52 protein-coding genes (1 of these 52 running past the window's edge) are annotated in these 57,671 nt (G+C 65.4%); 18 read left to right on the top strand and 34 right to left on the bottom strand.

What is annotated here, in order from left to right; translation table 11 throughout:
* Positions 1–1,118: the 5' portion of a magnesium and cobalt transport protein CorA gene (locus G4223_RS02915; RefSeq protein ID WP_163674757.1), read on the bottom strand. Its footprint begins 214 nt before the window's first position; only the first 1,118 of its 1,332 coding nucleotides appear in the window; its start codon is at positions 1,116–1,118; its stop codon lies beyond the left edge, outside the window.
* A gap of 469 nt (positions 1,119–1,587) precedes the next feature.
* On the opposite strand from G4223_RS02915, the gene G4223_RS02910 reads away from it, so the two are divergent.
* Genes G4223_RS02910 through G4223_RS02895 form a run of 4 tightly spaced genes read left to right on the top strand, consistent with a single transcriptional unit; the run spans position 1,588 to position 5,026 of the window.
* Positions 1,588–2,184: a paraquat-inducible protein A gene (locus G4223_RS02910; protein WP_163674754.1), complete on the top strand. Its 597-nt coding sequence runs from the start codon at positions 1,588–1,590 to the stop codon at positions 2,182–2,184.
* Positions 2,177–2,797: a paraquat-inducible protein A gene (locus tag G4223_RS02905; RefSeq protein ID WP_163674751.1), complete on the top strand. Its 621-nt coding sequence runs from the start codon at positions 2,177–2,179 to the stop codon at positions 2,795–2,797. Before G4223_RS02910 ends, G4223_RS02905 begins: the two co-directional genes overlap by 8 nt.
* Positions 2,784–4,406 (top strand): MlaD family protein, encoded by a 1,623-nt coding sequence (locus G4223_RS02900; protein WP_163674748.1) that lies wholly within the window; start codon positions 2,784–2,786, stop codon positions 4,404–4,406. The genes G4223_RS02905 and G4223_RS02900 overlap by 14 nt, the downstream gene beginning before the upstream one ends.
* Positions 4,406–5,026 carry a PqiC family protein gene (locus G4223_RS02895; protein ID WP_205762345.1) on the top strand — a complete coding sequence of 207 codons (621 nt, stop codon included), beginning with the start codon at positions 4,406–4,408 and terminating at the stop codon, positions 5,024–5,026. Before G4223_RS02900 ends, G4223_RS02895 begins: the two co-directional genes overlap by 1 nt.
* Positions 5,027–5,057: 31 nt before the next feature.
* Here G4223_RS02895 and G4223_RS02890 read toward each other — a convergent pair whose 3' ends face one another.
* Positions 5,058–5,297: a hypothetical protein gene (locus G4223_RS02890; protein ID WP_163674744.1), complete on the bottom strand. Its 240-nt coding sequence runs from the start codon at positions 5,295–5,297 to the stop codon at positions 5,058–5,060.
* Positions 5,298–5,322: 25 nt separating this feature from the next.
* Here G4223_RS02890 and G4223_RS02885 point away from each other — a divergent pair, with 25 nt between their 5' ends.
* The gene (locus G4223_RS02885) at positions 5,323–5,970 is read left to right on the top strand and encodes a MarC family protein (RefSeq protein WP_163674742.1); all 648 of its coding nucleotides are present in this window, start codon (positions 5,323–5,325) and stop codon (positions 5,968–5,970) included.
* Between the two features lie 56 nt (positions 5,971–6,026).
* A complete protein-coding gene (locus G4223_RS02880) occupies positions 6,027–6,242 on the top strand; it encodes a hypothetical protein (RefSeq protein WP_163674740.1) in 216 nt (71 codons plus the stop codon).
* Between the two features lie 42 nt (positions 6,243–6,284).
* On the opposite strand, the gene G4223_RS02875 is transcribed toward G4223_RS02880, so the two are convergent.
* Positions 6,285–8,372 (bottom strand): bacteriohemerythrin, encoded by a 2,088-nt coding sequence (locus G4223_RS02875; protein WP_163674738.1) that lies wholly within the window; start codon positions 8,370–8,372, stop codon positions 6,285–6,287.
* A gap of 175 nt (positions 8,373–8,547) precedes the next feature.
* On the opposite strand from G4223_RS02875, the gene G4223_RS02870 reads away from it, so the two are divergent.
* From G4223_RS02870 to G4223_RS02855, 4 genes are all read left to right on the top strand, one after another.
* Positions 8,548–10,212 (top strand): sensor histidine kinase, encoded by a 1,665-nt coding sequence (locus G4223_RS02870; protein WP_241003912.1) that lies wholly within the window; start codon positions 8,548–8,550, stop codon positions 10,210–10,212.
* A 155-nt stretch (positions 10,213–10,367) separates the two neighbouring features.
* The gene (locus tag G4223_RS02865; RefSeq protein ID WP_163674736.1) at positions 10,368–11,747 is read left to right on the top strand and encodes a M48 family metalloprotease; all 1,380 of its coding nucleotides are present in this window, start codon (positions 10,368–10,370) and stop codon (positions 11,745–11,747) included.
* Positions 11,744–12,808, top strand: coding sequence for a hypothetical protein (locus G4223_RS02860; RefSeq protein ID WP_163674733.1), 1,065 nt, complete (start codon positions 11,744–11,746; stop codon positions 12,806–12,808). The genes G4223_RS02865 and G4223_RS02860 overlap by 4 nt, the downstream gene beginning before the upstream one ends.
* 66 nt (positions 12,809–12,874) lie before the next feature.
* A complete protein-coding gene (locus G4223_RS02855) occupies positions 12,875–13,858 on the top strand; it encodes an OmpA family protein (protein WP_163674730.1) in 984 nt (327 codons plus the stop codon).
* A 9-nt stretch (positions 13,859–13,867) separates the two neighbouring features.
* Here the strand turns inward: G4223_RS02855 and G4223_RS02850 are convergent, their stop codons facing one another.
* From G4223_RS02850 to G4223_RS02835, 4 genes are all read right to left on the bottom strand, one after another.
* On the bottom strand, positions 13,868–15,670 hold the full coding sequence (locus G4223_RS02850) for a sensor histidine kinase (RefSeq protein ID WP_163674727.1): 1,803 nt from the start codon (positions 15,668–15,670) through the stop codon (positions 13,868–13,870).
* A complete protein-coding gene (locus G4223_RS02845; protein WP_205762344.1) occupies positions 15,667–16,545 on the bottom strand; it encodes a phosphate/phosphite/phosphonate ABC transporter substrate-binding protein in 879 nt (292 codons plus the stop codon). The genes G4223_RS02850 and G4223_RS02845 overlap by 4 nt, the downstream gene beginning before the upstream one ends.
* 120 nt (positions 16,546–16,665) lie before the next feature.
* Positions 16,666–17,310, bottom strand: a complete 645-nt coding sequence (locus G4223_RS02840) for a tetratricopeptide repeat protein (RefSeq protein ID WP_163674724.1) — start codon at positions 17,308–17,310, stop codon at positions 16,666–16,668.
* A gap of 58 nt (positions 17,311–17,368) precedes the next feature.
* A complete protein-coding gene (locus G4223_RS02835) occupies positions 17,369–18,487 on the bottom strand; it encodes an acyltransferase family protein (protein ID WP_163674722.1) in 1,119 nt (372 codons plus the stop codon).
* 415 nt (positions 18,488–18,902) lie between these two features.
* Between G4223_RS02835 and G4223_RS02830 the strand changes: the two genes are divergently transcribed.
* Positions 18,903–19,910 (top strand): hypothetical protein, encoded by a 1,008-nt coding sequence (locus G4223_RS02830; protein WP_163674720.1) that lies wholly within the window; start codon positions 18,903–18,905, stop codon positions 19,908–19,910.
* A 7-nt stretch (positions 19,911–19,917) separates the two neighbouring features.
* Positions 19,918–21,270: an MBOAT family O-acyltransferase gene (locus G4223_RS02825; protein ID WP_163674716.1), complete on the top strand. Its 1,353-nt coding sequence runs from the start codon at positions 19,918–19,920 to the stop codon at positions 21,268–21,270.
* A 195-nt stretch (positions 21,271–21,465) separates the two neighbouring features.
* On the opposite strand, the gene G4223_RS02820 is transcribed toward G4223_RS02825, so the two are convergent.
* The 3 genes from G4223_RS02820 to G4223_RS02810 are packed head-to-tail and all read right to left on the bottom strand — an operon-like array spanning position 21,466 to position 24,073.
* Positions 21,466–22,437, bottom strand: coding sequence for a hypothetical protein (locus G4223_RS02820; RefSeq protein WP_163674713.1), 972 nt, complete (start codon positions 22,435–22,437; stop codon positions 21,466–21,468).
* A complete protein-coding gene (locus G4223_RS02815; RefSeq protein WP_163674711.1) occupies positions 22,434–23,024 on the bottom strand; it encodes a hypothetical protein in 591 nt (196 codons plus the stop codon). Before G4223_RS02815 ends, G4223_RS02820 begins: the two co-directional genes overlap by 4 nt.
* Positions 23,021–24,073, bottom strand: coding sequence for a type 2 periplasmic-binding domain-containing protein (locus G4223_RS02810; RefSeq protein WP_163674709.1), 1,053 nt, complete (start codon positions 24,071–24,073; stop codon positions 23,021–23,023). The genes G4223_RS02815 and G4223_RS02810 overlap by 4 nt, the downstream gene beginning before the upstream one ends.
* 135 nt (positions 24,074–24,208) lie before the next feature.
* On the opposite strand from G4223_RS02810, the gene G4223_RS02805 reads away from it, so the two are divergent.
* On the top strand, positions 24,209–24,652 hold the full coding sequence (locus G4223_RS02805; protein ID WP_163674706.1) for a hypothetical protein: 444 nt from the start codon (positions 24,209–24,211) through the stop codon (positions 24,650–24,652).
* 43 nt (positions 24,653–24,695) lie between these two features.
* Here G4223_RS02805 and G4223_RS02800 read toward each other — a convergent pair whose 3' ends face one another.
* Both G4223_RS02800 and G4223_RS19850 read right to left on the bottom strand, forming a co-directional pair.
* Positions 24,696–25,118, bottom strand: a complete 423-nt coding sequence (locus G4223_RS02800) for a DUF6524 family protein (protein WP_163674703.1) — start codon at positions 25,116–25,118, stop codon at positions 24,696–24,698.
* A 9-nt stretch (positions 25,119–25,127) separates the two neighbouring features.
* Entirely contained in the window at positions 25,128–26,150 is a 1,023-nt protein-coding gene (locus tag G4223_RS19850) for an MlaA family lipoprotein (protein WP_163674700.1), read from the bottom strand.
* 103 nt (positions 26,151–26,253) lie between these two features.
* Between G4223_RS19850 and G4223_RS02790 the strand changes: the two genes are divergently transcribed.
* Positions 26,254–26,847, top strand: coding sequence for a hypothetical protein (locus G4223_RS02790; RefSeq protein WP_163674698.1), 594 nt, complete (start codon positions 26,254–26,256; stop codon positions 26,845–26,847).
* A 9-nt stretch (positions 26,848–26,856) separates the two neighbouring features.
* On the opposite strand, the gene G4223_RS02785 is transcribed toward G4223_RS02790, so the two are convergent.
* From G4223_RS02785 to G4223_RS02755, 7 genes are all read right to left on the bottom strand, one after another.
* Positions 26,857–27,450 carry a hypothetical protein gene (locus G4223_RS02785; protein WP_163674695.1) on the bottom strand — a complete coding sequence of 198 codons (594 nt, stop codon included), beginning with the start codon at positions 27,448–27,450 and terminating at the stop codon, positions 26,857–26,859.
* A 9-nt stretch (positions 27,451–27,459) separates the two neighbouring features.
* A complete protein-coding gene (locus tag G4223_RS02780; protein ID WP_163674691.1) occupies positions 27,460–28,158 on the bottom strand; it encodes a class I SAM-dependent methyltransferase in 699 nt (232 codons plus the stop codon).
* A gap of 91 nt (positions 28,159–28,249) precedes the next feature.
* Positions 28,250–29,116, bottom strand: a complete 867-nt coding sequence (locus G4223_RS20340; RefSeq protein WP_163674688.1) for a mitofilin family membrane protein — start codon at positions 29,114–29,116, stop codon at positions 28,250–28,252.
* A gap of 77 nt (positions 29,117–29,193) precedes the next feature.
* The gene (locus G4223_RS02770) at positions 29,194–30,690 is read right to left on the bottom strand and encodes an ATP-binding cassette domain-containing protein (protein ID WP_163674686.1); all 1,497 of its coding nucleotides are present in this window, start codon (positions 30,688–30,690) and stop codon (positions 29,194–29,196) included.
* Positions 30,687–31,814, bottom strand: a complete 1,128-nt coding sequence (locus G4223_RS02765) for a hypothetical protein (RefSeq protein ID WP_163674683.1) — start codon at positions 31,812–31,814, stop codon at positions 30,687–30,689. Before G4223_RS02765 ends, G4223_RS02770 begins: the two co-directional genes overlap by 4 nt.
* Positions 31,814–33,100 (bottom strand): hypothetical protein, encoded by a 1,287-nt coding sequence (locus G4223_RS02760; protein WP_163674680.1) that lies wholly within the window; start codon positions 33,098–33,100, stop codon positions 31,814–31,816. The genes G4223_RS02765 and G4223_RS02760 overlap by 1 nt, the downstream gene beginning before the upstream one ends.
* A 31-nt stretch (positions 33,101–33,131) precedes the next feature.
* A complete protein-coding gene (locus G4223_RS02755; protein WP_163674678.1) occupies positions 33,132–33,527 on the bottom strand; it encodes a hypothetical protein in 396 nt (131 codons plus the stop codon).
* A 229-nt stretch (positions 33,528–33,756) separates the two neighbouring features.
* Between G4223_RS02755 and ilvA the strand changes: the two genes are divergently transcribed.
* Both ilvA and G4223_RS02745 read left to right on the top strand, forming a co-directional pair.
* Positions 33,757–35,283 (top strand): threonine ammonia-lyase, biosynthetic, encoded by a 1,527-nt coding sequence (gene ilvA, locus G4223_RS02750; protein WP_163674676.1) that lies wholly within the window; start codon positions 33,757–33,759, stop codon positions 35,281–35,283.
* A gap of 12 nt (positions 35,284–35,295) precedes the next feature.
* Positions 35,296–36,183, top strand: coding sequence for an MYG1 family protein (locus tag G4223_RS02745; RefSeq protein ID WP_163674674.1), 888 nt, complete (start codon positions 35,296–35,298; stop codon positions 36,181–36,183).
* Here G4223_RS02745 and G4223_RS02740 read toward each other — a convergent pair.
* A complete protein-coding gene (locus G4223_RS02740) occupies positions 36,180–36,458 on the bottom strand; it encodes a hypothetical protein (protein WP_163674672.1) in 279 nt (92 codons plus the stop codon). The genes G4223_RS02745 and G4223_RS02740 overlap by 4 nt on opposite strands.
* A 23-nt stretch (positions 36,459–36,481) precedes the next feature.
* Between G4223_RS02740 and G4223_RS02735 the strand changes: the two genes are divergently transcribed.
* Positions 36,482–37,696 (top strand): MFS transporter, encoded by a 1,215-nt coding sequence (locus tag G4223_RS02735; RefSeq protein WP_163674670.1) that lies wholly within the window; start codon positions 36,482–36,484, stop codon positions 37,694–37,696.
* A gap of 5 nt (positions 37,697–37,701) precedes the next feature.
* On the opposite strand, the gene G4223_RS02730 is transcribed toward G4223_RS02735, so the two are convergent.
* The 4 genes from G4223_RS02730 to G4223_RS02715 all read right to left on the bottom strand — a co-directional run bounded on the left by G4223_RS02730 (position 37,702) and on the right by G4223_RS02715 (position 40,929).
* Positions 37,702–38,328 carry a nucleotide-binding protein gene (locus G4223_RS02730; protein ID WP_163674668.1) on the bottom strand — a complete coding sequence of 209 codons (627 nt, stop codon included), beginning with the start codon at positions 38,326–38,328 and terminating at the stop codon, positions 37,702–37,704.
* A gap of 67 nt (positions 38,329–38,395) precedes the next feature.
* Positions 38,396–39,721 carry an ATP-binding protein gene (locus tag G4223_RS02725; protein ID WP_163674666.1) on the bottom strand — a complete coding sequence of 442 codons (1,326 nt, stop codon included), beginning with the start codon at positions 39,719–39,721 and terminating at the stop codon, positions 38,396–38,398.
* A 1-nt stretch (position 39,722) separates the two neighbouring features.
* Entirely contained in the window at positions 39,723–40,409 is a 687-nt protein-coding gene (locus G4223_RS02720) for a response regulator (protein WP_163674664.1), read from the bottom strand.
* Between the two features lie 22 nt (positions 40,410–40,431).
* Positions 40,432–40,929, bottom strand: a complete 498-nt coding sequence (locus tag G4223_RS02715; RefSeq protein WP_163674662.1) for a MarR family winged helix-turn-helix transcriptional regulator — start codon at positions 40,927–40,929, stop codon at positions 40,432–40,434.
* A 283-nt stretch (positions 40,930–41,212) separates the two neighbouring features.
* Here G4223_RS02715 and G4223_RS02710 point away from each other — a divergent pair, with 283 nt between their 5' ends.
* The gene (locus G4223_RS02710; protein WP_338086800.1) at positions 41,213–42,916 is read left to right on the top strand and encodes a methyl-accepting chemotaxis protein; all 1,704 of its coding nucleotides are present in this window, start codon (positions 41,213–41,215) and stop codon (positions 42,914–42,916) included.
* A gap of 70 nt (positions 42,917–42,986) precedes the next feature.
* On the opposite strand, the gene G4223_RS02705 is transcribed toward G4223_RS02710, so the two are convergent.
* The 10 genes from G4223_RS02705 to G4223_RS02660 all read right to left on the bottom strand — a co-directional run.
* Complete coding sequence (locus G4223_RS02705) at positions 42,987–43,238, bottom strand: hypothetical protein (RefSeq protein ID WP_163674660.1); 252 nt, start codon at positions 43,236–43,238, stop codon at positions 42,987–42,989.
* Positions 43,239–43,343: 105 nt separating this feature from the next.
* Positions 43,344–43,799: a molybdenum cofactor biosynthesis protein MoaE gene (locus G4223_RS02700; RefSeq protein ID WP_163674658.1), complete on the bottom strand. Its 456-nt coding sequence runs from the start codon at positions 43,797–43,799 to the stop codon at positions 43,344–43,346.
* A 4-nt stretch (positions 43,800–43,803) separates the two neighbouring features.
* Positions 43,804–44,055 carry a molybdopterin converting factor subunit 1 gene (gene moaD, locus G4223_RS02695; protein WP_163674656.1) on the bottom strand — a complete coding sequence of 84 codons (252 nt, stop codon included), beginning with the start codon at positions 44,053–44,055 and terminating at the stop codon, positions 43,804–43,806.
* Positions 44,052–45,281 (bottom strand): molybdopterin molybdotransferase MoeA, encoded by a 1,230-nt coding sequence (locus G4223_RS02690; RefSeq protein ID WP_163674654.1) that lies wholly within the window; start codon positions 45,279–45,281, stop codon positions 44,052–44,054. Before G4223_RS02690 ends, moaD begins: the two co-directional genes overlap by 4 nt.
* Positions 45,278–45,775, bottom strand: a complete 498-nt coding sequence (gene mobB, locus G4223_RS02685) for a molybdopterin-guanine dinucleotide biosynthesis protein B (RefSeq protein ID WP_163674652.1) — start codon at positions 45,773–45,775, stop codon at positions 45,278–45,280. The genes G4223_RS02690 and mobB overlap by 4 nt, the downstream gene beginning before the upstream one ends.
* A complete protein-coding gene (gene pgsA / locus G4223_RS02680; protein ID WP_163674763.1) occupies positions 45,772–46,347 on the bottom strand; it encodes a CDP-diacylglycerol--glycerol-3-phosphate 3-phosphatidyltransferase in 576 nt (191 codons plus the stop codon). The genes mobB and pgsA overlap by 4 nt, the downstream gene beginning before the upstream one ends.
* A 33-nt stretch (positions 46,348–46,380) precedes the next feature.
* Complete coding sequence (uvrC, locus tag G4223_RS02675; RefSeq protein ID WP_163674650.1) at positions 46,381–48,285, bottom strand: excinuclease ABC subunit UvrC; 1,905 nt, start codon at positions 48,283–48,285, stop codon at positions 46,381–46,383.
* 390 nt (positions 48,286–48,675) lie between these two features.
* Positions 48,676–49,452, bottom strand: a complete 777-nt coding sequence (locus tag G4223_RS02670; protein ID WP_163674648.1) for an SDR family oxidoreductase — start codon at positions 49,450–49,452, stop codon at positions 48,676–48,678.
* Between the two features lie 53 nt (positions 49,453–49,505).
* Complete coding sequence (locus tag G4223_RS02665) at positions 49,506–50,396, bottom strand: serine/threonine-protein kinase (RefSeq protein WP_163674646.1); 891 nt, start codon at positions 50,394–50,396, stop codon at positions 49,506–49,508.
* A gap of 148 nt (positions 50,397–50,544) precedes the next feature.
* Positions 50,545–57,671, bottom strand: a 7,127-nt coding sequence (locus tag G4223_RS02660; RefSeq protein ID WP_163674643.1) for a tandem-95 repeat protein, incomplete at its 5' end; no start/stop codon positions are given.

Raw genomic sequence — 57,671 nt, 5'->3', positions numbered from 1 at the left:
ACCACGCCGGCCACCGTCAACTGCGACACCCGCCGGTTCTGGTTGACGTTGATGAAACCCACCGTGGCATCCATCAGGAAGTTGATCTTTTCGAACAGGAACGCCGTGTGGCTGTTCAGCGATTCGATGTCGCGCACGATCTCGCGCGCGTCGTCCAGTTGTTCGCCGCGCAACAGCCGGCCGCGCATCAGGAACGACACCGCCCGCTGAGTGTCGAGCATGTTGCTGCGGATGCGACCGTTCAGATCCTCTTCCTCGGCGATGTCAGCCAGAATGCGGGCGGCATCGGTGTCGGTGACGCTTTCGCTCAGCACCTGTTTGCCGACACGGCGCAGGGTGGCGTAGGCGTCTTCCAGCGCGTCGGCGGAATATTCCACGTCGGCCCCGTAAAGCGCCAGCAACAGATCCTTGCAGTCGCCGACCTCGCCACGCTGGCTGCGCATGCGCAGCCGTTGCAGGCGGAACACCGGCAATTCCTCGGCCCGGATGGTGAACAGAACGTCGGAATGGATGACGAAAGCCACCGGCACCGTGCGCGACAACCCCTCGCGATCCAGCAGGAAGTTGGAATGCAGGTGGATTTCGCCGTTTTCTTCCACATAGAAGCGGGCGCTGACCTCGAGGTCGGTCAGGTCCTCGGGGTCGTCCAGTTCCAGTCCGAAACGGCGGGCGATCCAGCCGCGTTCCGATTTCGACGCCCCCATCACGTCCACCCAGATGGGCGAAAGCCGTTCCATGTCGCTGCGGCACGAAACATCGACGATGCGCATGCGGCCGTTCACCAGTTCATAGGCGGTGACCTCGCCCGCCAGAAAGCGCGGCTCGACCGGCCCGGCCAAAAGCTCGCCCAGGCTTTGCGGAATTTCCCACAACACATCGTTGAGACGCCCGGCCTCGATCTGCCGCCACACCAAGGCAGCGTCGTCCGTCGGCAGTTCTTCGAGAATGCGGCCGATCTCGGCCACCGGCAACCGCGCCAAAAGGGCGCGCAACTCGGCCAGATGCTGCTGATGGACCACGTTTTCCACCAGTTCGGCACGACGCGACGGCTGGGCGCGGACCATGTCCTCGACCATCTTGTGCTTGTTCAACAATTCGGCGACGGCGTGCAGCGACATCGCGTTTCCCCTTCGCGAACCCAAAGCGAGACAAGACCTTCCGCCCGGCCAGGACCGAAGCCAGGGCGGGGACGGCACGCGCCGTCGAACGGCGCCGGTCTTCAGGGACTAGATCGGTCTTCGTCCGCCACCAAAGGACGGGCGCGCAAAAGGACGCGGTGGAAAGGATGATTCCGCATGGGGATACCTCGGTCCGGTCATGCCCGGCGGCATGGGACGAGCCCCCTCGCGGTCAGGGGCGCGCCGCCTGCGCGGCCGGGCAGTTCCTACTATGAGAACTGGAACTGTCCATCGTGCTCCATCCTGGAAGCGCGCGGCGGCGCTCCTCTGGGAAAAAGTGTGCATGCTATGGCACCAGCCCAGGTGGATGGTCAACAAAAAACGCCCCGGCACGCCGCGCCGTTGCCGAGATCGTACCCAAGGCGTTATGGTCGGCCCAACCCCCATTGCCGTCGGCCCCTTGCCGTCTATGGATCATCTTTGCGCCTGCCCCATTTGCGACGCCTTGCACCACCGCCCGTCGCTCGGACGCGGCGAAAAGGCGATCTGCGTGCGTTGCGGCACGGTGGTCGCCCGGCGTCACCGCCTGGCACCCGACCAGGTGTTGGCGTTGGTGGTGGCCGCCTTGATGGTGTTCGCCATCGCCAATGCCTTTCCCATCGTCAACCTGAGGGTCCAGGGCCTTTACAGCGCCACCACCTTGTGGGGTGCCGTCGCCGCCCTATGGGCCGAAGGGCGCCAGGGCATGGCTCTGCTGGTGTTCGCCACCACCCAGGCCTTTCCGTTGCTTGACCTTTGCTGCACGCTGGCGCTGTTGTGGGCGGCACGAAACAGGGAGCGGCCCCGCTGGTTCGCGCCCTTGCTGCGGTTCCTGCAACAGGTCCGCCCCTGGGGCATGGTCGAGGTGTTCATGCTGGGCGTGGTGGTATCGCTGGTGAAGCTGTCGGGTATGGCCGCCATGGTTCCGGGCGTGGCGCTGTGGGCCTTTGCCATCCTGACTGTGCTGATGGCGGCGATCCTGTCGTTCCATCCCCACCAATTGTGGCACGAGCCGGCCGATGACTGAGCCGACCACCGCCGCCGAGGCCGGGTTGATGGCCTGCGAACAATGCGGGCTCGTGGTGCCGCTGGCGCCGTCCACGCGCTGTCCACGCTGCGGCGCCACCATCCATCCCCGCCGCCCGGCCAGCCTGTCGCGCAGTTGGGCGCTGCTGATCGCCGCCATCATCCTTTACATCCCGGCCAACCTGTTGCCGATCATGCAGACCACCTCGCTGTTCGGCACGTCGCGCGACACCATCATGGGCGGCGTGGTCTATTTCTGGCATTCCGGTTCGCCGGGGCTGGCGGTGCTGATCTTTTCCGTCAGCATCCTCATTCCCATGCTGAAGATGATCATCCTTGGCATCCTGGCGCTGACGGTGCAATTCGGCTGGCCGTTGGACCGTCACCATTGCGCCCACCTGTATCACGTCATCGAATTCGTCGGCCGCTGGTCCATGCTGGACGTCTTCGTGGTGGCGTTGATGGTGGGGCTGGTACGCTTCCGGTCGCTGGCGGTGATCGAGGCCGGCCCCGGCGCCATTGCCTTCGGCGCCGTGGTGGCGCTAACTATGGTCGCGACCCGTTCCTTCGACCCCCGCCTGATCTGGGATACCGCCCATCGTGCCCCCGGCTGAGCCCCCCGCCCTTTCCAACGCCGCCGCCCCCCGCATCAAGCCGCCGCGACGATGGTTGCCGTCTGCCATCTGGATCGTGCCGGCGTTGGCGGCGGCCTTCGGCCTGTCCTTGGCCGTCAATGCCGTCAACCAGCGCGGCCCGGGCATCACCATCAGCTTCGCCACCGCCCAGGGCATTGAGGCCGGCAAGACCAAGGTGAAATACAAGGACGTCGAGATCGGCGACGTCACCGAGGTCCACCTGACCGCCGACCGCGCGCGGGTCGAGGTGACGGTGGAACTGAAGAAGGAAGCCAGCGGTTTCGCCGTCGAGGATTCGCGTTTCTGGGTGGTGCGTCCACGCATGGCCGGCAGCGGCGTTTCGGGCCTGGATACCCTGTTGTCGGGCAGCTATATCGGCGTCGATGGCGGCCAGTCGAAGAAAGAGGCGAGCACCTTCACCGGACTGGAGACACCGCCGGTGATCGCTTCCGACGTGCCGGGCCGCCGCTTCGTCCTGGTGGCGCGCGACATCGGTTCGCTGGATGTCGGCTCGCCGGTCTATTTCCGCCGCATCCCGGCCGGCCACGTCGAAAGCTTCGCCCTGCAACCCGACGGCACCATCTTCCTGTCGGCTTTCGTCAAGGCGCCCTATGACCGTTACGTCACCCAAGGCAGCCGTTTCTGGCACGCCAGCGGCGTCGATCTGCGGATGGATGCCGGCGGCTTCAAGCTCAACACCCAATCGCTGGCGGCGCTGTTGCTGGGCGGCGTCGCCTTCGAGACCCAGGGCGACGCCGCCCAGGCGCCCCAGGCAGAAACCGCCCACCGCTTCGCCCTGGCCGCCGACCGCGAAAGCGCGCTCAGGGCCCCCGACGGCCAGCCCTATACACTGACGTTGCGCTTTCACCAGACGGTGCGCGGCCTGACCGTGGGCGCCCCGGTGGACTTCCGCGGCGCCGAGTTGGGACAGGTGCGATCCGTCGCCATGGCCTATGACAAGGCCAGCGCCGACTTTACCCCGGTGGTGACCATCGACGTTTATCCCGACCGCCTGAACCTGGACGGCGCCGGCCCCAAACCGGAAACCGAGGCTGCATTGCGCCAGCGTCTGGCCGAATTGGTGCAACGCGGCCTGCGTGCCCAACTGCGCACCGGCAGTCTGGTCACCGGCCAGCTTTACGTGGCGCTGGACTTCTTTCCCCAGGCCCCCCACGCCCGGCTGGACGTGGCGGCGACGCCGCCGGAACTGCCCACCGTGCCGGGCGATTTCGAGGAATTGTACAAGCAGGTGCAGTCGGTGCTGCGCAAGCTGGAACAGGTGCCGTTCGACACCATCGGCCAGGATCTGCACAAGGTGCTGGTGACCCTGGACGGCACCATGAAGCGGCTGGACGCCATGGCGGCACGCACCGATTCCGAGGTGTTGCCGGAACTGCGCGACAGCCTGAAGCAAATGCGGGCCAGCATGGAAAGCCTGAACGCCGCCATGGCCGGCGACGCACCGTTGCAGCAAGACACCCGTCAGGCGTTGAAGGGACTGACCGAGGCGACACGGTCGCTCAAACGTCTGACCGATACCTTGGAACGCCAGCCCGAATCCCTGTTGCAGGGACGAAAGGAGCCGTGATGCCCCCGCTTTCCCGTCTGGCCGTTCCCTTGGCGCTGGCCGTCGCCCTGGCCGGCTGCGGCGCCTCGACGCCGTTGCGCTATCATGCCTTGGCAACCGGAGCGGCCAGCCCCGCCCCCTCGGGCGGCGCCCAGGTGCTGGTCGAGGTGCTGCCGGTGGCGGTGCCCGAACGGGTCAACCGCGAAGAGGTGGTGCTGACCACCATCGGCGGCGCACTGGACCTGCGTGCCGGCGACCGTTGGGCGGCACCGCTGGCCGACGAGATGCGCCAGGTGGTGGACGAGGCGTTGTGGCGGCGTTCCCGCGCCGCCGACGTCTATGCCGCGCCGCCGCCGCCCGGCGCGGCCGACGCCCTGCCGCAATACCGGCTGGCGCTGCGCCTGGAACGTCTGGACGCCACCCCGGACGGCCAGGCGGTGGCCGAGGCCAGTTGGACCTTGCGCCGCCTGCCGCAAGGGGCACAGGCCTTCTGCCGATCCGGCGCCGCCGAGACCGTGGCCGGAACCGACACCGCCGCCGCTGTCGCCGCCCTGTCACGGGCGACAAGGACCGTCGCGGAACGGATAGCCGACAGCCTGGAGCGGTTGAACTCGGGCCCCACCGATCCCTGCGGCGGCTGACGCCTGGCCTGTTGGCACAAAGTACACGGCGTCATTGCATCAAGACGATGAACGCCCCCACCGCCACGGTGGACAGCGCCGCCACCGCAAGCGCCTTGCCCCCCATGGCGCCTTGCCGCCACAGGGCAATTCCGGTGCCGACCACCACCGGGACCATCACCATCACCGCAATCTGTTTTTCCGTCATGGCATGCGCCTCCCATGCCCACACTGAGCGGGCCACGGCACCGGCGGCGTTGATGGCGGTCAAGGGGCGGGCTATGGTCGTCATGTCGTTCCCCGTGCGGTGAAACCCCATGTCCGCGCTGTTGGCCAGTTTCCTGTTAGTGTTCGGATCGCTGTTTCCCATCGTCAACCCGCCGGGCAGCGCCTTCATGTTCCTGGCGCACACCCGCACGCTGGGCCACGCCCAACGTGCGGAACTGGCTGTGCGGGTGGCGGTCTACGCCTTCCTGATCGTCATCGGCTCGCTTTACGTGGGAACGGCGATCCTGGGATTGTTCGGGGTGTCCATCGCCGCCCTTCGGGTTGGCGGCGGACTGGTCATCGCGGTGGCCGGCTGGCGTCTGCTGAACGCCAAGGTCGGCGCCACCGAAGGCGACGTGCTGTTGGACAACACCCCCGACAGCCTGCGCAGCGCCGCCTTCTTTCCGCTGACCATGCCCTTGACCACCGGGCCGGGAACCATCGCCGTCACCATCGCGCTGGGCACCAGCCACCCGTTGTCGGGCGGCGGATTGTCGTTGGCGACCTTGGGCGCGGCGCTTGCCGCCCTGGCCATCAGCGCCTTGATTTACCTGTGCTTCCGTTTCGCCGACCGCATGGAAAGCCTGTTGGGCCGGGCGCTGACCGATGCGTTGATGCGACTGTTCGCACTGTTGCTGTTGTGCATCGGCGTCGAGATCATCTGGCAGGGCATTTCCCAGATGGTGCGCAGCCTGTGATTATTGTCATGGCGTCCGGCACCGACTGACGCCATTTGCGTTTCCTGGGAGCGCCAATGTCTCCCCCGCCGGCCGGCGGCAACAGCAATCGAGGAAACACCATGATCATCGACACCGAGGACCCCGCCACCCTGGCCCAGGCGAACCCGCTGGAGCGCCAGGTCCTGCGCGACCTGAGCGACCGTCTGGCCATGCAGGCGTGGCAACGGCGCGGCTGGGGGTACGAGACGAAAACGGACGGTTCCCAAACACCAGAAGAGAAGCCCTCCTGACCATTGGGGACGGCCGCGCGACAGGCGGCCGTCCCGTTCCGGTCATGCGGCGCGGCGTCCCAGCACCTGGGCGAAATGCTTGTCCGTCTTCTTGATGTGGTTGACCAGCCAATCGCGCAGGAAGGTCAGCACCTCCATGGACACGGTGCCGCTGCGTAATTCCAGCCGGTGTTGGAAATCCTCGACCTTGGCGATGAAATTGCGGTGCGCCGCCAAATGCGCCTCACGTTCGGCATAGCCGCCGAGGTCCATCATCTTCTCCTCACGGCCGAAATGATCGCGGGTATAGGACACCAGCTTATCCACCACCTCGATCACCGCTTCGGCCCCCAACCCCTTGGTCATGGCGGCATGCAGTTCATCGATGTATTCGAACAACCGGCGATGGTCGTCGTCGATCATCGAATGCCCCGTCAGCAAATCGTCGTCCCATTGCACGAAGCCACCGATTTCATCGACGAAGGCATCGGACACGCTGGCCAGGAACTGGTGAACGTCCTCACGCAGTTTTTGCGCCTGCCCGGCCAGGGTAGTGGCGGCGGACGCCACCCCCTTGGAGGCGAGGTCGGTGTCGCGGGCGCCGGCCAGAACCCCTTCGGCATGGGCCGAAACCTCGTTGGTGCCGGTCGAGGCCGATTGCACCGAACGGGCGATTTCCGCCGTCGCCGCGGTCTGCTGTTCGACCGCCGCCGCGATGGAGCCCGATATCTCGTTGATCTTCTGGATGGTTCCACTGATCCCCTGAAGCGCGGCCACGGCACCGCCGGTCGCCTCTTGCACTTCCTTGATCTGGGCGGCGATCTCGCTGGTGGCTTGGGCTGTCTGGTTGGCCAGGGCCTTGACTTCATGCGCGACGACGGCGAAGCCCTTTCCGGCGTCGCCGGCCCGCGCCGCCTCGATGGTGGCGTTCAAGGCCAACAGGTTGGTCTGGCCGGCGATGGCGTTGATCATGCGCACCACATCACCGATGCGGGACGCCGCCTGATCCAGACTTTGCACCATCGCATCCGTCCGCTCGGCGTCGGCGGTGGCGGTTTCGGCCACCTGTCGCGACATCTCGGCCTGGGTGCCGATTTCACGGATGGACGCGGCCAATTGTTCGGCCGCCGCCGCCACCGTCTGCACCGCCACCGAGGCGGAACCGGAGGATTCGCGCACGGAATGGGCGCGGGCGGCGGAATCGTCGGCCACCGCCGCCATGGATGACGCATTGCTTTCCAATTGCGCCACCGCCGCCACCAGATCGGTGACCGTGGCCGAGGCGACGGCGTCGAAATCCCCCGTCAGCTTGCGCACCCGCTGGGCACGGGCCTCGCGCGCAACACGTTCGGCCTCGGTCTGGGTCATCAACTCGCGCCGACGCAGGGCGTTGCTGCGCCAGACCTCGACCGCGGCGATCATTTCCCCCATCTCGTCGCGACCGCGATGGGTCGGCACCTCGACCTCCAACTGGCCGGTGGCCAGCTTGGACATCACCGACGTCAGCGCTTGCAGCGGCTGAACCAGATGACGCCGCACCACCAGCCGCAACACCACCCCGCCAGCCAGCAGGCCAACCGCCAGAATCAGGACGAACGTCAGTTGACGGGTGTCGTAGAGATCCGACTGCGCCTGCTTGAACGCCCCCACTTCGTCCTGGTTGGCGGCGGCGGCGGCGACGATGGCGGCGTTGAGCGCCTTGCGGGTCGAACGGTTGGCATCGTTGTCGCCATAGGCGCGTGCTTCGGCCAATTGCCCCGAGCGGGCGATGCGCACCAGTTCCGAACGGAACCGCACGAATTGTTCGGCCGATTGCTCCAGAGAGGCGAAATCCTGGCGACGGTCGGGCGGCAACAGAGTCTTCCAGGTGTCCAAAACGCCTTTCAACCGCTCCAGATTGGCCAGTAGCGGTTTGGCGAACTTCTCCGCCTCCTCGACCGAACGCGCCATGTAGATGCCGCGGGAATCCATGACCACGGCCAGCACCAGACCGTTCAACCGTTCCCCCTGGATGGCCCGGTCGGCCGCGTTGTCCATCAATTCGGCCGTCCGATTGTAGGAACCAAGCGTCACCATGCCGAAAACGGTCACCACCAGGGCAACCAGCATGAACGTCGCGACCGTGGCGTATAATTTTGCAGCGATCCGCATGCCGACACCTCTTAAACCCAGCACTCCATACCGAGGGTATATGCTATTTATCAGGGACATGTCTCAAACGGTTGCATCAAATTTCGTAACACTGCGGTAAACGAGCATCCTTCTTGCCCGTTCCTGCGATGCTCCGCCGTTCCGTCCGTCCCAGCGGCCATGATATGGTTCAAGGATGCAGTTTCTTGGCTTGATCTGGTCCCGGAAATTCGTCCCCGCCGCCATTCTGGGCGTGGCGGCGCTTTCCATCGTCCTGGTTTGGGTCAGCTATGCGGTGGAAACCGCCAACGACAGAAAGCGTGCGCTGGGAGCGGCGGAAATCCGCCTGGAAGGCGTGGCCCAAGCCCTGGCCGAACAGGTCGAGCGCACATTAAGCGGCCTCAACATCGCCTCGCTTTATCTGCGCCACGCCTGGCGACACAACCACGACCAGTTCGGCACGGTGGTCGACGCCCTGCGGCCGGCCGCCGCCCCAGCCGCCGAATTGAACGTCATGGTCAACGATGCCGACGGCTGGATGGAATTTTCCACTTACCCGGAACCATCCGCGCCGGTGAACTTTTCCGAGCGCCAGCATTTCCTGATCCAGAAAAATAGCTCCGACGACCAGTTGTTCGTCAGCCAGCCAGTCCTCGGCAAACTGAGCAACCGTCTGATGATCCCCAACAGTCGCAAGTTGCTCGACGCCCAGGGCCGATTCGCCGGAATCGTGGTGGTCGCCATCCCCGCCGACAGCCTGTTTTCCCTGGAACCCCACCTCAACCTGGGGGCACGCGGCGCGGCCACCTTGATCGGGATGGACAGGGTGGTGCGCGCCGCCGCGGCCAACACCCCCGGCACCGCCCCCGAGCCCGGAACGGCAACGTCGCCCGACCGTCCCTATTTCCAGGCACCCGACGGCGTGTTTCAGGCGGTCGGCTCGGTGGACAAGGCGGATCGGCTGTTCGCCTTTCGCCGCCTGAAAGAATTTCCTTTGGTCATGGTGGTGTCGGACACCGTCGCCGACATCGAGGCGACCACCCTGCCCCATCGTCGGGAACTGGCGGTGTTCGCCCTGTCGGTATCGACGGCCGTCGCCGTCTTCGCCCTGATGCTGGCCCATTTCGTCCACACCCTGTCCGCCCGCAACCGGGCGCTCGACGCGAAATCCGAGGAACTAAGCCAATCCAACGCCGAGTTGGAGCAATTCGCCTATGTGGCCTCGCACGATCTGCGCGAGCCACTGCGCATGATCTCGAGTTTCCTGACCCTGTTGGAAAAGAAAATCGGCGCCGGACTGGACCAGGATGGCCGCGACTACCTGAATTTCGCCCGCGATGGTGCCGTCCGCATGGACCGGCTGGTGTTGGACTTGCTGGAATATTCCCGCATCGGCCGGGGACGACGCCCGAACGCCGTCGTCGATCTTGGCGCCGCCATGGACGAAGTGCGCGCCAACCTTGCCGCCGCCATTTCCGAAAGCGGCGGCAAGGTGGAAGTCCTGGGGCGTCTGCCCACCGTCGCCGGCAACGCCCACGAACTGACCCGGCTGTTGCAGAATCTGGTCAGCAACGGCCTGAAATACCACACCCCCGGCCAAGCGCCGCACGTCAGCGTCAGCGCGGCCCGCGACGGCGAATATTGGATGCTGTCGGTGGCCGACAACGGCATCGGCATCGCCCCCGAACACCATGAACGGGTGTTCGGCATCTTCCAACGCCTGCACTCGCGCGACCGCTACGAAGGCACCGGCATCGGTCTGGCCGTCTGCAAGAAGGTGGTGGAACGTCACGGCGGACGCATCGAGGTCCTTTCGGGCGAAGGCCAAGGCGCGGTCTTTCGCTTTACCCTGCCGGCGTAATCCCTGGCGCGACATCCGTCGGCGATTACGATAATCTGAACGTCGTCCCGTGGCCCAACACGCCACCGGACAGGGATACGGGCGGACGGAAACGAGGTCATGAGCGCGATGCACTGGGCGGCCGCCGACGCGGCCGCGAGCGGTTGAGAGGGCCCGTGGCACGCCGACGGTGGTTATGGCCTGTCGCGGCGGCGGTAGTCTGCGCGCTTTCCATCCTGGCGGCATTCGGTCCGCTTGAGCGGAACCGCCGGTCCGATGACGACGGACACGCGCTGTTCGCCGATGGCTGGCGCATCCGCTTGGCCGACGACGCCGTCACCGAAAAGATGGCCGCCCGCGAATACGCCACCCACCTGCGCGAATACGCCGATGCCGGGATCTTGGACAACGACCTTTACCTGACCGAAGTGGTGGGATCGGTCGCCACCCCCCTGATCGCCGCCGCCCGCGAGCTTTATCCCCAGACGCGGGACTGGCCCTGGGAATGGCATCTGGCCGACACCGGCGAAGTCAACGCCTGGTGTTTGCCGGGAGGACGGATCATGGTGCTGTCGGGTCTGCTCGACGATTCCGTCCTGGGCGACGACCGCGACCGTCTTGCCACCATCCTGGCGCACGAGGTGGCCCATGCCGTGCTTCACCATTCGCGCGAAAGCGTCGGCCACGCCTGGGCTGCCCAGGGCCTGGCCTGGACCGTGGCCAAAAGCCTGAAAATCGGCGCCATGCGCGAAAGCCGGCTGACGTCGGCTCTCAAGACCGCCCTGCTCGACCCCCGCACCCGTGCGCGCGAGACCGAGGCCGACACGCTGGGGCTGGAACTGATGGCCCGCGCCGGCTTTTCCCCGGCCAAGGCGGTGGAGACCTGGGAACGCATGGCGGAACGCCAGGCCCCCGCGGCACGGACGCCGACAGCCCAACGCGCCTTGGCGTTCCTCGGCGACCACCCGTCCGATTCCGAACGTCTGGAACGCCTGCGGCGCCTCTATCCCCAGGCCCAACCCCTGGCCGACAGCAGCCAGAAATGGGACTGGATGACCCATGCTCTCGACCCGGAACAATCCGAAGCACTGAGCCGCGCCGCCAACGCCTTCGGTCTGGACCGGCTGACCTTGGCCGAAGACCGCAAACTGGTCGCCGCCTTCGCCGCCGCCGAACACCTGTCCACCGCGCGTGCCAGTTCCGAAATCGAACAGGCCATGTGGGAAACCGCCCTGGACCCCGGCGGCGCGCTGCAACTGGGCCTGTCGGCCATGGTGCACGTCATCGGCGGATGGGATCGCCTGAACCGGGTCGAGACCGCCTGGAGCAAGTTGCGCCACGCCAAACCCTTGCTCGAGGACCCGGAGCAGATCAAGCGTCTTGCCCTGAGCGAGGAGGACCGCGCCGTCACCCAGACCACGATCCGGCGGCTGGCGGCGTATCTGGCGGCACCGCGCACCCAGCGGCGCTTGTGGCGCGACGCCGCCGAGGAACTGGGCAAGACCATGCCCAAGGGCCGCCAGGCCATCCTGGACCGGCTGGAGGAAGCGCCATGAGCAAGACGGCCGCCATCCCGTTCTCGGCCGGCGCGCTGTGGGCGGAAAAGGGCTGGGCGCTGTTGCGCCGCCGTCCCTTCTTTTTCGTCTTCGCCGCGCTGGCGGTTCTCGGCCTGCGCTGGCTGTTCGACTTCGCGCCCGTGGACGGCGCATCGGCCGTGGTGATCGCCGTTTCCTACCTCACCGACGCCTTGGTGGTGGCGACGCTGTGGACCGCCCTCGACACGCCGGGAGGGACCGGTCTGTGGGGCGGCTGGCGACGGCTGACCGGGCGGCGGTGGCGGGTCGCCCTGTCGGGCCTGTGGGGCCTGCCCAGCGCCGCCCTGGGCTATGTGATGCTGGCGCTGTCCACCACCCTGGCCCAACCGGTCAGCATGGCATTGGGGACCCGGTTCGCCGGCTGGGCCTTGCTGGCCTGGATCTTCCTGTCCGGGGCGGTCTGTTGTCTGTTGCTGTTCGGCGCGCTTTTCGCCGCCATCGACACCGCGCGCGGCGAAACCAGATTATGGACCGCCGGCATGCGCGGCATGCGGGCCATGGTCCTGGGTTGGCGACCGCTGCTGGCGTTGTGGACGGCGTTCGTCTGTGGCGCGGCCCTGGTCGCCCTGGTTTCGGCGACCGTTCTGGGCCATCTCGGTTTTGATGTGATCGACGGCGCGGACCGCGACCTTTTGGAATATTGGATCAACTGGCCGGCGCTGTTCGCGGCGGTACTCGCCTTGCTGTGCATGATCGGCCCGGCGGCCCGCCAATTGTTCGCCACGGCGGAACAGCGGAGCTTGGTGGACGGCCAGAGCGAAAGCACCTTCGGCCAGATGGCCGCCCGGCGGCTGGGCGTCGCGCTGATGGCCCTGGCGACGGTTTTCGCCCTGGCGGGCATGTTCGCCATCGACATGTCGCTGGACCTCGCATTGCTGGGAAGTGCCGGATTGGCCACCACCGGCTGGGCGCTCAACCGCAGCGCGCCGGCCTGGGGAAACCTGGATTCCAGCCTGTGGGAACGCTGGAACTGGGTGGCGGCGGCGGCGTTGTGGGCGGCGGTGGTGGCCGGTGCCGCTTAACCTTTGCGTGTCCGGCGCTTCGCGCTAGTCTAGGGCCCGTTCGGGGTTTTCGGGGGACATGGAACCATGCATGCGGACAAGAACGTTGCCGGGCCGGCAAGCGGCTGGGTGCAGTCCGTGGGCGGATTGTATCTGGCCGCCGCCGCCTTGCTGTTGGTGATTTTCGCCGTATTGGCGCTTCAGGGCCTGGCGGTGCGCAGTCGCCTCGACGCCCCGACCGCGGAGCAAGTCCCCCCGAAGCAGCCCGACGCGGCCCTGACCGCCGCCGAACGAAGCGAGCTTTACGACCGCTTGGCCAAGATGGGGGCCGACCTCTCGGCCGAGGCCGAGGAACGCAACCGCCTTGCCCGGCGGCTCGAGGACCTTCTGGCGACACGCGCCGAACTTGGCCTCCAGGCGGAACAGGCCGCGCAAGCCACCACCCCGGCCGATGTCCGCGCCAGCCTGTTGGCCGCCATCGAGGATACCGAACGCCAACTGGCCGCCGTGTCGCAAGCCCTGGAAGCCACCGAAAGCCGCATCGACACCAGCCAGATTCAGGTGGCCGGCCTGGGCGCCCGCCTCAACCGCGCGCTGTTGGCCCGTGTCGAGGAACTTCAGCGCAACCGCTCGGATTTCTTCGCCCGCTTGCGTCAGGTGCTGGGAGACAATCCCGGCTTCAAGATCGAAGGCGACCGTTTCACCCTGCCGTCCGAGGTGTTGTTCTCTCCCGGCTCCGACACCTTGCTGCCCCAAGGCATCGAAGAAGTGCGGCGCTTGGCCGCCACCTTGAACACCGTCCGCGCACAATTCCCGTCCGACCTGAGCTGGGTGCTGCGGGTCAGCGGCCACACCGACAAACGCCCCATCGCCAACAGTCGTTTCCCATCCAATTGGGAGCTGTCGGTGTTGCGCGCGGTCACCGTGGTCAAGGCGCTGGTCGCCGCCGGCGTGCCCCCCGAACACGTGGCCGCCGCCGGTTTCGGCGAGTTCCAGCCGCTGGCTCTCCAAGACGACAACGACGCCCTGGCCCGCAACCGCCGTATCGAATTCCGCCTGGACCGTCCCTGAGGGCCACCCTCACTCGGCGGGCGGCACCAGCGGCAGGCGCACATGGAAGGACGAGCCCTCGCCGGGCGTCGATTCCACCCAGATTCGCCCGCCATGCTGTTCCACCACACGTTTGCAGATGGCCAGCCCGATGCCGGTTCCGGGATATTGGCCGCGCGTATGCAGGCGTTGGAAGATCATGAAGATGCGTTCGTAATATTGCGGGTCGATGCCGATGCCGTTGTCGGCCACCGTCAGTTCCACCCCGTCCGCATCGGCCCGCGCTGACACCTCGACCATCGGCGCGCGGTCGGGATGGCGATATTTCAGGGCGTTGCCGATCAGGTTCTGCATCAGGCGCGCCAATTCGCTGCGGCACCCGAAAAGCGGGGGCAGGCCTTCCATCCCAGGAGCCAGGGACACCGTTCCCCCGCTGCCTTCGATCTGTGCCCGCAAGGCGTTCAGGGCGTCGTCCACGATGTCGCGCACCGCCAGCGTCTCCTTGGGCGGAGCCAGACGGCCGATGCGGGAATATTCCAGCAGGTCCAGGATCAACCGGTTCATGCGCTCGGCACCGTCACGGGCGAAACCGATGAATTCGTGGGCGTCCTGGTCCAGTTTCTCGCCATAACGCCGTTCAAGCAGCGAGACGTAGGAAGTGATCATGCGCAACGGCTCGCGCAGATCGTGCGACGCCACATAGGCGAATTGTTCCAACTCGGTGTTCGAACGTTCCAGTTCCGCCGTCTTGTCACGTAGCGCCGTCTCGATCGCCTGACGTTGGGTGACGTCGCGGAACACCACCACCGCACCGACCACGGTGCCGTCGCGACGGATGGCCGAAACCGAGTATTCCACGGGAAAGCTGGTGCCATCCTTGCGCCAATAGACCTCGCCCTGCACCTCGCGCGGCCGACCGTCCCACAATGTCTGGTGCATGGGACATTGGTCCGCGACACAAATGCTGCCGTCGGCGCGATGGTGATGGGCCAGCGCGTGCAGGTTCTCCCCCTCGCCCTCGTCCTCGGCCCAACCCAGCATGCGCCGCGCCGCCGGATTGATGAAACTGACGCGGCCTTCCATGGTGATGCCGCAGATCCCTTCCTGCGGAGCGCTCAACAGCATCTCGCGATCCTGGCGCTCGTGTTCGGCGTCGCGGCGGCGCTGCGCCTGGGCGGCTTCGTCGGTCTTGCGCGCCAGACGCATGGCAGCGAAGGCCCGCACCAGTTCCCCGACCTCGTCGCGTCCGGCCTGTGGCAAGGGGGCGTCGAAGTTCCGTTCGGCCAGGGCTCGCGAGGCGCGGGCCAATTGCCGCAACGGTCGCAGCACCATGCCCTCCATCATCAACAGCGACACCAACAGAACCACGAAGGCGAAGCCGGCGAACGCCCCCCCCAATTCCATCAGACGGGCGTTCTGACGTTTCATGGCGGCGGTACGGTCGACATAGACCGTCAACTGCCCCAGCGCCAAATCCCCCAACCGTACCGGCCGCTCGAACCGGGCCAGGACGGCACCATCGGCAGCCTCCGGCAACGGCGTCCCCTTGAGCGGAAACACCATGCGGCCGTCGCGGTCGGCGACGACAACCGCCCGCCAATTAGGATTGCCGGCCAGCAACGCTTCCATGTTCTCGTGAATCACGTCCAACTGGTCGGCCAAAAGCAACGGCACCAGAATTTCGCCGACACTGTCGAGGTGACGTGCCATCGCCATCTGAAAATCCATCTCGGCATCGGCCCGCAGGCGCGGAATCCATGCCAGATAGAAATAGCCCAGCACGGCCACGAACACCGCCATCAGGGGCAGCAGGAATTTCTGGTGCAGCCTCATGGCGCGCCCCCCTCGTCGCGCCAATAGCCTTCCAGCCCCCAATCGGCCATGGGCAGATAATCCGCCATCGACGTGGCGACCGCCGGCCGCATGGGAACACGGGCCAGCAACGCCGCCCCTTCCGCCGTCGCCTGCATGTCCAGCAGGGCGCGACGCACCGCCTCGCGCGCCACCTTGGGCAAACGCGGATGGGCCGCCACCGGATGGGACGGCATGTCGCGGGTGGTGTAAAGCACGCGGATACGCTCACGGATCGCCGGTTCCTGTTCGTCCAGCACCTTCTGGACGCCGCCGCCGCATTCCACCAGACCGTTGGCCACATGCAGATAGACCGAAGCGTGGGTCTTGACGTCGCGCAACACCACATGCACGTGGTAAAGCCGTTCCAGTTCGGCCTGGATCAGGATGCTGGCCCCCAGCGCGTTGACCGACGGCACCGCCATGGTCTTGCCGTCCAGTTCACGCACCGACTGAACCGGCGAATCCTTTGGCACCAGGATCAATCCGCGCAACGGCGCGGCACCACGGACCAAAGGGATATATCCCTGACGGTCGCGCTCCACCAGGATGTGATAGGGATTGGTGAAAACGAAGTCGAAGACTCCCGCCGACATCTGGCGCTCGAACTCGGAGACGGAAAAGGTGGTCACCAGCCGCAACTCGATTCCGGTGCGGGCCGACACTTCGTCGACGATGGGTTTCCAGATTTCCACCAGACGGCGCCGTTCGAATTGCGGCACCACCGCGAAACTGTAGGTTTCAGCCGTTGCGGCGACACTGGGCGCGGGCATCAACGCCAACCAAAGGGTCAACACCCCCAGGGCAAAACGGGCGAGGAAGGATGGAAACGGGGCGCCGTTCATGGATGCCGGCATGGCGCGCCTCCCACGCAGGAGAATATTCATCTCGACAGTATCGTCTGGAAACCCTGCCCTGTCGCACTCAAATGCGCGATGGCAGCCCATACTTACGCACAGGAAACATCAACTCCTGCGTCACCGCACCGATACGCCACCCAGCGCCGCGTCGGCGCGCATGGGGGCAAGACGGGCCATTTCAGCGGCGGCAACCTTGTTTTCGGGGTCGATGGCCAAAACCGAACGCAGGCTGAGTTCAGCTTCGTTGGGACGCCCCAGCCCGATCAGCGCGGCGGCACGTCCACACCACAGACGGACCCGTTCGGCATCCGTCAGCTCGGCCCGGCGCAAGGCGCGTTCCCACGCCGCCAACGCCTCGGTCCAGCGCTTGGCGCCCCCCAGGGCGATGGCGCGCTCCTCGGGATAGCCGTCCAGGCTGTGCTGGCCGTCGAACATCTTCAGCGCGTCCTCGAACCGGCCGCTCTGGTTGTAATACCGGACCAACAGCAAGGCCATGCCGGGATAGGGGGAATCGACGGCGTCATCCACCTGCGGCGCCTGGGCCAAAGCATCCTCGAGCTCGGGAACGTACGGCGCCAAGGCCGCCGGCCCCGCTTCGCCGGATACCGTCTCGGTGGCGGTGTCGTACAGGGCGCGCACCGCGATTTCCCGCTGCGCGGCGATTTCCGCCTCTTTCGCCGCGATCTCCTCGGGCGACGGCGTCTGGGCACAGGCGACCAGAAACGACAGCGCCGCAACGGCGGCAACGGCAAACTTGTTCATCGAGAGACCTCGAACGCGCGAAAATACGCGCCAAGTGTGACCTTGGGACCAAGCCCAGTCAACGTTCCCCCTGGCCTTGTTCGGACAAGGCCGCCGCCCTGGCCGAAGAACGCAGCTTGCGGCGCAGGAATTGCTGCATGGGATATTCAAAATAGACGTAGGACAAAGAGGCTAGGCCGAAACAGGCCCCCATGAAGCCAAGGTAGGCGACGGGATGCAGGAACGTTTCGCGCGGCACCTCGAAGCGGTCGGCGACGATTACCGCGAACAGCTGCACCGGGAAATGCAGCAAATAGGATGAATACGTCAGCCCGCCCAGGAACGAGAACACCTGCCGGGCCGAAGGCCGGACCACCACCCTCCCCAACCGAACGGCGGCGGCGACCAGGAACAAGGTGATCGATATCCACACGAAGGTGTGAACCTTGCCGTCCGTTTTCCAGTTCCACACCACCAGAACCACACTGGTCGCCAAGGTCGCCAGGAACAGGTTCCTTTCGTGCCGCGGCGAACGAGTGACGATCAAAAAGGCCGTGCCGCCGACAAAGAAGTACAGCAGGCACAGAACCGGATCCTTGATCCAGGGCAGCGCCATCTTGGCGATGACCAGTCCCAGGATAAGGCCGGCCATCAACCGCCCGCTGAAGCGAAAGCGGCGGGCAACCAGGAAAAAGACCGTGTAGGCCAGAACCTCGACCGAAACGCTCCACACCGGGCCGTTGAAGGACAGTCCCTTGTCCAGCCCCCAATCGGAAGCCATCGCCAGATGCAGCACGAAATGCCGCAGGTCGTGGTTGCCGTAGACGAAGGTTCCTTGGTGCCCTTGGGCATACCACCACTGCAACACGACCACCATGGCCAAGGTCGCCACATGCAGCGGATACAGACGAGAGAAACGAAGATTGAAAAAGGTGCGTGCGCCCACCTGGCCGCTACGGACCGGTTGCGCGTATTTCCAAAAGAAAATGAAGCCCGAGATGCCCCAGAACACCTCGACCGCATAGCTTCCCCAATTATACGCTCCCCACAGAAGCGTATAGAAAGGTTGAAGGCTACGCTGGAACCAGGGAGCCATGTCCCCATCGACCCAGAAGAAATGCTGGTAATGCCATGTGATGATCGTTACCGCACACAGGAAACGCAGCAATTCAAGACCATGGAAAGCTTTGCTCTCCATGTGATGGTCACGAGCACCGGACAAGACGGGTCCCCCACTTCAAACACCAGCGAACTATAGCAACAGCCCCCCTCGCAAGCAAACATGCCCCGCCATCCCGAGCGAACAGAAGCGTTCCCCAGCCTGCATCCGTTCGGAACCATGCGGCACCACACAATGGCTCCCGGATATAACGAGACAATGGGAGGGAGCCTTTTGGGGGGGGAGGGAGCCTTTTGGGGACAAAATTACCGCCATGAACCTGCGCATTCAGGGCAACAAGCGTCGCCTTCATTTAATTAGCGTCTTCACGGGGTGATTTTCCCGCCAATTTCCATGATGTCTTCTGACTTCGCGGCTTGTTTCCCCTCGACCAATTTGATATTCCGGCGGCTCAAAGCCACGGTCGGGCTGAGCAATGTTTTCTGGGGGGGAGATGTTTCCTCGTATCTATGTTGCCGTGGTGATACTCGGCTTAGCCATTCTTGGCGCCGTCGCCATGTTGCCTCCGCCGCCGTTCAGTACCAATCCTGCTCACCTGTCCTGTCTCGGCCGCGACATTCTCTTCGACTCCAAGATGGCTCAAGTAAGAGCCGAGCCGAAATACGACGTCCTGACATTCGGGAACAGCCGTATCCTCGACGTTGGCGAGGCTGAGTTAAACATCCCTGGAATTCGTTATTTCAATTTTGCCAATGGCGGAACATCGTTCCGCCAAAGCGTCGTCGCCCTTGAGCAAGTGGCGCGCGTCGGCAAGGCCCCGAAAGTGGCGATCCTGTCTTTCGACCACCCCGCCCTGGTTTACGCGCAGCTCCCATATGCATGGCCGCTCCCCCCTGACCGCTGGAAGTTTCTGGCCGAGGATTTTCAAGGACTTCTCGACGGAACGCATGTGGTCGGGCCGGATTGGCGCAAATTCCGTCAGCGCATTTTTACCGAAGAGGTGGGGGCGCTGGCCCGGCTTGTTAACTTTTTCCGTCTGAAAAACACCCTTTCAGCCTACTTTCCGTCGGCAGGAGACGACGCCAGCTGCAACCTTTTCCGCCCAGACGGCAGTCGAGGCCGGACATCCTTGCCACACGCCGACCTGGATGGTGCCGCGGCTCGCCCCTGGCCGATATACGAGGATCGCTACCCGCTGCTGGAACACGATCTGGACGTCTTGGCCGGAATCCAGGCGACCGGTACCGCCGTGGTGATTTACGAAAGCCCTCTTTACCCCGCCATCACCACCGAACTGAATTCTCGCCTGCCCGAAGAGATGGCACGCCAGCGTCAACGATTGATGGACGGTTGCCGCAGCCGCGGGTTGGATTGCCGCCCGGCCCCAATGATCGAAGGCTCCGACACCGAGGGCCATTGGCCTGATGCCACACATGCCCCTCCCCGCTTGCTCGGCCGCTGGGTCGCCGAGTTGGTCCGCGCGCACCTCTCCACTCCGTGAGGGCTGAATGCTTTTCAACTCCCCCCCGTTCCTGCTGCTGTTCCTGCCGCTGTCCGCCTTGCTGTTTTTCTGGCGGCCGCTCCGGCGGTGGAGGCTGCCCATCGTCACGGTGTTGTCGCTGCTTTTTTACGACATTTCCGCCGGCGACAAGCAACTTGGCATCCTGATCGGCTGCATCGCCTGGGTTTACATAATATCCAACTCGCCCAAGGCTCAGGGAAACGGGCGCAGACTCGCCGCCGCGTTGGTGGTTCCCGCGGCGGTGCTGGTGTACTTCAAGTACGCGGCGTTCCTGCTCACCACCATCGGGTTTCCCAACGTCCTGCCGTCCGGCAAGGGTGGAATTCCGGCGGGCATCTCCTTCTACGTCTTTCACTTGGCGTCCTTCGCTATCGACCGCTATCGCGGCGACATCGTCACCCGCCCAAGCCCCGCCACCTTCGCCACGTATGTCGGCTTCTTCCCCCAGTTGATCGCCGGTCCCATCACCCGCTTTCGGCAGGTTGGGGAAAACATCGCCAAATTGCCGGCCTTCGTCAGCACAAGCGAGACTGTTTGGGGAGGAACGGCCATGTTCGCAGTTGGCATGGGCGCCAAACTGTTGCTGGCCGATCCGCTGATGTCCTTCGTTGATCCCCTGCTCCAGAAGGTTGGCGACTTGGACCGGCTGGCCGCGGCTTACGCCATGCTCGGCTACAGCTTTCATATTTATTTCGACTTCTACGGCTATTCCATGATGGCCATGGGATTGGGCATGGCGTTCGGCGTGCCGCTCCCGCGGAACTTCGACCGCCCCTATCTTTCACGTAATCCCAAGGAGTTCTGGCGTCGCTGGCACATGACCCTGTCGTTCTGGATCCGGGACTACCTGTATGTGCCGCTGGGCGGGAACGCTCATTACACCCGCAACATCATCATCGTCTTCGCCGCCTGCGGATTATGGCACGGGGCTGGCTGGAACTTCATTGTCTGGGGTGTGTACCACGGCTTTCTGGTCCTGACCTACAGCGCGACCCGCAATTTGTGGGACCGGCTGCCCGCCGTGGCGGCACAGGCGCTCACCTTCGCGCTGGTCACCTTAGGATGGCCGCTGTTTGCCCTCGACCTGACCTCTTTCGGCCATCTTGTGACGGCCGTGGTCATGGGGAGCGGCAGTGCTTCGCCGGTGGTCGCCGGAACGGGTTGGCTTTTGCTGACAATCGCCGCGCTTGTTACCTTCCTGCTGGACACCGACCGTCTGGCCCGCCCTGAAACGGCAGGACCGAGCTACATCGTCCGCCAAATGGCGTTGGCGGCGGTCACGCTGCTGGCCTTGACCCTTGTCGAGGGCAGCCGGCCGTTTATCTATTTTCAGTTTTGAGCAGTCTTGGGGGGAATCTTCCTCAGCCTGAGCCGGTTCCGTGCGAACGGAACCGGCTAGAGCGGCGAGCGTCGAACCTGACGCACGCCACGATCAGCGGCCATTGCGGCTGCGGCCAAGCGGGCGGATGCCCGCGCCCGGCGAGGGCTAAACATAAAGCTAGGCCATCGTGCGCCATATTTGACGCGCGATGGTCTAGAACGGTCCCCCACAACCCGCTCCTCCCGCCATGGCGGCCAGAAGATCGCGACGCTGTTGGATACGATGTTCGATTTCGGCGCGGCCGCTGACCAGCCAGATATCCCGCAGCCGGACACGGGCCTCGTCCAAGGCCATGCGCATTTCGGCGGCGAAGGCGTCGCGGCTGTGCCAGGCGTCAAGCCGACTGATCAGGAAGTCGATGCTCAGCATGGTCGCCACCGTCACCGGCGCGGCGGGAATAAGCGAGGTGCCGCCCACCAGTTCGGGGGCCAGCGACGCCGGAATGAAGGCCGCCGCAACACGGCCGGTGACGCGTACCAGCATGGGCCGCGCCACGCGGGTCATGGCGAAGGTCTTGGCTTCGCCGGTGGCTGATGGCGCGTGGACCGATGGCGGCAGGTTTCCCAGCGCCCGCGACTGTCCTAATACAACAGGGAAACCAAGGTAAAGCGCCACTTCCGTCTCGTGCTCGCGGTCCATTTCGTCACAGGCCGCCCGCAACCGGTCGCGCCACCGCACCGCCGCCATCGTCAGCGCCGCATCCTCGTCCTTGACGATGGTGCGGTGAAACGCCTCCTCGACAAAGCCGTCGCGTTCAGCGCGCAGCCGATCCGGTACCGATTCGCCCTGGGCCAAGGCCGACAGCACGCCCACACCGCTGCGCCGAAGCAAGGCGTAGGACGTGCGCCAGCGAAAAGCCCAATCGGCGAATTCATCCACCCGGTCTTCCATACGCAGGAAGATGGGGGTCAGTTCCTCGTCGGCCAGACGGCTGGCCTCGATCTCCAGACGGCGGCGGTCGTGGTGCAGCATCTGGCAACGCTGCGTCACGAATCCAGTCGTCGTCGACAGTTCAGGCTCCGCCGCGGAACCGGTGTCGCCTTGGGCGATGGCGGCGGCGACACCGCCAGCCACCAGCCCCGACAACCCAAGCCCGAGAAGAAGAAAGCGTCGCGCCGGCTTCACTGAAAATGCTCGCGCAACGATTCGATGGCCCGCAACAGGGCGTCGTTTTCCTCGCTCAACACCGTGCGAGCCGGCGAGATATGGAACGTCGCCTGCGGCAAGGGCAACACCCACAATTCGACCCTGTCCACCTTGTATGCGCCGCGCAAGGTCTGGGCATCGACCAGGGCCATCAGGATCATGCGCTGAAAGCGCGCGATCGGCCCGCCGCTTTCCTGCTCGAAGCGGATCATTTGCAGGTCGAATTCCTCGTAATCGGCATCCGACATCTCGCGCACCAGTTGGAAGGTGCTGCCGGCGCTGGGGATCAGGCCGATAGAGGTCTGAAACCCCTTGATGCCATACCCCACCAGCCCGATCAGGTCGTGAAACCGCCCCTCGCGCCGATCCATGGCACGCAGGTCGGGGGCGCCCGGCCAAAGCCAGCCGAACACCGTTCCGAACGCGGCGGCGGTGCCGTCCCATACCGCCGCCAGCTTGTCCGACATGGTCGCGGTCCAGGTGACGCTTTCGGCTGCCCGCGCCGGTATCGGCGACATGGCAAGCACCAGCAGGCAGCTTGCCGCGATGAAACGCCGCATGGTCATGGCCAATCCCCCGTCAAACGCTTAAGCACGGCAGCACGCTGTTCGCCGCGCGCCGCCAACGGCAACGGCACCAGCCCGGCAGCGGCGAAGGCGCCGCCGGGACCCACCGCTTCTTCATGGCTGGCGGCGTCGGCGACCATGGCCAGCCGGTGCCGGTCGGCCGCCCCCTGGTGCCGAGAATCGGGCTTGCGCAGATAAAGGTAGACGCGCCGGCTGAGTGGATAGCTTTCGTCGCTGATGCTGTCGTCGTCCGGCACCACCCCTTCGACCGGCAGGGCGGTCAGACGCGACGCCCGCGCGGCAAAGGCGGCCGACGACATGATCGTCACCAGACCCGGCGACGGTTCGGCCAAGGCTTGGTCGAGAGCGGCGGCGCCGTCGTATTCACGCACGATCCCGTCCTGGCGCAACGCCGTGCAGCGCCGCGAGCGTTCGGCCGCCGAATAGATGGCCTGCATCCCCGGCAGCTTGCGACAGGCCGATTGCATGGCGCGGTCGTCGAACAGCGCCCGTGCCGCACCGTCAGCCGGAACCATCAAGATCATCGCTTCGTCGGGATGGGTGGCGTCGGCCTCGCGCCATTTGCCGACCGTGTTGATCCGGTTGCGGCCTTCGACCGAGACCTCGCGGATCGCCACCGCGAACAATGCGTCCAACGTCATCCGCGACAGAACGCTTCCTTGCGGCACCGCCACCACCGCCGCCTCGACCCCCAGCGCCAGGGCGACGGGTTCGACGCCGACGTCGGTGCAATGTTGGCGCTCGCGCCGGTTGAGCGCCCGGTGCAGCAACAGCCCGTCCACCCCGGCGCCACGGACGCAGAACCGCTCGACCGCAACCGCGACATTGTCGGTGGCGGCGATGACCGGCGGATCGGGCATGCGCTGGCGCAACCGTTCGGCCAGAACAGCACCATAAGGCGCCATGGACGCGGTGGCGACCAAGGTCATCTCGGCGGCCCACGCCGTTGCGCCGGCCACCGGCCACCCGGCCACCGCCACAACCAGGGCGACACGGCGGAGAAACCGCAGGGTTGGTCGCTGTGCCATGGTTGTAGCTCCTTGCTTTATCAACAGAGCGCTGTATGATTCCCGCGCCTGATCCACCTAGGCGGACATGTCCGCCGACGATGCGGCCCTGGCACCTACAACGCAGGTTTAAGCTCCTGGGAGAGAGCTCACTCGATGGATGATAGCGAAAGCCGGTCCCGAGCCAAGCGTTTTGCGGATTATGTCCGTCTTCACGTCGCCAACGAAAAGGCCATCACCCTTCCGGTCGAGGCGCGGCTGCTGCGCTCCGGCATCAATGATTTCGGCCTGGACCTGGATCTGGCGCAGGGAACCCTGATGGCGGTGGCCACGCGCGAAGGTGTCGCGCTGGAAAGTCTGGCCGAACGCCCGACCCGGACCTTCATCGACTACCTGACCAACGGCAAGAAGGTCTCGAAGAAGAACTTCAGGAAGGCGGTGACGTTCTATCGCCGCCTGACCAACGACGCCGTGGACGAGGAAACCGCCCGCAAGCAGGTCAAGCGCATCGTCGATGGCGACGGGCTGAAGGTCCGGCGCAACCTGATCGGCATGCGCCGCTGGTACAACCGCATCCCCAAGCCGGACCCGGTGGCCTGAACCACCGGCACGACCGGACTTAAGGGCTACCCGGACTTAAGGACTACAGCGTCACGTCGTTGGAATCCGCCTGTCCCGACAGGCGGGCGCGGATGTGCGACCACGACACGCCGATGGCCAGGATGCTGGCCACCACCCCCAGCACGATGGTCACCCACGCCCAACCACTGAGGCCGTCAAGCAGGCCGTTGTCGACCATGGCCCAGATCACCACCCCGAAGAAGATCACCGCCGACAACACCCCCGACACGCCGATCGAGCGCAAGGTGGCATAACCGAAGGTGGCGACTGCGATCACCAGGGACACGCCGGCCAGGGCCTTCAACGACCAGCGGTCGTCCGACATGTCCACCAGCCAGTGATAATAGGAATGGCCGCTGGGGTTATAGACGGCGAACACCAGAAACGCCGCCGCCAGCCAGCGCAGGATCAGATTGGGAAAACTGAAGGAAACCGGAACCGCCATGATGCCGCGCTATTGAAAGAACAGGCCGTTATCGGCCGCGTTGCGGGCCGAGCAGGGAATTTCGGAATAAAGCTGGTAGACGCCGCGCAACCGCTCGTATCCGTCCGGCTGGTCCAGCATCAGGGCCTCCCAGGTGTCGCGGGTCACCGAATATTGCGCCAGATAATCGGCGACGCGATAGGGGATGACCCATACCCCGACCACCAGCGCCTGGGCCGTCAGGACACCGCCCCGCGCCACGGTGTCGCGCAACGTCGACGGCCCCAGAAACGGCAACATCACATAGGGGCCGCTGGGAATGCCCCACCGGCACAGCGCCTGATCCACGGTGCGTATCCGGCTGTGGAAACCCAGAACGCTGGCCTGATCGACCATGCCGGCGATGCCCAGCGTGGTGTTGACCACGAAACGCGACACCACCAGTTGGACGTCACCCCACTCCCATTGCATGATTCCGGCCGCGATGTTCACCGGTTCACGCAGGTTGCGGAACACGTTGACCACGGCACGCTGGCCCGACACCGAAACATTGCGGCGATAGAAGTTCACCAGGGGATCGAACACGTATTTCATGGCGGCGACGTTGAAAGCCATGATGCCGCGATTGATCATCTCGATGGGATCGTTCAGAACCGCTACCGGCTCGACCTCAGCCGCCTCGGGTTCGACCACCGCCGGCTGCAACAGCGGAGACGGCAGCAATTTCCCTGGCGCCGGCTCTGCTGACTTGGGCGCCACGGCCTGGGAGGACGGCACGGGTTTATGGACGATCACCGGCGCGGGCTGCGGCTGCGGCACCGCCGCCGGCCGGGTTTCCATCGGCTGAGATTGCGGCGGTTGAGATTGCGGCGGCTGAGCCTGGGACGTCGCCGATTGAGGCGCCGCCGGTTCCAGTTCGCGCTCGGCTTCCTCGACCGCGCGCCGCATTTCGTCGCGGAAACCGGAGGAATTGGCGGAAACCGGCAAGCCCATCCAGGCCACACAGGCCACGAGCCCACAGGCAATCAGTCGGCGAGGCCAGTTCGGCGACACCCCACTACCCCTTTTGTCCGGTCGCAAACACGCCATGCAAGTTGCATGAGAGACGGGTTTCTTTGTACCATACATTTCCTTTGGGGGAAGCACGCAGGTGAACATGGGGTCGCGAACCAGCGCTCTCGTCGCGGTGGCATCGGTCCTGGCGTCCAACGTCGCCATGGCCGAAATTCCGCGCTCGACCGCGACAATCCAGCCCGTCGCCTATCACGTACAAATGGCGCGCACGTCGTTGCCGACCCAGACCGCGCAACGCGCGGCCCCGGCGGTCGCCCCCTTGCCGGAACAGGTTCGGGCCAGCGTCGGTTGCCTGATCACCGGAACCGCCGGAACCATCGTCGCTGGCGCCTTCGGTGGCGACGAAATCTTGAGCGTGATCGCCGGCGGCGGCTTGCCACCCACCAACCGCGTCATCTATATGACCGGCCTGTTGACCGTGGTCTTCGTGTCGTTCTGTGCCGTCGGCCAAGCCATGGAACCGCTTTACACCCATCTCAAGGAGCGGTCCGAGGTGCCGGCACCCGACGAAACCATTCAGATCCACCGCCGCCACCCCGCCAACCTGCGGGACGTGTCCTATCGGACCGAGGCCGGAAACTGGCCGCGCCTGAGCAAGAGTTCCACCAAGGCGCAACCGCAAAACCTGTCGTTTCGCGCCAGCCTGCGGCAATCCATCGCCGAGACCGGACGCTGATCCCCATCCTCACGGATGGCGGGAACGGCGGTACTGGATGTAAAGGGCGATGATCGCCAGCGACCAGAAATTGGCGCGATGGATCAGCCATAGCGTCAAGGTCACCAGATAGACCGACTGCCAGGCGAACAACACCATCGTCATGCTACAGATCAGCAGCGCCTGGAACCGGTGGTGGGGCCGCGAGAACATGCGCAAACACAGCACAACCGCGCCAACGGCGGCAAAAACCATGACCGCCACCGAGGCCAACGCCCAGGGCTGATCGCCAGTCGTGGCCCAGGCCAGGATGTCGCCCATGGGATAGGACCACAAATTGCCCCGGCTGATCAGGAATTCGGTGACGGGAATTTCCCACATGCTTTGCGGGATGAAGATTTCCGACAGTCGGAAGGCACGTTCACCCAATCCCCCCGTCAGCGCCAAACCGGCCCACAGAATACCGGCAAGGCGCGACAGGATGGTGATGATCGGAACCTGATAGACCTCGGGCGAGGCCGCATGGTGCAACAGGTTGGTGACCGCGCGATAGACCAGGATGGGTAACGCCAACAGGCCGGCGGCACTCGCCACCTCCAGCACGGTGGAGCCGAAGGTGGTCATCCCCCCGCCTCAGGCGTGTTCCGGGTCGGCTTCCAGCCGGCCCCCCAGATAGGCGCCCCCCAGTTGCGCCTGAGGTGCTGTGCTTTGCACCGGAACATTGTGGAAATGCGCCAGGTGCCAATAGCCGAACCAGTTCACCCGCTCGGCGGAAACCAGCGTCAGGCGGGCGTCTTCCAGCATCTCATCCATGGAATAATCGGGACGGAAGCCGATCAGGTTGGAGATGGGAGCGAACGCCCGTTCGACCGCATCAAGCGCCCAATGCGACGAGGCGAAGTGGTTGACCACCACGATGTTGCCGCCCGGTTTGCAGATGCGCGCCATCTCGCGGAACATGCGGGCCGGGTTACCGACCACGGACACCACATACATGGCGACAACGGTGTCGAAACTGGCATCGGCGAAGCTGGTGGCTTCGGCGTTCATCACGCACAGGCCCTTGACGTGTTCCAGCCCCTCGCGCTCGACCCGCTCGCGGGCTTTTTGCAGCATGGGCTCGGACAGGTCGATACCGTAAACCTCGGCGCCGTTGCCGTATTCCGGCAAGGACAGGCCAGTGCCCACACCGACTTCCAGAATCCTGGCGCCCGGCTCGGCCGTTCCCAGTTCCACCGCCTTGCGGCGCCCCTCGGCGAACACGCTGCCGAACAGGCGGTCATAAACGCCCGCATAACGGCGGTATGCGTTCTTGATACTGTGATCCGACATGATGAACTGCACTTCGTCAGTGGCGGAGAAAGGGCACGCGAAGGGCTCCGGCTGGCCGGAGCCCTTCCGTCATCACGAAGACCCTAACGGATCAGCGGAACCACAGCCAAGCCGAACGCTTCGAACGGCTTTCCGCCAGGGTGCCCAGCTTGGTCACGGCTTCGTCCAGGGCGACACGGTTCTTGGCGTCGGCGACCCAGCCCTGAACCTCGTCGGCGGCGTTGCCTTCCAACTGGGACAGGTGCTCGACCGCAAGCGCCAGATTGCCTTCGTCCAGGGCGATGTTGGCGTCGTGCACGATCTGCACGTCGGCCGGCGGGGTGGCGACAGTGCTGGTCACGGTTTCGACGCGGACCAGGGCTGCCACCTTGTGCAGGCTCCAGCTCACCCAGGATTCGTCGTCCTTGCCCACCATCTGGCCAACCAGGACGCGGTCGGCGGTGCCCTTGAAGCTTTCCTGGAGCGCGGCCAGGGTCGGCACGCCGGCCTGGGCCAGCGGGGCGATGGTGGCGACGACACCCTTGGTCGCCTTGTCGGCCGGCAAAGCGCGGCTGATCAACGCGAACTGTTCGGCGAACGGCGCGTCCTGGGCAGCCAGGGTCTTCACCTGGGCAGCGGCCAAGACCACCGTCTGACGGGTCGAAAGCTCGTTGTCGACGGTCCGCGGTCCCCACCACGGCGAGGTCACGGCCAGCACCAGCGCCACGGCGGCGACGCCAAGGCCGATGCGGGCGGTCTGGACGGCCTTGGCGAGTTGGGCCTGAAGGGCCGCAGCCTCGGAAGAGACCTCGACCTCAGGCGCGGCCTCCGCCACGGGTTCCTCCACCAACGGCTGCGCCGCCTCGGTGTTCACTTCCGCACTGGCCACCTGCTCGGCGTCAACCGACGGCAGGGACTTGCTGCGGGATTTTTTTTCCGGAACTGCGGCCTCGCCGCTATTTTCAACCACGGTTTCCACGGCCTAGGCCCCCTTAGTTCAGCCAATTAAAATGGGAAACGGAGATAACTTTCGTACCGCAGGTTAAATTAGCGCCGCTAGAATTGCAACACGGCTACCAGGGCATGAATCGTTAAAGTTGCCGAAGCCCCGATCACAATGGAACGGGCGATGGCATGGTTGATGGAAATGACGGATTCTTTACGGCGCGCGCCGATCAGCAGCGCCGTCACCGTCGCAACGGTTGAGGTGGCTATGACCTTGAACAACGTCCAGCCCCCATGTATCCACAACGTATGATGGTTGCGAAGAAACTCTCGATAGAAGTTCTCCATCCACAACTCGAACGGCTGTCCGGCGAAAATCAGGCGCCACGTCTGGTACGAGGCGAAGCTGGCGACCACCTCGGACAGAACGGTCAGCAACAGCCCGGCAAGGGCCATGTTGACCGCCACCGCCACATAGATGTAACGGCGGGCGGGAATGCCCAGGTTGCTCATGGCCCGGAATTGCGACGACAGCACCCGGTTGCCCAGGTCGGCGGTGACCACCGCGTTGTTGCACGCCACCATCAACAGGCTGGCGATGAGCGGGATAACCACCGTCATCTCGATGAAGCCAATCCCCATCAAGGCGTCGTCGTGAACGATGGAACGGACGAAGTCGCCCAGCGCGTCATAGTTGAAACCGAACCACACCGACACGAAACCGACGATGCCGGCGCCCAGCATCACATAGCCCAGCAGCAGGGGCGAGGCGCACAATATCCAGAAATATTCAGCCAAATAATGCAGCATCCAGCGCCAGCGGGTGCGCGGCTTGATCCGCCATGCCTGGGACGCGGCGACCGGTTCGCCGCCGCCGTCCTCGGCCGCGGCCGAACTCTCGCCCACAAGGGCGGCGTCCAAGGCGGCGGCGTCCGGCGGCAATTCGCGCAGACGGCGACGGGTGGAATCCAGATAGAACACCCGGTCGGCCAGCGGCAACAGGTCGTCCACATGGTGGGCGACGATCAGCGCCGGCTTGCCCATCTGGTGGCACATCTGGCGAATCAACTGCACCAGCCGGCGGGCCGCCACCTTGTCCAGCCCGGAATTGGGTTCGTCGAACAACAGCACGTCGCGGTTGGCCAGCAAGGTGCGGGCGATGGCGATGCGCTGGCGCTGGCCGCCGCTGCACGACGACACCGGCAGGTTGGGATCGACGTCGTGCAGCAATTGCGCGATCAGGTCCACCAGCATCGGATCGACCTTGCCGGTGTGGTCGGCGGTGATGCGGGCGTTGGCGCCGGCCGAAAGATCGTCGAACAGGGCGTTGTTCTGGAACACCAGCCCGCCGATGTTGCACGGTTCCCGCGACAGGTCGTAGTCGCGGCCGGCAAGGTGCACCTGCCCGGCCAGGGTCCAATGGGCGTCGTCGGCCATCAACAGGCCCGACAGGGCATTGATGATCGATGACTTTCCCGACCCGCTAGGGCCGACCAGCACCACGACCTCGCCGGGAGACAGGCCGAAATTGGCGTCCCGGACCAGGACCCGGCCGGTCGGCGTGGTGATGGACAGGTTGGCGACGGTGATCATGTGGGCGGCGTTCATGGCGTGCCGATCCGGCTAAGCACGACGCCCGGACCGGCCTGGGGCGACAATCGGGCGTATTGTTCGGGACGCAACAGCAACACCACGTTGCCGGAGCGCCCATGCATGACCAAGCGCACCACATAGGCCGACAGCGGGTTGTGGTCGGCGGGGGTGCGCAGCTTGAGCAGCTTGCGCGGCAAGCCCTGGGGCATGGCGGCGCGTCCCAGCCCGCCGGCAACGGCGATCCGGCGATCGGTCATCAGCCGTTGCACCAATTGTCCGACACGCGGGTCCTCGACCAGCACGCCGACGAATTCGGAAGCCGCCAGAACGGCGGCGTCGGCCAATCCGGGACTGGCCATCAAGCGCGGCAGCGTGGCATGCAGGTGGTCACGCACCCTGGGGTCGGCGGCCACCTCGACCATCACCTGGCCCAAGGTCGAGGACCGATCGGAACCGCCGAACAACCCGCCGGCCAAAGCCTTGAGATTGCCCCACAAATTGGCCTCGATCTTTTCCATCGCCACCGGCACGATGCCGTCGATGACCGCGTCAAGTACCTGAGGATCGACCGAAGCGACGCCCTTTTGCAACGCCTCGCGCACCGCGGGACGCTGCAACGTCCGCTCCATGGCCGAACGCAGGATCTCGCTGATCAGCGGGCGATACTCGCGTTCGAAGAACGGTTCGGTCATGGACGATTGCAGGGAATGGCGCAGCCAGAACGCCGTCTCGCGGAAGGTCGCGGAAATCTCGCCCCGTTCGGCCTCGGTCAACAGCGCCCACAACAGGCGGATGTCGGCGCCATAGACCACCGCCGTCGCCTCGGCCGCCGCCGCCTGACAGGACGGTTCGGCATAGGGCGCCAGCAACAGCCGGCCATCGTCCCCGGACAGCAAGCGCCCGCATTGGTGGGAAAACAGCTGTTCGTCCAGCGTGAAGGCCGGCGACGATTGCGGAAAGCTCCAGGAACGGTCGAAGGCCGGCGCCATGGCGACGGAATCCTCGGGCGGGGACAGCTTGGGCCAGACCGACGCCCCGGCCGCGACCGCCAACCCCACCAACCCCAGGCTGGTCAGGCGGATCGCCGCCTTGGTTCTGGCCCAGGCCTTGAACGCAGCGAACGCCGGAGCGGAAGACATCAATTGCGGCTCCAGCTTCCGTCCACCCGCGCCGTCACCCCCGAGGCCATGCTGGCCAGTTCGCCGTCGACGAAGGTGACCAGGGCGGCATTGAGCGCGCCGACCACGTCCAGCAGACCGGAACGGGTGGCCTCCGTCAGGGCCGGCTCGACCTTCTCGCGCAGATCCGGCGGCAGATCGAAGCCGAGAACATGCTTGAACATGTCCGGCGACGACGCGCCATAGGTCCAGGCCGTCGCCGCGAAACGCGACAGCGCCTCGGGCATGCCGCGCCCGGCCAGGGCGGTGAAGGCGCCGTCATAGGAAGTCATCATGCGCTCGGCCACCTCGGCCGCCGGCCGCGCCATCTCGGCCAGCACCTCGTGGGCGGTCATGGATGGCTGGGACACCGTCCGCATCACCGCCTCATCGAACCACGACGCAGCCACGCCCGCCACCCGCAAGGTATGGCACAGCGACCGGAACCCCGCCTTGGCCCCGTCCCAGGACACGTCCACCCAACGGCCATCGGGCGACAACGCCTGGGCCTGCTTGACATTGGCGCGCAGGAACGAACGGAAGGCGTCGTCATAACGGTCGCACGAGCGGATCAGGTCGGTGCGCACGTCGGCGATCACCCGTCCCGACACCCCCATCAGCGCCGGCACCGTGGCGTCGGGCCGCAACACCCGTTCCCGGTACAGAACCTCCAGCTTCTCGGCCGCCAGGTCGCGGGCCTTCTGCTTCAACGCCGCCGGCTCCATGCCGCCTTGCAGCGCGCCAAAGGTTTCCGAGACGGCGGCATACTGCACCGATCCGCCCAGGGCTTCCTTCATGAAAGCGGGAACACGCCCCGCAACCTCGGCCACCAACGGCTCGGCCTCTTGGCGGAAACGCTTTTCCGCCAGCCGCGCCAGACGGTTCAGATCCTCGGACTGGCTGTGGCGCAGGGCGGCGACGAATTCCTCGTGCACTGTCCCCGACACCTCGGCGCGCAGCAATTGCCCCTCGGCGGTCGCCCACACCACATGGCGCACCACCGGAACCGGCGGCGGCACCTCGGCCTGGGCGTTCTCGGACGCCGCCGGCTCAAGTCCCACCGCCTCGCGGGCGGAGTCCAGCAAGGCCGCGCCCTTGCCGCGCACCTCGTTCAACCAGGCGCCGCCCTGTTCCTGCCAGGAGACAAGGCGTGACCGGGCCTCGGCCAGCGCCTCCTCGGTCTCGTCCGGGCGGACGGCCCACCAGCCGGCGGCCCCCAGGACGGCGGCGCCAGCGACGATGATCAATGCGCGGATGCGGGGTGTCACGAATGCGCTCCTGCGAAAAGGTTCGACCGCGTCAGTCGTCGGCGTCCATAAGGGCTTCGATGCGGGCCATGACGCGATAGAACGGCCGGTTGTCGAACAGACTCATCAAGATGGCGTTCTCGGCCATCATGTCGTGCAGGTTGTTGCCGCTCTGGTGCGGGGCGCCGGGATAGGTGATGCGCATGTAACGCAGGAACAACGCCGGCTTGTCGATCTCGATGGCCGAGATCTGGCTGATGCGCAACGCGCGTTCCATGAACGCGCCCTCGAACCCCAGCATGGTGGCCAGCACCCCGAACACTCCCCCCTTGTTCACCATCAGGCGGTTGCCGACGATGCTCAGACGCCCCCCCAGGCCGCAGGCGACCAGCCCCGCCGCCACCAGCCGGCGATGCTTTCGCCGCCGGACCAGGGCACGAAGCAGCATGCGCCGCCATGCGGGTCGCCGAATGTCCATGGCCGACCTATACCACGCTTCGAATGGGTCGAAAAGCTGTCGTCGGAATGGGTGGTTCGAACGACACCATTCGACCCCCGCGCGCAGACATATGCTCCGTGCCCGCCCCCGCAACGCGCCCGGCCGTCACGCCGCCGGTTGCTTTTCGCCGCCCAAGCGGCCATACCGTGCCGACGACCATCGAACGAAGGGGCAAACCATGGCGGCGCGGGATCTTCAGGACATGGTGCGCGCCATTCTCACCTCGGCGGTGTACGAGGTGGCGGTGGAAACGCCGCTGGACCGCATGACGCAGGTGTCGGCGCGGCTGAACCGTGACGTCCTGCTCAAGCGTGAAGACCTGCAACCGGTGTTCTCGTTCAAGATTCGCGGCGCCCACAACCGTATCAGAAGCCTGACCCCGGAAGAACGGGCTTGCGGCGTCATCTGCGCCTCGGCCGGCAACCACGCCCAAGGCGTGGCGTTGTCGGCGGCACGGCTGGGCATCCGCGCGGTGATCGTCATGCCGACCACCACACCCAGCATCAAAAGCCGCTCGGTCGCCCGCCTGGGCGGCGAGGTGGTGTTGTTCGGCGACACCTTCGACGCCGCCCGCGCCCACGCCGAGGACTTGGCCGCCCGCGACGGGCTGGTGTTCGTCCATCCCTTCGACGACGCCGCGGTGATCGCCGGCCAAGGCACCATCGGCATGGAATTGCTGCGCCAGTGCCCCGGCGACATCGGCGCCATCTACCTCCCCATCGGCGGCGGCGGGTTGGCGGCCGGCGTGGCGGCCTACGTCAAGTTCCTGCGCCCCGACATCAAGGTCTACGGCGTCGAGCCCGAAGATGCCGCCAGCATGCAGGCCGCCATCGCCGCCGGACGGCCGGTGGAACTGGAGCGCGTCGGCATCTTCGCCGACGGTGTCGCCGTGCGCCGGGTGGGCGAGCTGACCTTCGCGTTGTGCCGCGACCACCTGGACGGCATCGTCACCGTCACCACCGACGAAATCTGCGCCGCCATCAAGGACATCTTCGACGACACCCGCGCCATCGCCGAACCGGCCGGCGCGCTGTCGCTGGCCGGGTTACGCCGTCATGTGGAGGATGGACAAGCCCCCAGCGGTCCCCTGGTCGCGGTGGCGTCGGGGGCCAACGTCAACTTCGACCGGCTGCGCCACGTCGCCGAACGGGCCGAGATCGGCGAACGGGCCGAGGCGCTGTTGGGTGTCACCATCCCGGAAGTGCCGGGCAGCTATCGCACCTTCATCCGGCTGTTGGGCGGGCGGGCCATCACCGAGTTCAACTACCGCTACGCCGCCGGCCATCCGGCCCAGATCTTCGTCGGCGTCAAGCTGGCGGGCGGCGACCGCGAGAAACAGCAGATCATCGCCCTGCTGCGCGATGCCGGCCACAATGTCATCGACATGACCGACAACGAGGTGGCCAAACTGCATGTCCGCTACATGGTGGGCGGCCGCGCCGCCCATCTGGCCGACGAGTTGGTCTATCGCTTCCAGTTCCCGGAACGGCCCGGCGCGTTGCTGGCCTTTCTTGACGGATTGCGGCCCGACTGGAACATTTCGCTGTTCCACTACCGCAACCATGGCGCCGATTACGGCCGCGTCCTGGTCGGCATCCAGGTGCCCGAGGCCGAGCGCGACCAGTTCCACGCCTGTATCGACGCCCTTGGTTACGCCTATTGGGATGAAGGCGCCAACCCGGCCTATGGCCTGTTCCTGGCCTGAAGGAGTTCGTTCATGACCGTCGTCGCCACCCACAACGGCACTTTCCACGCCGACGACTGCTTCGCTTACGCCATCTTGCGCGCTGCCTTGGGCGACGGCATCGAACTGGTGCGGACCCGCGACCTCGAAATTCTCGACCGCGCCGACGTGGTGTTCGACGTGGGCGGCAGCTGCGATCCGGCCGAGGGCCGCTACGACCACCACATGCGCGACAAGCCGTTGCGCCCCAATGGCGAACCGTTCAGTTCGGCCGGGCTGGTGTGGCGCGACTACGGCGTGCGCGCGGTGCGCGCCCTCTTCCCCACCGTCAGCGACACCGAGGCCGGACGTGTCGCCGCCATGCTGGATTGCGGCCTGATCCGCGATGTCGATCTGATGGATAACGGCGCCATGACGCCGACGCCCGGCCATTTCTCGACCGTGCTGGAGGCGTTCAACCCCAGCTTCGCCGAACCCGATTCCGACGAGAACGCGGCTTTCGCCGAAGCGGCGCATCTGGCCGGCCGCGTGCTGTCCCGCGCGGTGGCCCGCGCCCTGGCCGCCGTATTGGCCGAAGAAACAGTGGCCCAGGCCGCCGCCGTGACCCCCGACCCGCGTGTCGTCGTGCTGGAGACCCGCGTGCCGTGGGAGGACGCGGTGTTCGATCTGAACCTGACCCAAGTACTGTACGTGGTGCGCCCGGCGGGCAAGCAATGGACGGTCAGCGCCGTGCCGCCCGAGCGCACGTCCTTCGCCCAGCGTCACCCCCTGCCCGCCGCCTGGGGCGGATTGCGCGACGACGACCTGGCGCGCCTGACCGGAGTGGCGGACGCCACCTTCTGCCATCCCGCCCGCTTCGTCTGTGGCGCCAAAAGCCGCGACGGCGCCGTCGCCCTGGCCCGGCTGGCGGTGGAAAGCTAAGCGTTTTCCGCCAGCCAGCGCCCCAACCACACCAGCCCCCAACCGACCGCCGCCACCGGCGTTCCCAGGAACAGGCCGCCGACCACCAGGGATTGCGGCGGCCAATGGGGGCTGAAGGGCGCCACCGCCCCCAGCCATTGCAAGGTGCCGACGACAATGGCGCCACCACCGGCCAGGGCGGACAGGGACAGGACGGCCATACCGGCCAAAATGGCGAGCTTGTTCATGCGTCCAGGCTGGACCGCCATGCGCCGCCGCACCTTGTCTTCGATCAAGTGGCGGCCCTATGGTCCCAGCCATGACCGACCCATCCGCCCGCGCCGTCCTGGCCCTTTCCGACTTCCGCTCGTATCTGGGCACCCGCTTCCTGTCGACCCTGGCCCTTCAGATGGTCAGCGTCGCCGTCGGCTGGCAGGTCTATGACCTGACCGGCGACCCGCTGCATCTGGGCATGGTCGGACTGGTGCAGTTCGTTCCGGCCCTGCTTTCCGCCTTGCCGGCCGGTCATGTGGCCGACCGCTTCGACCGTCGCCGGGTGCTGCTGGTCTGCCTGATGCTGGAAACCGTCAGCCTGGGCGCGTTGCTGGCATTGTCGCTGATGACCGCGCCGCCGCTCGAGGCATTGCTGGCGGTGTTGGCGGTGATGGGTGCCACCCGCGCCTTCATCCAGCCGGCCAGCCAGTCACTGGTGCCACATCTGGTGCCGACCGAGTTGTTTCCCCGCGCGGTGGCCTGGACCTCCAGCGCCTTCCAGACGGCGGTGATCGCCGGCCCGGCGCTGGGCGGATTTCTTTACGTGTTCGGCGTGACCACCGTCTACGCCACCGCCGCGACCATGATGGCGCTGGCCGCCCTGGCGGTGTCGCGCCTCAAGGTGCGGCTGGTGGTGCACGCGATCACCGAGCCCGGTCTTACGGGGTTGCTGGCCGGTATCCGTTATGTGTGGACGCGCAAGGACATCCTGGGCGCGGTGTCCCTGGACCTGTTCGCGGTGCTGTTGGGTGGGGCCACCGCGCTGTTGCCCATCTTCGCCCGCGACATCTTGCATGTCGGCCCCATGGGGCTGGGCCTGTTGCGCAGCGCGCCGGCGGTCGGCGCGGCGCTGATGGCGCTGTGGCTGGCCCACCATCCGCTGGAGCGTCAGGCGGGAGCGCGCATGTTCCTGGCCGTCGGGGTGTTCGGTCTGGCCACCGTCGCTTTTGGGCTGTCCTCCAGTTTCTGGCTGTCGTTGGGGGCGCTGACCGTCCTGGGAGGCGCCGACATGATCAGCGTGGTGGTACGCCAGACCCTGGTCCAGGCCCGGACCCCGGACGAAATGCGCGGCCGCGTCTCGGCGGTGAACTTCGTGTTCATCGGTGCCAGCAACGAATTGGGCGAATTCGAATCGGGCGTCACCGCCGCCTTGTTCGGCACGGTTCCGGCGGTGGTGATCGGCGGTTTGGGGACACTGGCGGTGGCGGCGTTATGGGCATGGAAGTTCCCAACGCTGCGCAAGGTGGACCGCCTGACCTAGAAAGCCTAACCCTGACGGTCCAGCAGCGCCAGCAGCGGCGTCCATTCGCTGGCGTAATCCCGTGCCCGACGGTCGCCAGCCTCGAGCACCGACGATCCCACGGCGGCCAGGTTGGGGTAAATCTGGCTGTCGCGCAAGCGCGCCACCACCGGAAACCCCAAGGACGCGAAAAAACCGTCCAATTGTTCCGAGGCCTTGGTGCCCAGGCGCAGACGGTTGCCGACGATGGCCACCACCCGTTTGTTCTTGCGCACCGCCTTGACCTCGGACAGTTTCTTCAGGAAGTGCTGGGTGGCGTCCTCGTCGAAGGCGCCGGGCAGCACCGGCACCACCACCACGTCGGCGACCCGGATCAGATCCTCGACATCCTTGTGATGCATGGCGGCGGGGGCGTCGATGATCAACCGCTCGATCCCTTTTGGCGGGTCGCCCAGGTCCTTGGACCAGTCGACGCCCATGACCGGCGCGGCCGTTTCGCCCCGCCGACGCAGCCAGTTGAGCGACGAACGCTGGCGGTCGCAATCGGCGATGGCGGTCTTGAGCCCGCGCTGGGCGAAGGCCGAGGCCAGATGGGTGGCGATGGTGGTCTTGCCGCATCCACCCTTGATGTTGCCCACCAGCACCGACAGCATGTCCCCACCCCCCAAAAAATGAAGCGGGCAAGCCTAACACGAAGGGCGCGGCAGGGAATGTGAAGAGTTACAGGGGAAGGCGCAGCCGTGCCCTGAGGCCGCCCAGCGGACTGTCCTCAAGCAGGACGTCGCCACCATGGCTGCGCACGATGTCGCGCGCGATGGTCAGTCCCAGCCCGACGCCGCCGGTCGCCACGTTGCGCGACCCTTCGAGCCGGTGAAAAGCCTTGAACACCTGTTCCCTCTGGTTGACGGGGATGCCGGGGCCGTCGTCGTCGACCACCACGTCCACCCCGTCGGGACGACACCCCACCCGCACCCACACATGCCCGCCGTAACGCAGCGCGTTGCCGATCAGGTTGGACAGGGCACGCGACAAGGCGTGCGGCCGAAGCGTCAGGGAAACCGCGTTTTCAACATGCAGGTCGATTTCGCTGCCCTGGCGACGGTAACGCCCGACCACCTCCTCGACCAACTGGGCCAGATCGGTGGGCACCGGCGTCTCGCTGCCCTCGCCACGGGCGAAGGCCAGATAGCCCTCGACCATGCGCTCCATCTCGGCCACGTCCTCTTCCAGTTCCACACGGCCTTCGAGCTCGCCCATCATGGCCAGTTGCAGCTTCATGCGGGTCAACGGCGTGCGCAGATCGTGCGACACCCCGGCCAGCATCTCGGTCCGCTGCTGGATCTGGCGTTTCAGACGGTCCCGCATGATCAGAAAGGCCATGGCCGCCTGACGCACCTCGGACGCGCCTTCGGGTTTGTAGTTGGGAACGTCGTGCCCCTTGCCGAAACTGTCGGCGGCGGCGGCCAGCTTGCGCACACTGCGAACCTGGTTGCGCATGAACACGGTGGCGATCCCCAGCAACAGCATCGAGGTGCCGACCATCCACAAGACGAAGATGTAGGTGGTCGAGGAGAACAGCCGCTTCCGCGGCACGAACACCTCGAGCAGACCGTTCTGCAACTGGACGCGGACCAGGATCTCGCGGTCGAAACTTTCGCTGTCCACCTGGAACGGCCGTTGCACCCGCTCGCGCAGGGATTGATAAAGGGCGGCATCCATGATGCCCACCGGCGGCTCGCCCGGCACGTTGGGCAGGATGCCCTCGGGCTCGTAGCGGATGTCCAGTTCCATGCGGCTGGCGGCGATCCGCAGGGTGTGCGCCTGGCTGTCCGGGTCGGGAAAGGCGCGCAGGGTTTCGATCACCGCGCCGATGTCGCCGGCCAGGGCGTTGGCCAGCCGCTTGGCCACCGTGTCCCAGTGGGTGGCGTAGAAGATGTAGGTCGAAACCAACTGTACCACGATCAAAGGCGTGACGATGATCAGCAAGGACCGCCCCAGCAAACCGTGCGGCAACAGGCGCTTCACCCAACGCGTCACACCAACCATGTCAATCGGGCCTCAGCATGTAGCCCATGCCGCGTACCGTCTGGAGGTAGCGTGGCGTGCGCGGGTCATCCTCGAGCTTCTTGCGCAGGCGGGTCACCTGGACGTCGACGGCGCGCGTGTTGGCGGCATTGCCGGTACGGGTCGCCAGATCGTCGCGCGACACCGCCGTTCCCACGCTCTCGGCCAGAATGGCCATGAGCTCGCGTTCGGCGGTGGTCAGATGAACGACCTCGTCGCCTTTCGACAATTCCTGCCGCGTCGGATCCCAGGAGAACGCCCCCAGGCCCAGCACCTGCGGCGGTTCGATCTCGGGCTTGGGCGTCCGACGCAGGATCGAGGCGATGCGCAACAGCAACTCGCGCGGTTCGAACGGCTTGGACAAGTAATCGTCGGCCCCGGCCTCGAGCCCGTTGATGCGGTCGTCCACCTCGCCCATGGCGGTCAGCAGCAGGATGGGCACGGTGTTGGCGCCGCCGCGCAGATCGCGCGTCAGGCTGAGCCCGTCCTCGCCCGGCATCATCACGTCGAGGACCAACAGGTCCACCGCCAGCGCCGCCATCTTGACGCGGGCCTCGGCGGCATCGGCGGCGACGCTGACCAGATAGCCGTTGTCGGACAGGTATTTGCGCAACAAGGTCCGCAAGCGGGTGTCGTCGTCCACCACCAGGATATGGGGAAGATCCTCCACGGCGGGCCTCCTTTCGCCCGAACTAGCGGCGGCCGGGGGTGCGGGCGGGGAATCGCGCGCGGTCGGCCTCGTCGATCAGTCCAAGCAGAACCTTGCGGTATCCCTCGACCGCCTCGGCTCCGGCGGCGCGATAGGCCCGCGCGATGCGGGCTCGCTGGCGCTCGGTCAACTGGCGTTCCAGCTCCACCCCCTTCTCGGTCAGCTCCAACAGGCGCTGGCGACGGTCCCGCGTCCCGGGACGCTGGGTGATGAACCCTTCCTCGACCAGTTGTCCAAGAACCCGCGACAACGATTGCTTGGTGATCCTGAGGATGCCCAAAAGATCGGAAACCGTCATGCCCGGATTGCGGCCGACGAAATAGATCACCCGATGATGGGCGCGGCCGAACCCGTATTCGTCCAGGATGGCGTCGGCCTCGCCAGTGAAATCGCGATAGGCGAAGAACAGAAGTTCCAGGCCCTGGCGCAATTCCTCTTCACGCAGGAACAACGGGTTGATGCCGGTTTTTACGTCAGTCATGTTGACTTATATGGCCTGAAAGCACCACATCGCGCAAGTCCTTTGCACGTGAAACCCAAAAACAGCACGATACGCACACGCCAGACTTCCCGATGATGACCCAAGTCAACGCTTACGGGCAAAGGGGGAAACTGAATCCTTTCCAGATTCCTTAACTTTTTTGCCTCAGGCTTTCATCTCGGTATTTAAAATATTTCCGGTTCATAATACCTTCGTTACGGGGGCGTGTGCACACCGAGCCCAGGGGACAGGGCTTGATGTCGGACAACGGGTGGAAGTTTCAGTGAAAGCCTGGCGAAACCTTCGGCTCTCCAGCCGCTTCATGATCATCATCGGCGTCGGCGTCATCGCGCTGGTCGCCAGCGTCGTCGTTGTCATCGCCCGTTTTGAACGGGCCGAGATGGAACGGCAGTTGCAGCAATTGTCGATCAACGAGATGACGTCGCTGCATGCCCTGATCCTCAACGTCATGGCCAAGCGCCCCGAAGACGGCGACAACATCGGCATCCAGGTGTTCAACAACTGGTTCGGCAGCCGCAACGTCCATTATCCCGGCAAGGTGTGGAGCGCCTGGGGGCCCAAGGTGGCCACCTACATGGCGGAAACCGAACCCGGCACCCCGGCCAAGCCGCCCCAGGACGATTTGGACCGTGAAGCCATCGAAGGCAAGCAGGCGGTGGGACGCTTCGTCGATGGCACCTACCGCTACGCCTATCCCATCGTGCTGGGCGTCACCGACGGCGCCGACCAGGAAGTCTGTTTCGCTTGCCACGGCGGCATGGGCATGGAAAAGGGCGACGTCATCGCCGTGCTTTCGTCCTCGCTGACCACCACCGAAGCCGAGGCCAAGCTCAAGAAGATCCTGACCTTCCTGATCGTCGGCGGCGTGATCGCCACCATCCTGGCGGTGTTGGGCGTGCGCTGGATTCTGACCAGCGTCATCACCGCCCCCATCGGCGACATGACCAAACGCATGAATTCGCTGGCCAAGGGCGACGTCGCCATCGACATTCCCGACCTGGATCGCCGCGACGAGGTGGGCGACATCGCCCGCGCCGTGCAGGTGTTCAAGGAGAACACCAAGGCCAAGCAGGCCATGGAGACCGAAGCCGCCCGCGAAGCCGAAGCGCGCGAGGCGCGCATGCAGCGGCTCGAGGGTCTGATCGGTAATTTCGACCGTGCGGTGGCCAGCGTGCTGGAGACCGTCTCGGCCTCGGCCCAGGCCATGACCCAGACGGCACGGCGCATGGTCGATTTCGCCGATGCCGCCAACGAGCGTGCACGCACCGCGGCCGCCACCGCCAACGACGCCAACGCCAACGTGCGCATGGTGGCCGAGGCGGCGGAAGTGCTGTCGAAATCCATCACCGAAATCGCCGAACAGGTGGCCATGTCCAATCAGGTGGCGGCCAGTTGCACGCGCGAAGCGGACGGGGTCAACACCCGCGTCACCGGCCTTGCCGGATCGGCGGACAAGATCGGCGAGATCATCGAACTGATCACCGGCATCGCCGAACAGACCAACCTGTTGGCCCTGAACGCCACGGTCGAGGCGGCACGCGCCGGCGACGCCGGAAAGGGCTTCGCCGTGGTGGCCAGCGAGGTCAAGAATCTGGCGCGTCAGACCGTGCACGCCACCGAGGACATCTCGGCCCAGGTTTCCACCATCCAAAAGGAAACCCATTCCACCGTCAGCGCCATCAAGGGAATCGGCTCGACCATTTCCAGCATGGACGGCATCACTACCACCATCGCCTCGGCCATCGAGGAACAAGGTGCCGCCACCCAGGAAATCGCCCGCAACATCGACCATGCCGCCACCGGCACCAACCAAGTGTACGAAAATATCACCGAGGTCAGCCGGTCCATGCACGAAACCGACCAGGCGGCCCGCGACGTGTTGAGTTCGGTCGAGCAGTTGCAGACCCAGGCGGCAACCTTGCGTCAGGAAGTCGCCACCTTCCTGAATGCCATCCGCGAGGCCTGAACCCGACCACAGCGACCAACTCCCCGGCTGACCCAGGTCAGCCGGGGAGTTTTGTTTGCGAAAAGAGAGGTCAGGCCGCCGAATGGCCCTGGGCGGTGGCGCGGAAAATATCGGCGGCGCGACGCGCCTCGGTTTCCGCCTCCAGCAAGATGTCCATGGTCCGCACCAAGCTGTCCTGCATGGCCGCGACCTTGGTGCCGACGCTGTCCATCCGAGCCCGGAACACCATCAGATTGCGGCGGCACGACACCGTCTCGCGCTGCATGGCATCGACGGCCCCACTCAGCCGTTCCAGGGCCGTTACGACATTTCCGATCTTCAATTGCTCTTACCCGCTCAACCATGGGGCGGGACTTATGCCGGAAACGTCACTCTGTTCGCAATCAATCTTTGGAACGACGGCACCATCGGCCATCGGCCATAGGGCTCAGGCCTTGTTCCAGCGCGCAGCCTGGGATTCGTCGGCTTCCTTGGCCTCGACCCAGCGGTCGCCGGCGGACGTATGCTCGATCTTCCAGAACGGCGCCTTGGTCTTCAGCCAGTCCATCAGGAAGCGACAGGATTCGAACGCGGCGTCGCGATGGGCCGAGGCGGTGGCCACCAGGACAATACGATCCCCAGCCGCCAAACGGCCATGGCGATGGATGATCAGCGTATCCTCGAGCGGCCACCGCCGCCGCGCCTCGGTCTCGATGGCGGCCAACTGCTTTTCCGTCATGCCGGGATAATGTTCCAAGGTCATGGCGGAAACCTCGGTGCCGTCCCCCATGTAATCACGCACCAGGCCAAGAAACATGCACACGCCACCGACCCGACCATTGCCGGAGGCAAAGGCCGCCAGTTCGGCACCGGCATCGAAATCTTCGGCCTGAACCCGGATCATCGCCTCAGCCCCCGGTGACCGGCGGAAAGAAAGCGACCTCGTCCCCCGTTCCGACACAATGGTCCAGCCCGGCGTAATCCTGGTTCACCGCCACCCGGATCAGCCGCATGTCGGCGAAAGCCTCGGCAAGGGCGGGATCGCGCCCCTTCAGCCACTCCACCAGGGCGCCGACGGTCGTCACCTCGGCCGGCGGCGCCACCTCTTCCTCGCCAACGCCGGCCTTGGTCCGCAGCCAGGCGAAATACAGCACCTTCATCGCAGCATCTCCGCATAGGGAACGTAGGCGAGAGCGTCGCCCGGCGACACCTCAGCCACATCCTCGGGCAGTTCCACCAGACCGTCCGACCACACCATGGAGGTCAGCACGCCGGAACCGTCGGACGGAAACTTCTCGGCTACCAACCGCCCATCGTCAGTCCGCACCCGCGCGCGCAGCCATTCACGACGTCCGGGCTTGCGACGAAAGGCGAAACCGGCCTCTACCCTATAGCGCGGCACGGCGCTGTCCTTGATCCCCATCATGCCCAGCACCAAGGGCCGGGCCACCAGCAAGAACGTCACCATCACCGCCACCGGATTGCCCGGCAAACCGACGAAAGCCGCCGCGCCGACCCGTCCCAACGCCACCGGCTTGCCCGGTTTGATGGCCATCTTCCAGAAATGCAGGGAACCGCACGCCTCGACCGCCGCCTTGACATGGTCCTCGTCACCCACCGACACGCCGCCCGAGGTCAAAATCAGGTCGTGTCCCGTGGCGGCACGGGCCAGGGCGTCGCGGATCACCTCGCGTCGGTCGGGCAGGATGCCGAGATCGGTGACCTCGGCCCCCAGCGACCGCAACAGGGAACAGGCGGTGGTGCGGTTGGTGTCGTAGATGCCACCCGGCGGCAACGGCGCCCCTGGTTCGTTGATTTCGTCACCGGTGGAGAACACCGCCGCACGCAAACGGCGCCGCACCACCAGACGGGTCCGGCCGGTGGCGGCGGCCAATCCCAAATCCTGGGGCCGCAGACGGATGCCGGCGGCCAGCACCGTCGCCCCCTGGGCCACGTCCTCGCCTTGCGCCCGCACGTTGGTACCGGGAGCAAGCATCGGTGCCGTCACCACGCCCCCCTCGCCCGAACAATCTTCCTGCATGGCGACACAATCGACACCGTCGGGCACCGGCGCGCCGGTCAGGATGCGCACCGCCATCCCCACCGGCACCGCCCCGACAAAGGGGTGTCCGGCGGCGACCGTTCCGGCCACCGTCATCCGGCCATCGGCGGGACGGCCGGCGGCGGCGAAGCCCCAGCCGTCAACGGCGGAATTGGCGTGCGGCGGCACATCCAGCGGCGAGACCACGTCTTCGGCCAGCACCCGCCCCAGGGCGTCGGCCAGACACACTTCCTCGACACCGTCCAGGACCGCGACCCGCCGGGAAAGCAGCGTCAACGCCTCTTCCACCCGCAACATCCCCGTCCCCACGGTGAAATCGGTCATCTCTCCCCCTCACGCAACACGAAATCAACGATGGCCGCCGTATCGTCCAAGGCCAGCAACGGCCGGTCGAGGCCGGGGACGAAAGAGGCGGTGGAGGCCACCGCCAGCGTCAGCGGATCATCCGGGAAAAGCGGGGCCTGCCCCAGTTCGGGGCGCCATACCTCGATGCGGGGGTGTGACCAGGCGCGGAAACCTTCCACAAGAACCAGATCGACCGGATCGAGCCGGGCCAGAACCTGCTCCATGCTCCATTCCGGCTCGTCGCGGTATTCGTGGGTCAAGGCCCAGCGACGGGCCGAAGCCACCAGAACCTCGGCTGCGCCGGCGCGGCGATGTTCATAGGAATCCTTACCGGGAACGTCGATGTCGAACTCGGCCCGTGCCTGTTTGATGGTGGAGACCCGCAGGCCACGCGCGGAAAGCAACGGAATGGTTTTGATCAACAGGCTGGTCTTGCCGCTGCCGGAATGTCCGACAAAGCCGAACAGCCTCATGGCGCCGCCTTGGTCGGCGCGGCCCGCATGTGCTTGAGCCCGGAACGCAGGTAGTCCCAGCCGGTGATCATGGTCAACACCGCCGCCGCCCACAGGCACACCTCGCCGATCTGGCGAACCGGCACCTCGGCCGGACCGACATCCCCCACCAGCAACACCGCCAAGGCCACCATCTGAATCGCCGTTTTCCATTTGGCCAGACGGCTGACCGGCATGCCGATGCGGATTTCCGCCAGGAACTCGCGCAAACCCGAAACCAGGATCTCACGCAGCAAGATAACCAAAGCGGCGGGAACGGTGGCCGGTGCCACCCGGTCGAACGCCACCAACATCAACAGCACGGCGGCCACCAGCAACTTGTCGGCGATGGGATCAAGGAAGCGGCCCAGCGCCGAAACCTGATTGCGCGACCGCGCCAGATAGCCGTCGAACCAATCGGTGATGGCCGCCGCCACGAACAACGCACAGGCAACCCAACGGGCCAGGGCGCCGTCCACGTAGAACGTGGCGACCACCAGCGGGATCACGACGATGCGCGACAAAGTCAGAAGATTGGGCAGGCTGGTCATGATGCGGCGGAACCTAGGGCTTGGGCGGTGGCGATATTAGCCCTGGGGATGGAAATGGTCATAGATTTTTTTGGCCATGGCCGTCGAGATGCCGTCCACCGCCTCGAGGTCGGCCAGACCGGCCCCGGCCACCTCCCGCGCCGAACCGAAATGGTGCAGCAGCGCCTTCTTGCGGCGCGCCCCGATGCCCGGCACGTCGTCCAGGCTGCTTTGCCCCATGCCTTTGGCCCGGCGCGCCCGATGGGTGCCGATGGCGAAACGATGGGCCTCGTCGCGCAGGCGTTGCAGGAAATAAAGCACCGGGTCGCGCGGTTCCAACCCGAAGGGCGCGCGGTCGGGCATGAAGAAGCGTTCGCGGCCGGCGTTGCGGTCGGGCCCCTTGGCGATGGACACCAGCGCCACGTCCTCGACCCCCAAATCGGCGAACACCTCGAGTGCCGCGTTCAACTGGCCCTGGCCGCCGTCGATCAGCACCAGATCGGGCCACAGGCCGTGGTCGCGGTCCGGGTCTTCCTTTTGCGCCCGCTGGAAACGGCGGCTCAGCACCTCGCGCATCATGCCGTAATCGTCGCCGGGAACCAGCTCGGTCGAGCGGATGTTGAACTTGCGATAGGCCGATTTCATGAAGCCTTCGGGACCGGCGACGATCATGCCGCCGACGGCGTTGGTGCCCTGGATGTGGCTGTTGTCGTAGACCTCGATACGGACCGGCGGCGCGTCCAGGCCGAACAGTTCCGCCACGCCCTGCAACAATTTGCCCTGGGCGCTGCTTTCGGCCATGCGCCGGCCCAGCGCCTCGCGGGCGTTGTCATAGGCATGTTCGACCAGCCGCTTGCGCTCGCCACGTTTGGGCACGCTCAGCGCCACCTTGTGCCCGGCCTTTTCCGACAGCGCACGGGCGGCGATCTCCAACTCGGCCGGTTCCTGGCTAAGAATGATTTCCTTGGGCGGCGGTTTGTCGGCGTAGAATTGGCCCAGGAAGGCGGCCATGATCTCGGACGCCTCTGCGCTTTCGGCATGTTGCGGAAAATACGAGCGATTGCCGTAATTGCAACCCGAGCGGAAGAAGAACACCTGGATGCAGGTCTGTCCCCCCGCCTGATGCAGGGCGACCACGTCGGCCTCGGCCACATCGGCGGCGTTGATGTCCTGATGCGCCTGGATCTTGGCAATGGCCCGGATGCGGTCGCGATAAACCGCCGCCAATTCGTAATCCATGGCGTCCGACGCCGCCACCATGCGGGTTCGCCACTCTTGCTGCACGTCTTGGCTTTTGCCCGACAGGAAGGCGCGGGCCTGTTCCACCAGGGCCATGTATTCGGGGCGCGAGATGCGTTCGACACACGGCGCCGCGCAACGCTTGATCTGAAACAAAAGACACGGTCGGGTGCGGCTGGAAAACACCGAATCGGTGCACGACCGCAACAGGAAGGCCCGTTGCAGCGCCGACAATGTCTGGTTGACGGCGCCGACGCTGGCAAAGGGGCCGAAATATTCCCCCGCCCGATTCCGGGCGCCGCGATGCTTGACGATCTGCGGCCAGTCATGGTCGGCGGTGACCAGGATGTAGGGGAAGGTCTTGTCATCCTTGAGCAGGATGTTGTAGCGCGGCCCCAGCTTCTTGATCAGGTTGCTTTCCAGAAGCAGTGCCTCGACCTCGGTGTGGGTGGTGATCACCTCCATCGACGCCGTCTCGGCGATCATGCGCTGGATGCGCAACGTCTGTCGCTCTGGATGGGTATAGGCGACCACCCGTTTCCGCAGGTTCTTGGCCTTGCCCACATAAAGCGGGTCACCCTTGGCGTTCATCATGCGGTAGACGCCGGGACTGGCCGGCATGGTTTCAAGATGGCGCGCGATCACCGCCACGCCGGTCGCCAGAGGCCCAGCCTGTGCGCATTCTTCAGGGGAAACAAAACCGTTTTCGGAAGCTTCAGTCATGACCGGCGATAAGGAGGGACGCTTACTGCGAACGAATAGTGCGACGAAAAACCAAAGGATTCCAAGCCCTGCGAGGAATATCCACGATTCCTGTGGATAAGTCTGTTGGCAAATTGGGGGCCATTTGCCAGGGGCCTAGTGACTCCTGGGGTTTAAGGACTTTGCTCAAAAAGAAGGCAAATTGATGAAATTATTGTTTTTCAATGCGTTAGCTTTCGTCAAGGGTAAACAAGCTGTAAAAAACGGCGTTTTCCTCTAGACAAGGGAGGGTGAGTTGGACTAGCCACCGGCAGTTTAAAAGCTGTGCAAAACTTGGGCGATCGGCGTTTTCCCACGTCCTACCAAGGGCCTATGCGACGGAACACGGTGCCCGTGTGAGCTTTTCCCTCCTCACTCTTCCGCAGGAGTTCCGCCCGGAGCCCATTGCAGATGCTGGCCGCCATCCAGTGCCATCATCTGGCCGGTGAACGACCGTGCGGACAGGACAAAGCGCACAGCCCGGCAGATTTCCTCGGGGTTCGTCCCACGCCCCAACGGTGTGGTGCCGCATTGAGCGGCAAATTGCTGGTCGGTCTGGCGGGCGCTGGGCAGGGCCGGCCCAGGACCGACCGCCACCACCCGAATCCGAGGGGCCAACGCCAGCGCCAAGGTTTGGGTCAAGGTCCACAGCCCGGCCTTGCTGAGGGTGTAGGTGGTGAAATGCGGGGTCAGGTTCCACACCCGCTGATCGAGCATGTTGACCACCACCCCTTCGGCGGTGTCGGGCAAAAGGCGGGCCATCTGCTGCGTCAGCACGAACGGCGCCCGCAGGTTGACCTCCATGTGGAAGTCCCAGCCGGCGCGGGTCGCGGTCAACGCCTCGTCGCGTTCGAAGGTCGAGGCGTTGTTGACCAGAACCCCCACACTCCCCAACTCGGCCGCCACCCGCTCGACCAGCGTCTGGGTTTGGTCCTCGCGCGACAAATCGGCCGACAGCACCGCCGCCCGGCGCCCCAAGGCACGGATTTCCTGGCTTACCTCTTCGGCCTCGTCCCGCGACCCGGAACAATGAACCGCCACGTCAAACCCCGCCTGGGCCAGATCCAAGGCGACAGCCCGGCCGATCCGGCGGCCGGCGCCGGTGACCAAAGCGACACGGGGAAGCTGTGGAGAGAATACGTCAGACATGGGCGGCAGCATGGCCGAGCCGACGCGCCGACGCAAGTGCGCGACAGCGCCCGCTATTCCGCCTTGGCCACCGAACGCTTTTGCGGCCGACGCAGATTGACCACCTGAACCTGCGGCTTGGGAGCGGCCTCGACGGACACGCCGGACAGCCCTTGAAGGAACGCGCCGGCATGGGCCGGACGGACAGCCGGGTCGGGATCGGTCGCCGCGCGCACCAGCTCCGCCAGTGCCGGCGGCACGGAATCCGGCAAATGGACAGCCCCTGCGGCAAGGTCGGGAAGGGCCCCGGTCAGCATACGGCAGGCCAGCACCCCCAGCGAATAGACGTCGGCCTCGGGCCCGACCGAGGTCGCGGACTCGCGCTGTTCGGGGGCGCAATATTCCGTGCGTCCCGGCCAGTGGTCGGGCAACGGCGGATTGCGTTCCGCCAGCTTGACCATGCTGAAATCGGCCAGTTTGACCTGGCCGTTTTCCCGCGCGCTCAACAAGATGTTGGACGGCATCACCGCCCGATGAACCATGCCGCGCCGATGCAGGGCCATCAACGCCGACGACAATTGCCGCAACAGGGTCAGGCTGCGGGGCACGCTCAGACGCTTGGGTCGGTCGATCTCGGGGGCGTCCTCGCCCACGCTGTCCTTGCCCATCTCGAAGGGCAGGTGCGCCGCCTGATAGGGCATGACGAAGAACGGGCGGCCGTCCACCACCTCCATGGTCTTGACCCCGACGATGTGGGGATGGTCGAAGGCGGCCATGGCCCGCGCCTCGACCTGGAACCGGGTCAGCCACTGGGCCGGGCTGAGCAGACCGCCAAGGCCGGCGCCGACGCTGAACACCTTGATCGCCACCGGCACCTGCAAATCGGGATCATGGCAGAACAGAACCTTGGCATAGCCGGTGGTCACCGCCGCCTTGTGGATGACGTACTTGCCGATACGGTCCATGAACTCCCCTTCCCCGCGGCCATCTCGGCCACCATGCCCCGTTCGCCGTCAATCTAGCAAATCCCAGGATCAGCGTCGCCCTGGATATGACGGAAAAAAGCGGCCCGCCCCAAAGGGGCGGGCCGTTGACGTTAAAACTTGCTCGAACCTACCACTTGATCTGTTCAAGGCTGTGGAAGTCCACCTGTTCGGTCGAACCATCGGCATTGTGGATGACCACCGAACCGGAAGCGTCGTCGGACAGGTTGGTGACGTGCTCGGTGCTGTCGGTGGTCACCGTCCAGCTGTCGCCGCCGCTGATGTTGATGTCGACGGTCACACCTTCGCCCAGGTTGGTCAGATCCAGGGTGTCGGTCCAGTTGCCGCCGGTGCCGCCATAGACGGTGTCGTGGCCGCTGTCGAAATCGAACAGGAAGGTGTCGGACCCGTCGCCGCCATACATGACGTCGTCGCCGGTGCCGCCGATCAAGGTGTCGTTGCCGGCCTCGCCATACAAGGTGTCGTTGCCCGAGCCACCGATTAACAGGTCGTCGCCGTTACCGGTGTAGATCAGGTCGTTGCCGGCACCGCCGTCCACGGTATCGGACGCCACCACGTTCGACGCTTCGCTGTTGTCGAAGGTGTCGTTGCCGTCCCCCAGGTTGGCGGTGGTGCCGCCGGCCGCGCCGTAGACATAGTCGTCATGGGCGGAACCGTTGACATTCTCGATGCTGTTGTAGGTGTCGCCCTGGGCGTCGCCGCCGGTGCCGGTGCCGCCGGAGCCGCTATAGCCGTTGCCGTCGCCGGCCCCCAGATAGACGTTCACGCCGGCCGAGCTGTCGGAATAATCGGCGGTGTCGGTGCCCGAACCACCCTTCAGCACGTCGGCACCCGCGCCGCCGTTCAGCACGTCGTCCCCGGCGTTGCCGCTGAGGTAGTCGCTGCCGGTCCCACCGAACAGCGTGTCGTCGCCGTCGTTGGTGAAGATGGTGTCGTTGCCCGAGCCGCCGTCCACGGTGACAGCCCCATAGGTGCTGCCGTCCGAGTAGTTGATGTCGACGACGTCGTTGCCGGCACCGGCGTTGATCACCTCGATGCTGTTGAGGTTCGAGATGTGGACTGCATCGTTGCCGTCGGTCATGACCAGGGTGTCGTGACCGGAGCCACCGAAATAGGTGTCCTGGGTTTCCTTGTAGTTGGAACCGCTGACACTGGCGCCGGTGCCGTCCTTGGCCACGCCGCCCTGATCGACGTAGTTGGTACCGGATGCCGAGTTGTCGGCGCTGAAGATGAAGGTGTCGTTGCCGCCACCGCCATACAGCGTATCGGAACCGGCCCCGCCCGCAAGCGTGTCGGCACCGTCCGAGACGAAGCCGGACAGGTCCAGATGGACCGGGGTCGAGGCCTCGGCCGTGGTTTCGCCCTCGTGCGAGATGGCGGTGACCGTCAGGTCAAGCGCCGACACGCTGCCGTCGGTCGGAATCTTGAGTTCAAGACCGGCCAACTGGTCGGCGGTCAACGTATAGCTGCCGTCGGCATTGGCGGTCAGTTCGTCGCCGTTGGCATCGACCAGCGCCACGCCTTCCGGCAAGTCGGAGACCACATAGGTCAGGGTCTCGTCGCTGTCGGTGGTCGACCCGCTGATGTTCAGCGCGGCATAGGCGTAACCGCTGTCGGCTTCGGTGTAATCGTCGCCATAGATGACGTCGTTGCCCGAACCGCCGGTGATGGTGTCGTCACCGGCGTTGCCCAGCAAGGTGGTGCCGCCGCAGCCGCTGACCGAGATGACGTCGTCGCCCGAACCGCCGAAGGCGGTGTCGTAGGAACCGGCATTGATGGTGTCGTCGCCGGAACCGCCATACAGGGTGTCGAGGCCGCCATTGCTGTTGACCACGTCGTCGCCGGCACCGCCATAGGTCTTGCCGCCCCAGCCACTGGCCGTGACCGTCGAGGACGCGGACGAGCCCTGGGCGTCGAGGTCATAGGCGGTGTTGACGCCGATGGCCGTATTGGTGGTGGCGGTCTGAATGTTGACGTCGTTGAAGTCCCCGTCGCCACCGCCCGAGATGTCTTCCCAATTCTGGTTGCCGCCGACACTGTTGTCGGCCATGTGGTCGAGACCGTCGGCGTTGAGGTCGGCGTCACTGAAGATGACGCTGGTCCCTTCGCCGCGCAGCACGTCGCCGTCGGCATCCACCACACGCCAGTTCCCGTTGGAATCCTGGGTGAAGGTGACCTTGTCCCCGCTGTCGAGACCACAATTCTTGTCGTCGCCGTTGGGAATGATGAAGTAGCCGATGCGGCTGGGATCGACGCCCTCGATGGTGACGGTGTGGTTGACCTCGGAATTGGCGTCGGCGAACAGGATCTCGCCGCTCACCGGGTTGCCGTTGTCGTCCATCACGTAATAGCCGTAGGTGTTGTCGTACCCGGCCGAGCCACCCAGGTTGGTGACGTTGATGGTGGTTTGCTGCAAGGAACCGGTGGAAACGCTGACCACCGGCGTGTCGGCCATCGGCGTCACGGTGATGGTCACCGGCACCTCGACCGAACCGCCGTTGCCGTCGGACACCTGGACCGTGAAGGTCTCGGTGCCGTCCCAATCGGAATCCTTGGCCGTATAGGTGAAATTGCCGTTCTCGTCGATGGTCAGGGTACCGCTGTGAGCGGTGCCGTCGTTGACCACGCTGTAGCTCAGCGTGTCGCCATCGGCATCCGACGCCGCCAGCGACCCGGTCACCGTGGTGACCTCGCTGGTGGTGCTTTCCGCGCCGCTGACGCTGACAGCCGCGGCCGTCGGATCTTCGTTGCCGGCTTCGACCTCGACGGTGACGGTGGCGGTCGAGGTGCCGCCATGGCCGTCGGACACGGTGTATTCGAAGGTCGCGGTGCCGACAAAGCCGTTTTCCGGCGTGAACACCACGTTGCCGTTCTCGTCCAGAGACACGGTGCCGGTCGAGGGGTTGGCGACACCGGTGATGGTCAGGCTGTCGCCGTCCACATCGCTGTCGTTGGCCAGCAAGGTGGCCGCATCGATGGTCACCGACCCGCCGGTGGTTTCGCCGGTCTCGCCCGAGACCACGTCGCCGGCCGCGCTGCCCGCGCCTTCCACCGTGGTGGTGGCGGTGACGTTGCCGTTGCTTTCCGTCGAGGTCACCGAGGTGGTGACGCCGGACAGGTCAAGCTCGCTGTCGCTGACGATGGTCACCACCGCGTCGCCGTTGGTCAACGACACGGTGTAGGTGCCGTCGGCATTGGGCGACAACACGTCGTCGCCCACCTTGACCGTGGCGCCGTCCGGCACGTTGTCCAAGGTGGCGGTGGTGGACAGCGTCTCGCTGCCGTCGGTGTCGTTCAGACCGGCGTCGATGGTCACCGTGTAGGTGTAGGTCGAGGTGGTGGTGGTCGTCGTCGTGGTCGTGGTCTCGGTGGTGCCACCGACCACGCCGTCGGTCAGCACGATCTTCTCGAAGCCGCTGACATGGTCCTGGATGCCGAACAGATTGTTGTTCCAATCCGCCAGCGAGTACTGGTTCAGCACCAGGGTGTCTTCCCCTTCGCCGCCGACCAGCGTGTTCTGAACGTAGCCGCTGACCGTCAGGCTGTCGTTGCCGGTGCCCATGTCGATGGTGCCGCCGCCGCTCCAGTGGCCGGATTGGCCGAACACCACGGTGTCGTCGCCCGACCCGGCCATAACGGTGCCGCCACCCAAGGTCTCGCCGCCAACCTTCAGGTAGTCGTTGCCCGCCCCCAGGTCGATGGTGCTGTCGTAGTAAACGCCGTTCTCCCGCAAATCCGCGACGTTGGCGCCGATGACGACAGTGTCGTCGCCCTCGCCGGCATTCAGACGGCCCTGGAATTCCAGACCGACGCCCAGATAATCGTCGCCACTGCCCAGGTTCATGTCCGAGCTTTGGGCGTTCAGGGCAACCTTGACCACGTCGTCGCCTTCGCCGGCGTCGAAGCTTTGATAGGTCCCGTTCAGGTAGTTGCCGATCTGAATGGTGTCGTCACCGGACCCCAGATTGACGTCGCCGTTGACGTTGGTGCCGACCTTGATCAGGTCGTCGCCCTGGCCGGCATCCAGATCGCCCGAGATTTCAGCAGCCACATCCAGCTTGTCATTGCCGCTGCCCAGATTGACGTCGGTGACCTTCGAGGCGGATTTGACCTGATCGTCGCCTTCACCGGTGTTGATGCTGCCGGTGTTGCCGTAGACCACGTTGACGGTGTCGTCACCCGCGCCCGTGGAGATGTTGGCCCCCCAGGTACCGGACGAATAGGCGTCGTTGCCGCTGGTGCCGTTGATGGTGCTGTCCCAGGTGAAGTTGCCGCTCAGCGTCCCCAGGCCACCCCAGTTGGCCGGCGTGCTCATGCCGGTGTTGACGGCGTTGGCGTCGCGCGAGGTGTCGGTGGTGGTCGTCGTCGAAGTCGAGGTCGAGGTCTCGGTATGAACGTCGGCCGCGCTGATGGTCACCGACAGCGCCGGCGCCTGGGCGCTGGTGTCCGTCACCACCGGTTCGATGGTCACGGAAACGGCGTCGTCCACCGCGTCGGGATCGTCGTTGGCCGCGTTGACGGTGATGGTCACCGTGGTATCGACCACGCCGCCATTACCGTCGGATACCTGCACCGTGAAGGTGTCGGTGCCGCTCCAGTTGCTGTCGTCGGCGGTGTAGGTGTAGGTGCCGTCGGAATTCACCACCAGTTCGCCGTTATGCGCCTGGTTGTCGGCGACCACCGCGAAGCTGAGGGTGTCGTTGTCGACGTCGCTGGCGGTGATGGAGCCGCTGACCGTGGTCGGCGCGTCGGAAGTGCTTTCCGTGCCGGTGGCGGCAGAAACGCTGACCACCGGGGCGTCGTTGGTGGGGGTGACGGTGACGGTGACCGTCTGGGTGGTCACGCCGCCATTGCCGTCGGACACCTGCACCGTGAAGGTGTCGGTGCCGTTCCAGTTGCTGTCCTTGGCGGTGAAGACGAAGTTTCCGTCCTCGTCCACAACCAATTCGCCGTTATGGGTTTCCCCGTCGGCCACCACCGCATAGGTCAGGGTGTCGCCGTCCACATCGGACGCGACGATGGTCCCCGAAACGGTGCTGGCGGCATCGGTGGAGCTTTCCGCCGCGGTGGCGGTGACCGCCTCGACCGTCGGCGGGCTATTGAGCGAGATGGTGTAACCGTCAACGGTCACCGAGATCGCCTCGAAGCTGGTGGCGGTGGCGCCGCCCAGCGTGTCGAAGGTGAAGGTCTCGCCAGGATGTTCGGCGATAAACTGCTTGAACTCGATCAGTTCGGCGCGCACGGCGTCGGTGTACTCGGCCGCGCTCAGTTGCACGACCAGGGTATCGGTCCCGTCGCCACCGTGCATGACGTCGCCCGTCATGTCGGCCGCCTTGGCCACCACCCGATCATCACCGGCGCCGCCGTCGATGACATCGGCACCGGCACCGCCGATCAGCTTGTCGTTGCCGTCGCCGCCCAACAGGGTGTCGTTGCCCGCCGCGCCGGCCAGGGTATCGTTGCCGGTCCCGCCGATCAGCAGGTCGTTGCCGTTCTGGCCGAACAGGACGTCGTTGCCCGCGCCACCATCGATGGTGGTATCACCGTAATTAGCCCGGCCGTTAGTCAGGTCAACCACGTCGTTGCCGTCACCGGCATTGATGACTTCGATCCCGCTCAGACGGGTGGTGCTGCCCTGCTGCGCCAGGATGACGTCGTTGCCCGAGGTGGCATTCAGGGTGTCGGTACCCTCACCGCCGATGAAGGTGTCGGCGTTCAGGTTCTTGCCGCCCAGATAGGCCGATTCGGCGGTGGCGTAATAGCCGGCGCTCCAGACGCCATCCTCGCCGGTCATGTTGAAGACGTCGTTGCCCGCGCCGCCGTCCAGCACATCGGCACCGGCGCCGCCGGTCAGGGTGTCGTTGCCCCCGCCGCCCAACAGGGTGTCGTTGCCGGCGCCGCCCGACAGCACGTCGTCGCCCGAGGCGGTCCCGGTGTAGGAGACGTGCAGCGACGACGTTTTCTCAAGGCTGTCATCGCCATCGGTGGAGGTCACGGCAATGCCGATGTTGAAACCGTCACCAACCGGGTTGTCCACCGTCAGGGTCAGACCTTCCAGGTCGTCCACGGACACGGTCCAACTGCCGTCGGCATTCTGCGTGCCGGCGGACAAGGTGGCACCCTCGGGCAGGCCGGTCAGCGTCACCGCGGACAGAGTTTCCGAGGAATCCAGCTTGGTGACGTCGATGGACAGCGTGGTGCTGTAGGTTCCAGCCTCGCCGTCACCATAAAGGACGTCGTTACCGTCGCCGCCCGAAAGGATGTCGTTGCCGGCCCCACCCATCAGGGTATCGGCGGCATCGGTGCCGGTCAGCACGTCGTCGGTGCCGACCGAACGGTCGATGACCACGTCGGCTGCGTCGATGTCGGCGCCGTCGGCGACGCCGGTCACCGCCAGGGTGGCGCTGGCCGCCGTCACGTCGCCGTCGTCGGTGACCACGTCATAGGACACCGACACGGTGCCGCTGAAATCGCCCTCGGGGGTGAAGGTCCAGGTACCGTCGCCGTTATCCGTCAAGGTGCCGCCATCGGCCTGGACGTTGGCGACACTCAAGGTGTCGTCGGCGTCGCTCGCCTTGCCCAGCAACTGCTCTGCGGTGAAGGTGATGGAACCGCTGTCCTCCTTCATCGAGCCCAGATCCACCGTGCCATCGATGACGGTCGCGTCATCGCTGCCGGTAATGGTGACGTTCACGTCCTGCGCCGTGGTCGTGGTGCCGTCCGACACATAGACCTTGAAGGTGTCGACGGCCTGTTCGCCGCCGTCCAGCTTGTCGGCGTTGTCGTTGGGAGTGAAGGTGTAGCGACCGGTCGTCGGATCGATGGTGGCACTGCCGTTGGCCGTCTCGACGGTCAGGATCGGATCGCCATTGTCGTCCGTGCCGAACGAATAGGTCAGCGTGTCGCCGACATCAACGTCGGAAGCGGTGATGGTGCCGCTGACCGCGCTGTCTTCGTCGGTGGTCACGTTCTCGACGGTGACAACCGGCGTGTCGTTGACGTTGTCCACCGTCACCGTGAACGGATCGGCCGAGACCGAGGCACCCGCCTCGTCCGTCGCCGTCACCACGATCGACAGATCGCCAACGTCGCCATTGGCCGGGGTGCCCGAAAGCTTGCCGGTCTCGGGATCGATGCTCAGCCATGCCGGCAGCGGGTCGCCATTGGCCAGCGTCGCCGAATAGGTCAGCGTGTCGCCAACGTCCACGTCCTTGAACGCCGCAGCGGTATCAAGGC

This window comes from Magnetospirillum aberrantis SpK, assembly GCF_011022235.1.
Classification (GTDB): domain Bacteria; phylum Pseudomonadota; class Alphaproteobacteria; order Rhodospirillales; family Magnetospirillaceae; genus Magnetospirillum; species Magnetospirillum aberrantis.
This window is presented reverse-complemented; position numbering and strand designations above follow the sequence as displayed.

Excerpts from the sequence above, each read along its gene's own strand:
- G4223_RS02910 (WP_163674754.1), top strand. The coding sequence starts at position 1,588 with ATGGATCATCTTTGCGCCTGCCCCATTTGCGACGCCTTGCACCACCGC.
- G4223_RS02905 (WP_163674751.1), top strand. The coding sequence starts at position 2,177 with ATGACTGAGCCGACCACCGCCGCCGAGGCCGGGTTGATGGCCTGCGAA.
- G4223_RS02895 (WP_205762345.1), top strand. The coding sequence starts at position 4,406 with ATGCCCCCGCTTTCCCGTCTGGCCGTTCCCTTGGCGCTGGCCGTCGCC.
- G4223_RS02890 (WP_163674744.1), bottom strand. The coding sequence starts at position 5,297 with ATGACGACCATAGCCCGCCCCTTGACCGCCATCAACGCCGCCGGTGCC.
- G4223_RS02885 (WP_163674742.1), top strand. The coding sequence starts at position 5,323 with ATGTCCGCGCTGTTGGCCAGTTTCCTGTTAGTGTTCGGATCGCTGTTT.
- G4223_RS02880 (WP_163674740.1), top strand. The coding sequence starts at position 6,027 with ATGTCTCCCCCGCCGGCCGGCGGCAACAGCAATCGAGGAAACACCATG.
- G4223_RS02875 (WP_163674738.1), bottom strand. The coding sequence starts at position 8,372 with ATGCGGATCGCTGCAAAATTATACGCCACGGTCGCGACGTTCATGCTG.
- G4223_RS02870 (WP_241003912.1), top strand. The coding sequence starts at position 8,548 with ATGCAGTTTCTTGGCTTGATCTGGTCCCGGAAATTCGTCCCCGCCGCC.
- G4223_RS02860 (WP_163674733.1), top strand. The coding sequence starts at position 11,744 with ATGAGCAAGACGGCCGCCATCCCGTTCTCGGCCGGCGCGCTGTGGGCG.
- G4223_RS02855 (WP_163674730.1), top strand. The coding sequence starts at position 12,875 with ATGCATGCGGACAAGAACGTTGCCGGGCCGGCAAGCGGCTGGGTGCAG.
- G4223_RS02850 (WP_163674727.1), bottom strand. The coding sequence starts at position 15,670 with ATGAGGCTGCACCAGAAATTCCTGCTGCCCCTGATGGCGGTGTTCGTG.
- G4223_RS02845 (WP_205762344.1), bottom strand. The coding sequence starts at position 16,545 with ATGCCGGCATCCATGAACGGCGCCCCGTTTCCATCCTTCCTCGCCCGT.
- G4223_RS02840 (WP_163674724.1), bottom strand. The coding sequence starts at position 17,310 with ATGAACAAGTTTGCCGTTGCCGCCGTTGCGGCGCTGTCGTTTCTGGTC.
- G4223_RS02835 (WP_163674722.1), bottom strand. The coding sequence starts at position 18,487 with ATGGAGAGCAAAGCTTTCCATGGTCTTGAATTGCTGCGTTTCCTGTGT.
- G4223_RS02830 (WP_163674720.1), top strand. The coding sequence starts at position 18,903 with ATGTTTCCTCGTATCTATGTTGCCGTGGTGATACTCGGCTTAGCCATT.
- G4223_RS02825 (WP_163674716.1), top strand. The coding sequence starts at position 19,918 with ATGCTTTTCAACTCCCCCCCGTTCCTGCTGCTGTTCCTGCCGCTGTCC.
- G4223_RS02815 (WP_163674711.1), bottom strand. The coding sequence starts at position 23,024 with ATGACCATGCGGCGTTTCATCGCGGCAAGCTGCCTGCTGGTGCTTGCC.
- G4223_RS02810 (WP_163674709.1), bottom strand. The coding sequence starts at position 24,073 with ATGGCACAGCGACCAACCCTGCGGTTTCTCCGCCGTGTCGCCCTGGTT.
- G4223_RS02805 (WP_163674706.1), top strand. The coding sequence starts at position 24,209 with ATGGATGATAGCGAAAGCCGGTCCCGAGCCAAGCGTTTTGCGGATTAT.
- G4223_RS02800 (WP_163674703.1), bottom strand. The coding sequence starts at position 25,118 with ATGGCGGTTCCGGTTTCCTTCAGTTTTCCCAATCTGATCCTGCGCTGG.
- G4223_RS02790 (WP_163674698.1), top strand. The coding sequence starts at position 26,254 with ATGGGGTCGCGAACCAGCGCTCTCGTCGCGGTGGCATCGGTCCTGGCG.
- G4223_RS02785 (WP_163674695.1), bottom strand. The coding sequence starts at position 27,450 with ATGACCACCTTCGGCTCCACCGTGCTGGAGGTGGCGAGTGCCGCCGGC.
- G4223_RS02780 (WP_163674691.1), bottom strand. The coding sequence starts at position 28,158 with ATGTCGGATCACAGTATCAAGAACGCATACCGCCGTTATGCGGGCGTT.
- G4223_RS02770 (WP_163674686.1), bottom strand. The coding sequence starts at position 30,690 with ATGAACGCCGCCCACATGATCACCGTCGCCAACCTGTCCATCACCACG.
- G4223_RS02765 (WP_163674683.1), bottom strand. The coding sequence starts at position 31,814 with ATGTCTTCCGCTCCGGCGTTCGCTGCGTTCAAGGCCTGGGCCAGAACC.
- G4223_RS02755 (WP_163674678.1), bottom strand. The coding sequence starts at position 33,527 with ATGCTGCTTCGTGCCCTGGTCCGGCGGCGAAAGCATCGCCGGCTGGTG.
- ilvA (WP_163674676.1), top strand. The coding sequence starts at position 33,757 with ATGGCGGCGCGGGATCTTCAGGACATGGTGCGCGCCATTCTCACCTCG.
- G4223_RS02745 (WP_163674674.1), top strand. The coding sequence starts at position 35,296 with ATGACCGTCGTCGCCACCCACAACGGCACTTTCCACGCCGACGACTGC.
- G4223_RS02735 (WP_163674670.1), top strand. The coding sequence starts at position 36,482 with ATGACCGACCCATCCGCCCGCGCCGTCCTGGCCCTTTCCGACTTCCGC.
- G4223_RS02730 (WP_163674668.1), bottom strand. The coding sequence starts at position 38,328 with ATGCTGTCGGTGCTGGTGGGCAACATCAAGGGTGGATGCGGCAAGACC.
- G4223_RS02725 (WP_163674666.1), bottom strand. The coding sequence starts at position 39,721 with ATGGTTGGTGTGACGCGTTGGGTGAAGCGCCTGTTGCCGCACGGTTTG.
- G4223_RS02715 (WP_163674662.1), bottom strand. The coding sequence starts at position 40,929 with ATGACTGACGTAAAAACCGGCATCAACCCGTTGTTCCTGCGTGAAGAG.
- G4223_RS02700 (WP_163674658.1), bottom strand. The coding sequence starts at position 43,799 with ATGATCCGGGTTCAGGCCGAAGATTTCGATGCCGGTGCCGAACTGGCG.
- moaD (WP_163674656.1), bottom strand. The coding sequence starts at position 44,055 with ATGAAGGTGCTGTATTTCGCCTGGCTGCGGACCAAGGCCGGCGTTGGC.
- G4223_RS02690 (WP_163674654.1), bottom strand. The coding sequence starts at position 45,281 with ATGACCGATTTCACCGTGGGGACGGGGATGTTGCGGGTGGAAGAGGCG.
- mobB (WP_163674652.1), bottom strand. The coding sequence starts at position 45,775 with ATGAGGCTGTTCGGCTTTGTCGGACATTCCGGCAGCGGCAAGACCAGC.
- uvrC (WP_163674650.1), bottom strand. The coding sequence starts at position 48,285 with ATGACTGAAGCTTCCGAAAACGGTTTTGTTTCCCCTGAAGAATGCGCA.
- G4223_RS02670 (WP_163674648.1), bottom strand. The coding sequence starts at position 49,452 with ATGTCTGACGTATTCTCTCCACAGCTTCCCCGTGTCGCTTTGGTCACC.
- G4223_RS02665 (WP_163674646.1), bottom strand. The coding sequence starts at position 50,396 with ATGGACCGTATCGGCAAGTACGTCATCCACAAGGCGGCGGTGACCACC.